The organism is Photobacterium rosenbergii (genome assembly GCF_033022775.1).
In the GTDB taxonomy this organism is placed as follows: Bacteria; Pseudomonadota; Gammaproteobacteria; order Enterobacterales; family Vibrionaceae; genus Photobacterium; species Photobacterium rosenbergii_A.
Window position 1 is genome coordinate 482775 of record NZ_JAWJZI010000002.1, and the last position, 57671, is coordinate 540445.

At 45.0% G+C, this 57671-nt stretch carries 50 protein-coding genes, 2 tRNA genes and 2 pseudogenes (2 of these 54 cut by a window edge); 36 read left to right on the forward strand and 18 right to left on the reverse strand.

The genetic code is table 11. From position 1 onward, the window contains the following. Nucleotides 1-190: the beginning of a WYL domain-containing protein gene (locus R2X38_RS06330; protein ID WP_317521331.1), read on the reverse strand. It extends 737 nt beyond the left edge of the window; only the first 190 of its 927 coding nucleotides appear in the window; the start codon lies at nt 188-190; the stop codon falls past the left edge of the window. Nucleotides 191-653: 463 nt separating this feature from the next. Between R2X38_RS06330 and R2X38_RS06335 the strand changes: the two genes are divergently transcribed. From R2X38_RS06335 to R2X38_RS06345, 3 genes are all read left to right on the forward strand, one after another. Next, nucleotides 654-1160, forward strand: a complete 507-nt coding sequence (locus R2X38_RS06335; protein ID WP_317521332.1) for a hypothetical protein — start codon at nt 654-656, stop codon at nt 1158-1160. A gap of 195 nt (nt 1161-1355) precedes the next feature. Beyond that, nucleotides 1356-1643, forward strand: a complete 288-nt coding sequence (locus tag R2X38_RS06340) for a class I SAM-dependent methyltransferase (protein WP_317521333.1) — start codon at nt 1356-1358, stop codon at nt 1641-1643. 305 nt (nt 1644-1948) lie between these two features. Then, nucleotides 1949-3526 carry a BCCT family transporter gene (locus tag R2X38_RS06345; protein WP_317521334.1) on the forward strand — a complete coding sequence of 526 codons (1578 nt, stop codon included), beginning with the start codon at nt 1949-1951 and terminating at the stop codon, nt 3524-3526. 221 nt (nt 3527-3747) lie between these two features. On the opposite strand, the gene pepE is transcribed toward R2X38_RS06345, so the two are convergent. Together pepE and R2X38_RS06355 are read right to left on the reverse strand one after the other, a co-directional pair. Next, nucleotides 3748-4479, reverse strand: a complete 732-nt coding sequence (gene pepE / locus R2X38_RS06350) for a dipeptidase PepE (RefSeq protein ID WP_317521687.1) — start codon at nt 4477-4479, stop codon at nt 3748-3750. Nucleotides 4480-4578: 99 nt separating this feature from the next. Next, complete coding sequence (locus R2X38_RS06355) at nt 4579-4776, reverse strand: hypothetical protein (protein ID WP_317521335.1); 198 nt, start codon at nt 4774-4776, stop codon at nt 4579-4581. 508 nt (nt 4777-5284) lie between these two features. Between R2X38_RS06355 and R2X38_RS06360 the strand changes: the two genes are divergently transcribed. The 3 genes from R2X38_RS06360 (at nt 5285) to R2X38_RS06370 (ending at nt 8869) form a co-directional block, all read left to right on the forward strand. Continuing rightward, nucleotides 5285-6571 (forward strand): OFA family MFS transporter, encoded by a 1287-nt coding sequence (locus R2X38_RS06360; RefSeq protein ID WP_317521336.1) that lies wholly within the window; start codon nt 5285-5287, stop codon nt 6569-6571. Nucleotides 6572-6685: 114 nt separating this feature from the next. Continuing rightward, nucleotides 6686-7495 (forward strand): bifunctional 5,10-methylenetetrahydrofolate dehydrogenase/5,10-methenyltetrahydrofolate cyclohydrolase, encoded by an 810-nt coding sequence (locus tag R2X38_RS06365; RefSeq protein ID WP_317521338.1) that lies wholly within the window; start codon nt 6686-6688, stop codon nt 7493-7495. 483 nt (nt 7496-7978) lie between these two features. Next, nucleotides 7979-8869: a homocysteine S-methyltransferase family protein gene (locus tag R2X38_RS06370; RefSeq protein WP_317521339.1), complete on the forward strand. Its 891-nt coding sequence runs from the start codon at nt 7979-7981 to the stop codon at nt 8867-8869. Nucleotides 8870-8946: 77 nt separating this feature from the next. Here the strand turns inward: R2X38_RS06370 and R2X38_RS06375 are convergent, their stop codons facing one another. After that, nucleotides 8947-9312, reverse strand: a complete 366-nt coding sequence (locus tag R2X38_RS06375) for a hypothetical protein (protein ID WP_317521340.1) — start codon at nt 9310-9312, stop codon at nt 8947-8949. 190 nt (nt 9313-9502) lie between these two features. On the opposite strand from R2X38_RS06375, the gene R2X38_RS06380 reads away from it, so the two are divergent. The 5 genes from R2X38_RS06380 to R2X38_RS06400 all read left to right on the forward strand — a co-directional run bounded on the left by R2X38_RS06380 (nt 9503) and on the right by R2X38_RS06400 (nt 15397). Further along, nucleotides 9503-10129 carry a glutathione peroxidase gene (locus R2X38_RS06380; protein ID WP_317521341.1) on the forward strand — a complete coding sequence of 209 codons (627 nt, stop codon included), beginning with the start codon at nt 9503-9505 and terminating at the stop codon, nt 10127-10129. Nucleotides 10130-10595: 466 nt separating this feature from the next. Next, nucleotides 10596-13166, forward strand: a complete 2571-nt coding sequence (locus tag R2X38_RS06385; protein WP_317521342.1) for an ExeM/NucH family extracellular endonuclease — start codon at nt 10596-10598, stop codon at nt 13164-13166. Nucleotides 13167-13376: 210 nt separating this feature from the next. After that, nucleotides 13377-13811, forward strand: a complete 435-nt coding sequence (locus tag R2X38_RS06390) for a GNAT family N-acetyltransferase (protein ID WP_317521688.1) — start codon at nt 13377-13379, stop codon at nt 13809-13811. Between the two features lie 18 nt (nt 13812-13829). After that, on the forward strand, nt 13830-14435 hold the full coding sequence (locus R2X38_RS06395) for a DUF922 domain-containing protein (protein ID WP_317521343.1): 606 nt from the start codon (nt 13830-13832) through the stop codon (nt 14433-14435). Between the two features lie 113 nt (nt 14436-14548). Next, entirely contained in the window at nt 14549-15397 is an 849-nt protein-coding gene (locus tag R2X38_RS06400; protein ID WP_317521689.1) for a DMT family transporter, read from the forward strand. A gap of 17 nt (nt 15398-15414) precedes the next feature. On the opposite strand, the gene R2X38_RS06405 is transcribed toward R2X38_RS06400, so the two are convergent. After that, nucleotides 15415-15705 carry a hypothetical protein gene (locus tag R2X38_RS06405; protein ID WP_411184728.1) on the reverse strand — a complete coding sequence of 97 codons (291 nt, stop codon included), beginning with the start codon at nt 15703-15705 and terminating at the stop codon, nt 15415-15417. Between the two features lie 165 nt (nt 15706-15870). Here R2X38_RS06405 and R2X38_RS06410 point away from each other — a divergent pair, with 165 nt between their 5' ends. Next, nucleotides 15871-16806 (forward strand): LysR family transcriptional regulator, encoded by a 936-nt coding sequence (locus R2X38_RS06410; RefSeq protein WP_317521344.1) that lies wholly within the window; start codon nt 15871-15873, stop codon nt 16804-16806. 106 nt (nt 16807-16912) lie between these two features. Here the strand turns inward: R2X38_RS06410 and R2X38_RS06415 are convergent, their stop codons facing one another. Continuing rightward, nucleotides 16913-18898 (reverse strand): bifunctional metallophosphatase/5'-nucleotidase, encoded by a 1986-nt coding sequence (locus tag R2X38_RS06415; RefSeq protein WP_317521346.1) that lies wholly within the window; start codon nt 18896-18898, stop codon nt 16913-16915. Nucleotides 18899-19520: 622 nt separating this feature from the next. On the opposite strand from R2X38_RS06415, the pseudogene R2X38_RS06420 reads away from it, so the two are divergent. Beyond that, a pseudogene (locus R2X38_RS06420) lies at nt 19521-19628 on the forward strand (peptidase T-like protein); the annotation flags it as partial. A 100-nt stretch (nt 19629-19728) separates the two neighbouring features. Here R2X38_RS06420 and R2X38_RS06425 read toward each other — a convergent pair. From R2X38_RS06425 to R2X38_RS06440, 4 genes are all read right to left on the reverse strand, one after another. Next, a complete protein-coding gene (locus tag R2X38_RS06425; RefSeq protein WP_317521347.1) occupies nt 19729-21216 on the reverse strand; it encodes an alanine/glycine:cation symporter family protein in 1488 nt (495 codons plus the stop codon). Nucleotides 21217-22336: 1120 nt separating this feature from the next. Beyond that, entirely contained in the window at nt 22337-24025 is a 1689-nt protein-coding gene (locus R2X38_RS06430) for an NAD-dependent malic enzyme (RefSeq protein WP_317521348.1), read from the reverse strand. A gap of 384 nt (nt 24026-24409) precedes the next feature. Continuing rightward, nucleotides 24410-25354: a LysR family transcriptional regulator gene (locus R2X38_RS06435; RefSeq protein ID WP_317521349.1), complete on the reverse strand. Its 945-nt coding sequence runs from the start codon at nt 25352-25354 to the stop codon at nt 24410-24412. Between the two features lie 457 nt (nt 25355-25811). Beyond that, on the reverse strand, nt 25812-27377 hold the full coding sequence (locus R2X38_RS06440; RefSeq protein WP_317521350.1) for an arylsulfatase: 1566 nt from the start codon (nt 27375-27377) through the stop codon (nt 25812-25814). A 369-nt stretch (nt 27378-27746) separates the two neighbouring features. On the opposite strand from R2X38_RS06440, the gene R2X38_RS06445 reads away from it, so the two are divergent. The 9 genes from R2X38_RS06445 to R2X38_RS06485 all read left to right on the forward strand — a co-directional run bounded on the left by R2X38_RS06445 (nt 27747) and on the right by R2X38_RS06485 (nt 39380). After that, the gene (locus R2X38_RS06445) at nt 27747-29294 is read left to right on the forward strand and encodes an arylsulfatase (protein WP_317521351.1); all 1548 of its coding nucleotides are present in this window, start codon (nt 27747-27749) and stop codon (nt 29292-29294) included. Nucleotides 29295-29444: 150 nt separating this feature from the next. Continuing rightward, nucleotides 29445-31688: a multiheme c-type cytochrome gene (locus R2X38_RS06450; protein WP_317521691.1), complete on the forward strand. Its 2244-nt coding sequence runs from the start codon at nt 29445-29447 to the stop codon at nt 31686-31688. A gap of 120 nt (nt 31689-31808) precedes the next feature. After that, the gene (locus R2X38_RS06455) at nt 31809-32795 is read left to right on the forward strand and encodes a MoxR family ATPase (RefSeq protein WP_317521352.1); all 987 of its coding nucleotides are present in this window, start codon (nt 31809-31811) and stop codon (nt 32793-32795) included. Nucleotides 32796-32806: 11 nt separating this feature from the next. After that, nucleotides 32807-33769, forward strand: coding sequence for a DUF58 domain-containing protein (locus R2X38_RS06460; RefSeq protein WP_317521353.1), 963 nt, complete (start codon nt 32807-32809; stop codon nt 33767-33769). 2 nt (nt 33770-33771) lie between these two features. Next, the gene (locus tag R2X38_RS06465; protein ID WP_317521354.1) at nt 33772-34338 is read left to right on the forward strand and encodes a DUF4381 domain-containing protein; all 567 of its coding nucleotides are present in this window, start codon (nt 33772-33774) and stop codon (nt 34336-34338) included. Then, nucleotides 34331-35452 (forward strand): VWA domain-containing protein, encoded by a 1122-nt coding sequence (locus tag R2X38_RS06470; RefSeq protein ID WP_317521355.1) that lies wholly within the window; start codon nt 34331-34333, stop codon nt 35450-35452. The genes R2X38_RS06465 and R2X38_RS06470 overlap by 8 nt, the downstream gene beginning before the upstream one ends. Beyond that, a complete protein-coding gene (locus tag R2X38_RS06475; RefSeq protein WP_317521356.1) occupies nt 35445-37145 on the forward strand; it encodes a VWA domain-containing protein in 1701 nt (566 codons plus the stop codon). The genes R2X38_RS06470 and R2X38_RS06475 overlap by 8 nt, the downstream gene beginning before the upstream one ends. After that, complete coding sequence (locus R2X38_RS06480; protein WP_411184733.1) at nt 37142-38410, forward strand: BatD family protein; 1269 nt, start codon at nt 37142-37144, stop codon at nt 38408-38410. Before R2X38_RS06475 ends, R2X38_RS06480 begins: the two co-directional genes overlap by 4 nt. A 70-nt stretch (nt 38411-38480) precedes the next feature. Continuing rightward, on the forward strand, nt 38481-39380 hold the full coding sequence (locus tag R2X38_RS06485) for a LysR family transcriptional regulator (RefSeq protein ID WP_317521357.1): 900 nt from the start codon (nt 38481-38483) through the stop codon (nt 39378-39380). A 54-nt stretch (nt 39381-39434) separates the two neighbouring features. Here R2X38_RS06485 and R2X38_RS06490 read toward each other — a convergent pair whose 3' ends face one another. Together R2X38_RS06490 and R2X38_RS06495 are read right to left on the reverse strand one after the other, a co-directional pair. Next, nucleotides 39435-40190 (reverse strand): alpha/beta hydrolase, encoded by a 756-nt coding sequence (locus R2X38_RS06490; RefSeq protein ID WP_317521359.1) that lies wholly within the window; start codon nt 40188-40190, stop codon nt 39435-39437. Beyond that, nucleotides 40187-40570 carry a DUF2784 domain-containing protein gene (locus R2X38_RS06495; protein ID WP_317521360.1) on the reverse strand — a complete coding sequence of 128 codons (384 nt, stop codon included), beginning with the start codon at nt 40568-40570 and terminating at the stop codon, nt 40187-40189. Before R2X38_RS06495 ends, R2X38_RS06490 begins: the two co-directional genes overlap by 4 nt. 259 nt (nt 40571-40829) lie before the next feature. Between R2X38_RS06495 and R2X38_RS06500 the strand changes: the two genes are divergently transcribed. The 3 genes from R2X38_RS06500 (at nt 40830) to R2X38_RS06510 (ending at nt 42509) form a co-directional block, all read left to right on the forward strand. Beyond that, nucleotides 40830-41165 (forward strand): zinc ribbon domain-containing protein YjdM, encoded by a 336-nt coding sequence (locus R2X38_RS06500; protein WP_317521361.1) that lies wholly within the window; start codon nt 40830-40832, stop codon nt 41163-41165. A gap of 198 nt (nt 41166-41363) precedes the next feature. Then, nucleotides 41364-41807: a GNAT family N-acetyltransferase gene (locus tag R2X38_RS06505; protein ID WP_317521363.1), complete on the forward strand. Its 444-nt coding sequence runs from the start codon at nt 41364-41366 to the stop codon at nt 41805-41807. Nucleotides 41808-41816: 9 nt separating this feature from the next. After that, nucleotides 41817-42509, forward strand: a complete 693-nt coding sequence (locus R2X38_RS06510; protein ID WP_317521364.1) for a DUF4336 domain-containing protein — start codon at nt 41817-41819, stop codon at nt 42507-42509. 68 nt (nt 42510-42577) lie between these two features. Here the strand turns inward: R2X38_RS06510 and R2X38_RS26785 are convergent. Further along, nucleotides 42578-43040, reverse strand: a pseudogene (locus tag R2X38_RS26785) (glutathione S-transferase N-terminal domain-containing protein). A gap of 154 nt (nt 43041-43194) precedes the next feature. Between R2X38_RS26785 and R2X38_RS06525 the strand changes: the two are divergent. After that, entirely contained in the window at nt 43195-43824 is a 630-nt protein-coding gene (locus R2X38_RS06525) for a LysE family translocator (RefSeq protein ID WP_317521366.1), read from the forward strand. A 270-nt stretch (nt 43825-44094) separates the two neighbouring features. Here R2X38_RS06525 and R2X38_RS06530 read toward each other — a convergent pair. Both R2X38_RS06530 and R2X38_RS06535 read right to left on the reverse strand, forming a co-directional pair. Then, a tRNA-Leu gene (locus R2X38_RS06530) sits at nt 44095-44181 on the reverse strand. A 44-nt stretch (nt 44182-44225) separates the two neighbouring features. Then, nucleotides 44226-44299, reverse strand: a tRNA-Gly gene (locus R2X38_RS06535). Between the two features lie 314 nt (nt 44300-44613). Here R2X38_RS06535 and R2X38_RS06540 point away from each other — a divergent pair. The 4 genes from R2X38_RS06540 to R2X38_RS06555 all read left to right on the forward strand — a co-directional run bounded on the left by R2X38_RS06540 (nt 44614) and on the right by R2X38_RS06555 (nt 49958). Beyond that, nucleotides 44614-44877 carry a hypothetical protein gene (locus tag R2X38_RS06540; protein WP_317521367.1) on the forward strand — a complete coding sequence of 88 codons (264 nt, stop codon included), beginning with the start codon at nt 44614-44616 and terminating at the stop codon, nt 44875-44877. 370 nt (nt 44878-45247) lie between these two features. Continuing rightward, entirely contained in the window at nt 45248-46657 is a 1410-nt protein-coding gene (locus R2X38_RS06545) for an aminotransferase class V-fold PLP-dependent enzyme (RefSeq protein WP_317521368.1), read from the forward strand. Nucleotides 46658-46719: 62 nt separating this feature from the next. Continuing rightward, the gene (locus R2X38_RS06550; RefSeq protein WP_317521369.1) at nt 46720-47658 is read left to right on the forward strand and encodes a transporter substrate-binding domain-containing protein; all 939 of its coding nucleotides are present in this window, start codon (nt 46720-46722) and stop codon (nt 47656-47658) included. After that, entirely contained in the window at nt 47655-49958 is a 2304-nt protein-coding gene (locus tag R2X38_RS06555; RefSeq protein ID WP_317521370.1) for a bifunctional diguanylate cyclase/phosphodiesterase, read from the forward strand. Before R2X38_RS06550 ends, R2X38_RS06555 begins: the two co-directional genes overlap by 4 nt. 89 nt (nt 49959-50047) lie before the next feature. On the opposite strand, the gene pdxY is transcribed toward R2X38_RS06555, so the two are convergent. Further along, nucleotides 50048-50902, reverse strand: coding sequence for a pyridoxal kinase PdxY (gene pdxY / locus R2X38_RS06560; protein ID WP_317521371.1), 855 nt, complete (start codon nt 50900-50902; stop codon nt 50048-50050). A gap of 198 nt (nt 50903-51100) precedes the next feature. On the opposite strand from pdxY, the gene R2X38_RS06565 reads away from it, so the two are divergent. The 3 genes from R2X38_RS06565 to R2X38_RS06575 all read left to right on the forward strand — a co-directional run bounded on the left by R2X38_RS06565 (nt 51101) and on the right by R2X38_RS06575 (nt 54100). Then, nucleotides 51101-51610, forward strand: a complete 510-nt coding sequence (locus R2X38_RS06565) for a GNAT family N-acetyltransferase (RefSeq protein ID WP_317521372.1) — start codon at nt 51101-51103, stop codon at nt 51608-51610. A gap of 408 nt (nt 51611-52018) precedes the next feature. Next, nucleotides 52019-53527 carry a peptide MFS transporter gene (locus R2X38_RS06570; protein WP_317521373.1) on the forward strand — a complete coding sequence of 503 codons (1509 nt, stop codon included), beginning with the start codon at nt 52019-52021 and terminating at the stop codon, nt 53525-53527. A gap of 210 nt (nt 53528-53737) precedes the next feature. Then, a complete protein-coding gene (locus tag R2X38_RS06575) occupies nt 53738-54100 on the forward strand; it encodes a spore gernimation protein (protein WP_317521374.1) in 363 nt (120 codons plus the stop codon). 4 nt (nt 54101-54104) lie between these two features. Here the strand turns inward: R2X38_RS06575 and R2X38_RS06580 are convergent, their stop codons facing one another. Continuing rightward, a complete protein-coding gene (locus tag R2X38_RS06580; protein ID WP_317521375.1) occupies nt 54105-54500 on the reverse strand; it encodes a nitrous oxide-stimulated promoter family protein in 396 nt (131 codons plus the stop codon). A gap of 231 nt (nt 54501-54731) precedes the next feature. Here R2X38_RS06580 and R2X38_RS06585 point away from each other — a divergent pair, with 231 nt between their 5' ends. Together R2X38_RS06585 and R2X38_RS06590 are read left to right on the forward strand one after the other, a co-directional pair. Further along, nucleotides 54732-55025: a hypothetical protein gene (locus tag R2X38_RS06585; protein ID WP_107348508.1), complete on the forward strand. Its 294-nt coding sequence runs from the start codon at nt 54732-54734 to the stop codon at nt 55023-55025. Between the two features lie 348 nt (nt 55026-55373). Then, nucleotides 55374-56018 (forward strand): thiopurine S-methyltransferase, encoded by a 645-nt coding sequence (locus R2X38_RS06590; protein WP_317521377.1) that lies wholly within the window; start codon nt 55374-55376, stop codon nt 56016-56018. Between the two features lie 104 nt (nt 56019-56122). On the opposite strand, the gene purT is transcribed toward R2X38_RS06590, so the two are convergent. Next, on the reverse strand, nt 56123-57298 hold the full coding sequence (gene purT, locus R2X38_RS06595; protein ID WP_317521378.1) for a formate-dependent phosphoribosylglycinamide formyltransferase: 1176 nt from the start codon (nt 57296-57298) through the stop codon (nt 56123-56125). Between the two features lie 322 nt (nt 57299-57620). Here purT and R2X38_RS06600 point away from each other — a divergent pair, with 322 nt between their 5' ends. After that, nucleotides 57621-57671, forward strand: partial view of a hypothetical protein gene (locus R2X38_RS06600; RefSeq protein WP_166645511.1) — the 5' portion only. The gene runs 354 nt beyond the window's last position; the window shows 51 of its 405 coding nt (coding positions 1-51); it begins with the start codon at nt 57621-57623; its stop codon lies beyond the right edge, outside the window.

Genomic DNA, 57671 nt, shown 5'->3' on the forward strand with positions numbered 1-57671 from the left:
GCGCAAAATCACGAGTTGTCGCAGCATGGCCGACTGCAAAGCGGTCTATTAAATCTTTACGCGTGACTTCACCGAGGAAGTAAAGGGCGAAGTCAATAAAGGCTAGCCGTTCACGTTGTGCCGAGCCAACGGCATTGAGCTTGGTCTCGACATCCATGTGGGATACTCCAGCGGTGTTGTATGAGGTCATGTGTATTTATCCAGTACTTTGGCTTGCCACTAATATATACCGAAAATCAGTAGAAGCAAGACTATTTATAAAGATGACAGTTGATTGAAGAAAGTAAGCTGAAGAAAATCAACCACATAATCAGAAGCAGTAATATACTGTCTAAATCAATAGGTTTACATAATCAAAATCAGTAGATAATGTAGTCGTACTTGCTTTGAGTAGGTGTTTAAATTTGTGGTACTTAGTCAATAAGTGTATAAAGCAATACTTGGATGCGTAATAGTGCTTTGCTTTGAGTGAATTAACAGCGAACGAGTGTTTGCTCTAAAATCCACAAAATTTTAATGGTGAAATTTTGCTGTGTATGTGGACAATACTGCGCTGAAATATAATTTTACAGGTGAAGTAAGGTGCTGATTCACTAAACAAGTTGATAAAGCTGTATGGCTGGTTCTGACAATACAAAGAAAGGTGCTCAACCGTGAACTTGACAAGACATCAATTAAAACAAGCTTATGTATCGCTGAAAAATGGGGCGGTATGCTTGGACGATCATTTGGCGCAAGGTGTGCTGGTGTATGTCGAAGGGTTGATGATCAGTGAAGGGATCGAACGAGACTGTTACTTGAGCCTCGAAACGCTCACCAAAGTCAGCGCCAAGGTCCGTATGGGCTCAGTGATGCCAATAGATTTTTTCGGTATGAATGAAGCGCCTTGCGGTGATGAAAACTTCAAGCCAATCAGCCTTAAAATATGTGAATCCTTTATTCTGACTGATGGGCAGATTGGCCGCCGTTGGAAAACCTTGGCAAATTTTGCCGAAAGTGATGTCGCCATTGCCATGGAAATCTTGCTGCTGGTGATCAGTGAACTGTCAGAGCTTGATGACTACTGTGCAGGAGATTGTGTGCCTGCGGGGACGTTAGGAATGTTGGCGCAGTTTAATGAGCTCCAAAGCTTTCAAAGTGAAAACCGATACTGCGCATAAAATATTAGCTTCTGAAAACCAGTCTTCTCTAATAATGATAATCATCACTTTAACTTACTAAGAGGTAAGCTAAAGTGATGAAAATTAATCTGTTTGCTATTTTCATATAACCCACTCAATGCATCTCGCTTAGCTAGCGATTATCAGAAACTCGCCTTTGAAGACGTTCACGCAAGTTGGAAATGCTTTTGGCCTGTGGCAGATGAGTTGGGCAAACAGCCATGCGTACTTGATATCGGTGCAGGCAGTGGACGTGATGCATTGTGGTTTGCCGAAAATGGCTGTGAAATATATGCGGTTGAGCCTTTAGAGGCGCTCCGTGAAATTGGTAAACAGCACACTCACTCAACTGAGGTCGTCTGGCTGGATGACAACCTTTTATTTCCGAAATACATGAACACTTCTCATCGTTCAATTCTCCTGGTTAATCAAACCTCTAAGCAATTCTGCAAAGTAAGCCTTATGGCTGTTTTGTTAGTGTAATGAGCAAGGGTTTACCACTCTAAGAACTGAACTACAACCAAAACCCTTTCGACCGCTAAACAAGTGCCGAAACGTACCATTTACAGACCAATGTTTAGAGTCCGTATTAATGATTTTCAGTTTCAGTGAAACAAAAAGTACAAAAAACCATCAAATGTCTGCATTTGAATTGTTTATCAATAGCTGTTAACCTACTCCAACATTTTAAATTGTTTAGTGGTCTAAATTAATTTTTTATCGCTGACGATAACAGAGTGCTTTTAATGGACAAAAAAGCATCGAGGATATAACGTTTAAGTGATTTTATGGATAGTGTACTAAAGAAATACAGTATAGAAACGACCGACTATCAGGTAGGTCAGGACAACATTCAGAAATGGGGTTTTGATATTCATAACCCTGTATTCGGCACCAGTGCAGGGCTGATCTTGATTTTCCTTGCCGCACTCCTTTTCATCGATCCAGAAACAGCTAAAGAAGCATTGAACAGCCTGAAGAACGGCATCCTTAATGATTTCGATGTTTTCTTTATGTGGATCACCAACTTCTTCTTATTCTTTTCTCTGGTCCTGATGCTTTCACCATTGGGCAAAATTCGAATCGGTGGTAAAAATGCCGAGCCGGAGCATTCAAGGGCCTCTTGGTTGGCGATGTTATTTGCCGCCGGTATGGGGATCGGCCTGTTGTTCTGGGGGGTGGCTGAGCCAACAGCTTACTTCACCAACTGGTGGGGTACGCCATTTAATGTCGAACCGTATACCGAAGAGGCCAAGGCCTTGGCGATGGGCGCAACCATTTTCCACTGGGGGGTTCATGGTTGGGCGATATATGCCATTGTCGGTTTGTCGCTGGCGTTCTTTGCGTTCAACAAGGGTTTGCCGCTCTCCATTCGTTCAGTGTTCTATCCGGTATTTGGTGACAGGGCGTGGGGTTGGTTGGGCCATGTCATCGATATCTTGGCGGTGTTGGCGACTTTGTTCGGTCTGGCTACCTCGCTTGGCCTCGGTGCGCAGCAGGCAACCAGTGGTATCAACCACGTGTTCGGTACCGAAGGCGGTATTGGCATGCAGATGGGTGTGATTGCCTTTGTTACCGTGATTGCAATCTTCTCGGTGATCCGTGGTATTGATGGCGGTGTGAAGGTGCTGAGTAACATCAACATGGTGTTTGCCTTTGTGCTTTTGGTGTTTGTCGCTTTTGTAGGCTTCGATGTGGTAACGGTTGCGTTGCCAGAAACCATTATGGCTTACTTCGGTAACATTGTTGAATTGAGCAACCCGCATGGCCGAGATGACACCACCTGGATGCACGGCTGGACAGTATTCTACTGGGCATGGTGGATTTCATGGTCGCCATTTGTCGGTATGTTTATCGCCCGAGTGTCTAATGGCCGTACTGTACGTGAGTTCCTGTTCGCGGTGATCTTCGTACCAACCTTGATGACGATTATCTGGATGTCGATTTTCGGTGGCATTGCTATCGATCAGGTGGTGAATAAAGTTGGTGAGTTGGGTGCCAATGGTCTTAATGATATTTCGCTAACCCTTTTCCATGTATACGATGCGCTGCCGTTTAGCTCAGTGATTTCTGTGTTGTCGATTGCCTTGGTATTGATCTTCTTCATTACCTCGTCGGATTCAGGCTCGTTGGTTATCGACAGCATTACTGCTGGTGGTAAAGTCGATGCGCCGGTTCCACAGCGTATTTTTTGGGCGACGGTAGAAGGTGCCATTGCGGCGGTAATGCTATGGATTGGTGGCTCGGAAGCACTTCAGGCATTCCAGTCGGGTGTTGTGGCGACGGCACTGCCGTTTAGCTTCGTGTTGCTGTTAATGTGCGTGAGCTTGGTGAAAGGATTAAGAACTGAGCGTAGCGCTTATTAGTAATAGTGAATGCAGTAAAACGGCCTCAAACTTGGTTTGAGGCCGTTTTTTTATGGTTCTTTCTTCATCCAAGTAGCTTTGCACATTGCCGATAAACTGACTTTTGTAGATGTTGAGATGGTGCTGGTATAACCCTTACAAAAAAGCACAGGGATAAAGGATGAGGTGTTCCTTTATTCTGTGCTTTAGTCTATGTATCACTGAATTGCTAAAGTTAGCAATTAGCCGTCTAGGCCCATAAGCTCTGTGACATCAGAACCTGCTTGAACCAACTTACGCTCTTGGTTCAGCTTGAACCAGTGCAGCGGTTTACCGTTAGCGGCTTCATAAGTCATGGTATCGCCTGATACTGCAAGCCATGACCCTTCAGGAATTCCGATAACAGACTGGTGAGGGTTCACTACCAAGAACTCTTCAATACGCTCATCACGGGTTTCGCCCATGTGGCCTTCAATCGTTGCGTCAATGTAGTGGGCATTGATTTGGAAAGGTACAAAGCCAAGGGAAGGGGTGATCGCCGCAGATACAATACACATATCATTGGTTGTGCGGATAGTTGGGGCACTAATAACAGCACCTGCACTCCAACCAACATAAGGTACACCACGTTGTGTTACTGCCTGCTGGATAGGGCCAATTAAGCCAAGATCATGCAACGTCTTATTGAGTACCCAAGTATTACCGCCACTACAAACAATGGCGTCTGCTTGGCGAGCGGCTTCTACAGGGTCTTCTGCACGGTGAATGCCGGTGACATTCACATCAAGATGGCTTAGTGACTCTGCGACCATGGCGGTGCGGTCGTCATGACTACTGCGAATAACCGCGTAAGGGATAACAAGTACGTTTTTGACTTGCTTGCGGGTGAAGACATCTGTAATCGCAGATAGGGCGAATTCCATCACCTTGGTGTTGCCAGCAATTTTGCCGTTACTAAGTAGTAAGAGATCCATCATATATTCTCTTGGTTTGGCTAAAGAGCTTAAGCATATATGAATCTCATTATCTGTAAGGTGAACAGGAGCACAAAACTGTCCCTTCAACCATACTCCTTAGTGGACTAATCTTGGTGTTTGCTCATAGGTTGCCTCAAGCTGTAATTGTGCTGTTTCCAATAGGCTAAGAAGCTGGCTGACTTTTTGGGTTTTGCCATGTGCCACTGCTTCTCGAATTTGCTGGTGGTATCCGCGAACACGTTGGATACACTCCTGACGCTGAAAAATGCTACGTAAACCTTCTGCCTGATCCATACACTCACCTCATTATTTTGCTTTGTTCGGAACTCTCTGTTACGAACCAAGGGGGCTGTAAATATTTAACCAGCAAAATAGCGGTCGTTTTTCAGGGTTTTGTCAATTTACTATCAATTTATTTTAAAATTATATTTTTTATAATCAGGAATCATGATTAATATTTAGACAAACTTCAGGTTAAATTCAGGATATCAATCATTCCAAGAATGAAAAGTTAGATTGCACTATGTAAGTGTAGGCGATCTAACACTTCGGTTTAATCGAGTTGTTCTAAGTGTGTTAAATCATAGAAAAACCATTAAATGTCAGCTTTATCAATATTTTATGGTGGGTGTTTTTATATGTTGTTTATTCTTAAAAAAACGCCCAATTTCATTTTGTATGGCATTGAAAATCTTTATTTCAGCATTAACTTTTCGAAATGAGGGCGTAATTTTGCCTTTATTTTTCTCTCAAATCATTTCATATAGGGTATGTCTGTCTTCGAATTTTAGGTAACTCAAAAATGAAAACAGCACAAGTGAAAAATCGCTGGCTAATTGCACTCGCAGCGGTAGGGATTCATATTTCCATCGGTTCTGTTTATGCGTGGAGCGTATTTTCTAATCCACTTCATGAGGCGTTTGGTTGGGATTTGCAGCAAATCTCCTTGACCTTTGGTATCGCTATTTTCTTCTTGGGCGCGTCGGCTGCCGTTATGGGCCATGTGGTTGAGAAAAAAGGACCACGTTTCACTGGTATGATCGCAGCGACCTTCTTTGGTGCAGGTATTGCAGGTGCTGGTATCGCAGTCTCGATGGAAAGCTTATACATGCTGTACTTTAGCTACGGTGTTCTAGCCGGTATCGGTCTAGGTATGGGCTACGTTACCCCGGTATCAACCCTTATCAAGTGGTTCCCTGACCGCCGTGGTCTAGCGACTGGTCTTGCGATTATGGGCTTCGGTTTTGCCTCTATGATTGCCAGCCCGGTAATTCAAACGCTGATCAGCGCGTTTGGTATATCTTCGACTTTCTACATCATGGGTGCGACCTACTTTGTTGTTATGCTTTCTGCATCCCTGTATCTAGAACGTCCGCCAGAAGGTTGGAAGCCAGCATCAATGGTTGAAACCAAAGAAAGCGGTACGCCAGCTAAGAAACCAGCAGCAGACTTGAACCAATCAAGTGCTAACGATGCAGTACGTACACCGACGTTCTGGGGCCTATGGGTGATGATATTCATCAACATCACGTGTGGTATCGCGATTATCTCTGCAGCATCGCCAATGGCTCAGGAAATTGCTGGTCTCACAGCAATGGAAGCGGCAACCATGGTGGGTGTGATGGGTCTTCTTAATGGTCTTGGCCGTCTACTATGGTCTGCGGCATCTGATTACCTAACGCGTCCGAACACATTCATGCTGTTCTTCGTTATCCAGATTGCGGCTTTCTTCATGCTGCCATCACTTTCGCATGCACTTGCATTCCAGGCAGTCGTGTTCGTTATCATGACTTGTTACGGCGGTGGTTTCTCAACGCTTCCTGCTTACATCGGCGACCTGTTCGGAACTAAGCAGCTAGGTGCAATCCACGGCTACGTACTGACTGCATGGGCACTAGCGGGTCTATCTGGTTCATCACTGGCTGCATTTGTTCGTAACCTGACTGGCAGCTATACCATGACCATGTACATCTTCGTGGGTATCTTGACTGTAGCCTTGGTGATTTCTATTGTGATGAAAGCACACGTCGCCAAAGTACTGCGTGCTAAAGAGCAAGAAGTATTGGAAGCGCAGCCAGCGACTGCATAATCTACAGAGATAGGGCAATTATGTGATAAGAAACACATTTTAATTGTCCTATCTCAATGTTGAAGTAGAATCAGTTGGTTATAAACAAGAGATTCGTCACAAACAGTAAGTAGTATGAAAGCAGTAATCAATACACTTTACGAAGCCAAAATGGCTGAGCTTAAAGAGAAAATCGATGCAGAGAGCATTCCCGTTCAACTGACTATTGTTACTGTCGGTGATGATCCAGCAAGTAAGGTCTATGTGAGAAACAAGGTACGCCTATTTGAAGCGCTTGAATTGCCTTGCCATCACATTGTCCTTCCTGAAGAAGGGACAACACAGGCAGATCTCGATGGCTTGGCCGCCAAGGCGGATCATCCGATTTTATTCCAACTGCCTCTACCTAATGGATTAGTCGCACCAGACCTGCCGGCGGCAGTCGATGTGGATGGTTTTGGCTCTGAAGCGCTTGGTCAACTGGTATTGGGTCAGAATCCTGTTCTACCTTGTACCGTTCAAGCGGCAATCGATATCATCGAACTTCATTGTGGGGAATTCAGTTTCCCTGGATTGAAGGTGGCTATTCTTGGTCGCAGTAATATCGTGGGTAAACCACTGGCAATCGAGTTGATTAACCGCCAGAGCACGGTTTCTAGTTTCAACAGTCGTTCAGACTTGGCAGCGGTAGATTGGAATCAGTTCGATGTCATTGTAGTGGCAACAGGTTATCACGGCACGTTGGACAATACTCAGTTTATCGAAGGTCAGCTGATCATTGATGTTGGTATCAACCGTATCGAGGGTAAACTGGTAGGAGATATCAAACACCATGATGGTCACCTATCTGCTGCCGCAATCACGCCAGTACCGGGCGGGGTAGGTCGTCTGACTTGCCTGAATGTACTGGGTAATGCGGTGAAGCTTTGTCAAACAACTAGCTAGATTTACCGAAAAGCTGGTCTAGCTGACAAGATCAAATTCATATTGATAAAGCGCTACGGTTGTAGCGCTTTTTTTACGCCTGTTCGAATTTCAACTTCGACATATCAAGTTTGGTATATCAGCGATACAGGTAGCGTAATTGCTGCTTTTTTCACCTCCCTTAGAATGCACTCATTGCTTCACTTCAGGCTGTTGGAGGCGATACATGAGTGACTCTCGAAAGATGAACAAAATCCATTTTTATGTTGTTGCAGTTGTGACAGCGTTCTTTTCTTGCAGCAGGACGACTAACACTTTGAGTAAATATAAATCGAAGTTATCTAGTTTCATTAATTATCCACTGGCACATTAGTATCTCCATCAATCCTAGCTGATGTTTGTTATAACGGTTTGTGTTCACAGTGAAGAAGTTTCAAAACACATTTGGTGGATATTGTGATTCAATACAGCATATAGATATAGCTAAGTTGTATAGGGCCGATGATGAAGAAACTCACCATACTTGATGGCGGAATGGGCCGGGAGCTTAAACGGATTGGCGCGCCATTTTCTCAGCCTCTTTGGAGTGCACAGGCACTTATCGAATCACCAGACTATGTCTTTCAGGCACACCAACGTTTTATCGAAAGTGGGGCTGAAATTATCATTGCTAACAGTTATGCGTGTGTCCCTTTTCACTTGGGTGATGAGCTGTACGCATCGGACGGCCCACGTTTGGCGGGTAAGGCTGCAGCGATTGCCAAATCTGCGGCACAAGATAGCAAAACGGCAGTGCAAGTTGCGGGGTGTATTCCGCCTGCATTTGGCAGTTACCGGCCAGATCTATTCAAGCCAGCTGAAGCCGTAGATATTTTTACTGCTCTTTTCCAAGCACAAGATCCACATGTTGATCTTTGGATTGCTGAGACAATTTCCAGCGTTGAAGAGCTTATAACTATCCAAGCGGTTCTCAGTCAAACCCAGAAGCCTTGCTACTACGCATTTACTCTTGATGATGCGGAAGGTGAAGCGAGATTGCGTTCTGGCGAGCAGGTAAAACTTGCCGTTGAACATGTATGCCAAGCGGGTGGCGAAGGTATCTTTTTCAATTGCTCTATCCCAGAGGTGATGGAGCAGGCAATCATTGATACCAAAGCAGTAATAGAGGCACATGGCTTGGACATGGAAATAGGGGCGTATGCCAATAACTTTACCCCGATAAAGTCAGACCATGAGGCTAACGATACATTGCAGGCTATGCGTGAGTTGTCTCCTGAAGGCTATCTAGCCTTTGCCAAGCGCTGGCAAGAAGCAGGAGCCACAATCATTGGTGGTTGCTGTGGTATTGGGCCAGAGCACATAAACGTGTTAGCTAAGTGGAGAGATTCACTTTAGTGTGGCGATTAAAAAGCGATACTGGCATTGTGCTGGTATCGCTTTTTGATTTTAAACCAGGAGGTGAGAGCTCCGTCTTAAGCGGTAGGTTTAAGCAATTGGCCCAGGTAGCGGACCACATGGGCGGCATCTTGCGCTGCATGGGTGATTTTCTTGATAATGGCCTCAGCGCGCTCGTCATCCTCGCTCAGCGCCGCTTTGACTTTAGCATTCATCGCCTGGGCATTCTCAAGCTTTTGCTTGCAGTCTTCGAACAGTGCCGACAAGAATTCCATATCCACTTCACCGCCTTTTATGAACATGTCTGCCGCAATTTTATAGACCGTGTGGAACTTGTTAGCCATATCTTTTTGGTTTGTCTGACCTTCTTTGGCCCAGTCTTCAGCCCAACCTTTGAAGATGATGGCAATTTGAGGGTTTGGAACAATGTTTACTTGTGGCATTCGAACTGTCCTTCGGCGTATAGCTGCAATTTTAACAGGGCCAGTGTAAAGGAGGTCGCGTTCTGGTTAAAGGGGTGACAAGGTATATGATTAATTAACGAACAGGTAGTGATCAGGCTGTAGCTAACTGCCGTACTCAAATACATGTTTTATTGTCACATTTCCCTTCAGGGAGAATTTGGAGTGAGCTATGAGTCAAAGCCGTGTAATAGAGCAAAAGAAACCTGTTGATCAGGCCCGCCGACTTTCAATGACAGCTTGTATATTAGGTGTATGTCTTGTGGCGGGTACCTTTTACTCACAAACTGTCCGGGCTGAGGCAAAACCAGCGGCGCAAGCAGAATGCGGTGCTTGGTTTGACCAACAATTTAATAAGTTGAACTCAACTGAATCGGTCAAATTGTGTGAGCAATTTGCGGGGCAGGTCTTGCTGGTGGTGAATACTGCGAGCCAGTGTGGCTTCACTCCTCAGTTCGAACAATTGGAGTCTGTTTATCAACGTTACAAGGAGCAGGGCTTTTCAGTAATTGGATTTCCCTCAAATGATTTCAACCAAGACAGGGGGAGTGAGGCCACTAGCGCCAAGGTGTGTTACCTTGATTACGGGGTGACTTTTCCGATGATGGAACGGACTCATGTGAAAGGCTCTGCGGCAAATCCAATCTTTACACATTTAACCAACGAATCGGGAATATCGCCCAAATGGAATTTCTATAAATATATCGTCGATAGGCAGGGTGAGGTAGTTGCCGTTTTCTCAAGCCAAACTAATCCAACTGATGCTGTGATGATAGATGCGATTGAAAAATCCCTATAAATAGTACTTCCATTATTTGTGAAAAGGCCGTCTATATAAAATTACTGGCGGCTTTGCTCTCCATGTATAAAGCATATTACTGAGTATATAGATTAGTAATATGCTTTTGTCGTGACGGCGTAACTAGATTGCATCCTTGTTTTTAGTATCAATGATAGTTCCGATTCCCTTCCTGGCATTTTTCATGTGATATATCAATAGCATCCTTTTGTTTTTGTGAGCAGTATTTGTACCTCTATGTAACCTTGTGCACCTGAGTCAGAAGTTGAATAAAAACTCCATTTTTAATTCATTAAAATTGTTATTTGTAACACTGATATATAAAAATAGGCGTGCTCATAATGATATTTTTGAAATTAAAATCAAACTTATCTTTATTAAATAATTATTCACTGAGCATGAAAATATCAGTTGGAAAACCTGAGTGCAGGATGTGCTTGGGTTTTATTTATATCGGAGTTTACACATGACACGAATAAACGCATTATCTGGTGCTATTGCACTGGCCTTGATGTCATCGTCTGTTTCTGCACAGCTATTAATAACAGAGTACGTCGAGGGTAAAAGCTATAATAAAGCGATAGAAGTCACTAATTTGGCTGATTCTGGAATTAATCTCTCAGAATACAGCGTTAGGCTGGCGATGAATGGGGCCGACTCATTTGGTACCACCATCAACTTGAACGACGTAAATCTAGCGGGTGGCGAAAGTTATGTGCTTTACCACAGCTCAGCGGCACAAGATATTAAGGATGTCGGCGATCAATCATCGGGCAGCCTTGGTTTCAACGGCGATGATGTGGTTGCTTTGTTCGATGGTGAAACGCTGATTGATAGCCTAGGCCAGTTGGGCGTACGTGAAGACTTTGCAAAAGATGTCACGCTTCGCAGGGAGCCGGCTGTCACTTCAGGTAGAACCGATGTCGAGAGTGAGTTTGACGTTAACGCCGAATGGGTGACTTTTCCAACCGATACCTTTGATGGCCTAGGATGCAGTGGCCTTGAGGCGTGTGATAGTACTACTCCGCCACCGAATCCGTTTGTGTGTGATACCGATAACCTTGTCCCGATCTATGACGTGCAAGGTGATGGCAATCGTAGTCCGCTGGTACCAGAGGGGAGCTTTGAAAGCCCGGAAAAATACTTTGTCCGTGGTGTTGTTACCGCTCGCGGCGAGAGTTTGTATAAGGGCTTCTACCTGCAAGACCCGTATGGCGACGGTAATGAGAATACCTCGGATGGGGTTTTTGTCTTCTTGGGGGCGAGTACCACACCAAGTGAAATTCAGCCGGGTGCTGAGGTGTGCTTAGAGGCGACTGTTAAGGAATACTACGGCAATACTCAGCTTGATGTACGCGATAGCGCCTTCAAAGTATTGAGTACGAATAACCCAATTCCTGCGCCGACACGCTTCCGCGTGAAAGAAGGGGAAGATCTGCATACTGCGCTAGAGCGGCATGAAGGCATGCAGGTGCTGCTTGATGCTGATAGCCCGTTGGTGATCACGCGCAACTTCAGTTTTGACTATGCGTCATACCGCAATAATTTAATGCTGGCACATAATGCTCCTCTTTATAATCCAACCCACCTTTACGCAGCTGAAACCGACGCGGCTAAAAATGTGGCTGCTGAAAATGCGATCAGCCGTGTTTATGTTGAATCAGATTACAAAGCTAAAGATGGTGAAGTGCCATGGTTCGATAACTTTAACCCAATAGATGGCTATCTTCGTATGGGTGATAAGCTTAACGGCCTGACTGCGATGGTGGGTTACAGCTACGGTGAATACCGTTTGGTGACAACCAATACTATCAACAGCGGTTACTTGGGGCGCGAGCCAGAAAATGAAAGGACAGATAAGCCTGTTACGTCATATGAAGAGGGTTTGAAGGTAGCTGGCTTTAACGTTCTCAACTACTTCACCTCATATGCGGAATCGGGCAACCCGAACCCTATGTGTACTGAAGCATCGGTCGGGCCTAACGATAACTGTTACCGTGGTGCGCCTTCAGTGGATGAATTTGCCCTTCAACAGGCCAAACTCGTCAATGCGATTGTCGCGATGGATGCTGACATTGTTACTTTGATGGAGTTGGAAAATAACGGTTTTGATGACAACAGTGCGCTTGAGTCATTGGTCAATGCATTAAATGATGTACAAGCGGATAAGAAAGATCACTACCGCGCGGTAAAAGTGCATAAATCAGACCTGACATTTAAAGATGAGCCTGGCTTTGAAGGTGTTGAGTACTTTGGTACCGACGCGATTACTGTTGGTATTATCTACCGCCATCATAAAGTGAAAGCGAAGAATAAAGCACGCCAGATCATGATGCCGGAGCAGCACGCGCCATTAGATGAAGGTGGTGTGAAAAGTGCTTATCAGCGTCATGCCATGATGCAAAAATTCAATATCCCTGGTGCTAAGGACGATTTGACCGTGATTGTGAATCACTTTAAGTCAAAAGGTTCGACATGTTGGGAAGATGATTTCATTTTCGGCGAGGATGAAGACGTTCAGGGCAGCTGTAATAACTTCCGTGTTTCAGCAGCCAAAGTTTTGGGTGAAGCTGTTCAAGACATCAAAGGTGATGTTCTGGTGATGGGGGATTTGAACTCGTATGGCATGGAAGATCCAATTTTGACGCTAACTTCGTTCGATGAAGCTGACCGTGGCGGAAGAATCTACACCGCTTCTTACACTACACTAGATGGCAAAGTGTTCGAGGAAGAAGGGCAGCTAGTCAAAAAAGGTTATGGCTTGGTAAACCTGAAGCACAAAACGGATTACAGCTACAGCTATGAAGGTGAGTTGGGTAGTTTGGATCACGCGTTGGCAAGTCCATCACTTGTGAATAAGGTGCTTGCAGTCGAAGCTTGGCACATCAATGCTGCGGAAAGTAACTTGTTTGAGTACAGCAGTAAGTACACCGGCGATTTGGAAAAATCAGACAATATTTACTCGTCGTCAGATCACGATCCAATTATTGTGACTCTGGAGTACAAACACAAGAACGGCAAAAATAACCTTATCTAGGTAAGTAAAAACAGCGGGCGAATTGAAGTGACCCCCAATAGTTGGACACCAATTATTGGGGGTCTTTTATTTTGGCTTCCTTCCTGCTCTCTAACACATTGACCTGATTGATATAATCACTATTATTAGATAGTCATATATATTCTATACATGACAAAACTTGCATTAATTGATAAGGGCATTAATTTTAGATTTTGGTATGGAAAGGGAATGGCATTGATACGAGAAATGGAAATCTCAGACTACCCACAGGTCATCAAACTTTGGTCAGGCACTGAAGCCATGCTGCTTCGCGATGCCGACTCGCAACAGAATATTGCCAAATACCTTGGCCGGAATCCTGGGTTGAGTTTCGTTGCTGTGGATGATGCTAATGTTATTGGTGCTATCTTGGTGGGGACGGATGGTAGGAGAGGCTATATACAGCACATTGCTGTTAGTACACGCTACAGAGGGCAGGGTATTGGTGCTCGACTTATCTCAAGTGCTGTAAATGCGTTGGAAAAACAAGGTATTGCAAAAACTCATCTATTTGTGGCTAATGACAATCTTGATGCACAAGTCTTTTATGAAAAACTCGGTTGGTTTCCTCGCGATGAGGTAAGGATGTTTTCGTATAACTCTTCATCAGAGAATAATGTGTAGCAAGCGTGAGGTATTGAGTTGTTATATAGATTGTTATCTTTAGCCGCCATTGTTCCATTTTACGCCAATGCTGCTGAAACCCTACTGCCTTTTTCATTCTCGACCCATTATGAAGTGTATATTGTTGAAGGCGATACAATATCTGATGTCGAGGTGTCATTTGATTCTGATAAACCAAAATTCCTAAAGGATAAAAATGCTGATGGCTATACGGGATGGGAATATGATTACTGGGCAGATGATAATACCTGCGAGATCAAAGCATTTAATCTAGACATTACTTACAAGTTGCCTCGTATCAAGCAATCAGTGGCTTCCCCTGAAATTTCCGAACTCTATCGCGAGTATATTGAGCAGCTTTATCGGCATGAGGAAACCCATTGTGCATTAACTGTGATGACAATTAACCATATTTACCAAGCCTTTAAAAAAGGTCAGGAAGGTAATTGTACAGAGCAAAATCACAGGGTAAATAAATTAACAGACAGGATCAATGAGGATAACGAGTTGTTCGATACATACACCAACCACGGTGAAATAGAGCTGGCCGTGTCTCCCTTCGGTGAAGAGCCATTCTACCCAGTTTGTAAAATTCCCTTCTCAGGAATGATGGCAGGCAATTAACTCAGGTTTATGGATGTTTGATAAGCCACTATGATGTTAGTCGAACACTCAATATACGGAACTCGGCATTGAACACTTCTTCACTTAAAACGGCTCTATATGTAACCTGCGCCATGCTGGCGTTTGCAGGCAATTCTATATTGTGTCGCTTGGCATTAGCTGAAGGAGCTATTGATGCTGCTAGTTTCACCCTAGTTCGATTGATATCAGGCGCAATAACCCTAGCCGTGTTGACTCAAGTCCTGCATTCCAGTTCGTTATTTAGTCTAAGAAACTGGAGGAAATCTGACATTCTTGGGGCACTCATGTTATTTGGTTATGCTGCGGCCTTTTCATTTTCTTATGTGAAAATGGCGACTGGCACAGGGGCGTTAATCTTATTTGCGTCAGTCCAGTTCAGCATGATTGGGTTTCATCTTTTTAGCGGCAATAGGATGAGCCTATGGGAGTGGGGCGGGCTGGTTGTATCTCTAGCCGGTTTTGGTTATTTGCTAATCCCGAATGCTACCCGGCCTGATATTGGCTCTGCCTTGTTAATGGTGATAGCCGGGATATGCTGGGCTGCTTTCACCATTTTGGGCAAGCGTGCGAGTGACCGACCTTCATTATTAACCATGTCTATCAGTTTTCTACTAGCTACTTTGCTGGGGATAGGTATTGCAGTAGTTGGTGGGATTATCATTCCTTTCTCTGCTGAATTAGAACATATCTCATCGCGTGGTCTATTGTTGGCCGTGCTTTCAGGCGCGGTTGCCTCAGGCATCGGCTACGCGATTTGGTATGCCGTTCTACCAAGGCTTTCAATATTGCGTGCCTCAGTAGTTCAGCTCTCGGTGCCAGCGATTGCCAGTATCGGCGGCTGGCTAGTCCTCAGTGAGCAAATTACGTTTGCTACAACGATCTCTACCTTGCTGATTTTGGGCGGTATTGCCCTAGTGTTTGCTGCAAGAAGCAATGAGTGAAGTCCCTGCTACCTTGGTTACTTCACCCGAAGTAGTCGGTATCTCACACCCTCAATATGGAACACCAATACCTGAGAGACTTTCATTGCCTCAACCTTTTCTAGCATCTCTTCTTCAAACTGTTTTTTCTTCATCCATTGCAATGGCTGTTTGAAATTATCTTCGCTGACGACAAATGATTCGTCTTGAAGCGTGCTGCTTCGAATATTGACAACCCACACGCGGGATTGGAAATCAAGGACATCAGCGGCGGCTGATTTGAAACGTTGCCAAAGGGAAGTGGTTTTGCTCATTAGTGTATTAATCATTACGGCTCTGATGCAGCATAGTGTAGCTTGCATCAATATCAGAGGCTAGAGGCTGAAAAACGCCTCTAACTTAGGCGCCAAAGATAAGTTGTTTTCATAAATACGGGGTTGAAATTGATATATTATCAAACAAGATTTGATAATAAGTGAGTTTGAGGCAAGTGTATGCTGATCCAAGATCTCGAGGTGGTGTTGAAGGTGGCGGAGTTTCGCAGTATTACTGCGGCAGCAACCAGTTTAGATATGCGGGTGGCTACGGCCAGTGCAGCAGTTAAACGGGTTGAAGCCTCAGTCGGTGCAGAGCTGTTTATCCGTACTACCCGGCAGCTGAAAATCTCTCCTGCTGGTGAGCGCTATTTACCCCAGTGTGACCAAGCCCTGCAATTGCTGGCAAGCGCGAAGCAAAATGTTCGTGAAGATATTGATGATATCGAAGGAGAGATTAGGGTTTCCCTTTCGTCAGATCTTGGTAGGAATGTCGTCACTCCGTGGCTGGATGACTTTCTTGCTAATCACCCTAATGTCGCCCTGCGCAGCAATATCAGTGACAGCAATATCGATTTTTATCGTGACTCGGTTGATATGGCTTTGCGTTACGGCTCTCCGACAGATGCGAGTATGTATGGCTTCAAGATTTGTAATGTGCCGCGCTTGATCTGCGCTTCACCGTCTTACATTGAGGATAATGGGGCGCCGAACACCCTCGAAGAACTGAAACAGCACAATGGCTTGTTCTATCAGCTGCACGATATTGTCCAAGACGAATGGCGATTTAGTCATGGTGAGCAGAGCCAAAAGGTGAAACTGAAGGGGAATCGTTCCTCAAACGATGGAGACTTGGTCAGGCGCTGGTGCATTTCGGGGCAGGGGATTGCGATTAAATCCTGCTTGGATATGGCTGATGATCTTCTTAACAAGCGGGTGATTACTTTGATGCCTGAATACAAGCCTACTCCGACAGAGCTATGGCTTGTCTGCCCTAGTCGCCAGTCAATAACGCCAACGGTAAGGTTACTGCGTGACTTTTTGCGCGAGCAAACACGTGAAGTGTTATTACAGCTGGTGGACGCAAAGCTGATAGATAAAAGTGTATTGAAGTAGGCGCGATTAAGACAATAGCTAGAGAGGAAATTTCACTACCCTAGAGCGAACAAAAAAGGATGGCACAGGCCATCCTTTTTGCTAAGTGACTTACCGAATGATCAATTTAGTTCGCGCGGTTCAACGTTACTACGTTGTACTCAAGTGGCTTAAGTGTCGGCATGTTATCGGCGATGTAGTCGATAACAGCCTGAGCATCGGTGTTACAACGAACGTTGTCAGCCTTACAGTTAGGCGCTTCGCCTTCGTAATTCACCTTGAAGCGGCCATCTGCCTCAACGATGTTCTTCACTTTGAAGCCTGTTAGCTTGTCGTCAACGTAGGCAAGGTCAACGCGGCCAGAAGACTTTTGTTGGGCTGTGAACAGTGGCGTCCAGCCATCGTTACCGGTTGCGTTGTAGTTGTTGATTGCAACGTTGTAGGTCTTGTTGTCTTCGATTGGCGTCCAAACAGGTGCATCCGCAGTGCCCGTCATAACTTCAACGTAGTCCAGCTTACCGCTCTGGTAAGGTGTTGTTTCCGTGTACTGGTAACGGATGTGGCCACCGTATGGGAATTTACCTGCGTGAGAACCTTCTGGAAGGGTTGCAGACACGGTACCGTCGATAAGTTCTTTGATGTCTTTACCTTTCACAGGTACCACAGACATGAAGTTTGAGAAAGGTAGTAGCTCTAGCGAGATGTTACCTTCACGGTATTCACCCGCTTCGATGTTGGTACGGATACCGCCAGCACCGATCAGCGAGAAATCGACTTTCATGCCGGTTACCGCTACAACTTCTGGTGAATTAGCCCAGTAGTATTGGCCAGCCGCCAGAATAGGGGCAACGTCAGAGCCGTGAACGTCTGTACCGCCGTCACCTGGGCGACGCTCGTGGTTGATTTCTTCAGGTACCTGGGCGATGACTTTACCGTAAGCCTCGGTAACAGCTGGCTTGTACTTGGTGTCGATGATCTGTCGCATTACCGCTTCTTCTTCGGTAATGGTGATGTTGTCTTCACCTTCGATGAAGCTAACCACGTTAGCGGTTTCATCGGCGCTAAACTCACTACCTGCTTCACGTAGCGGCGAGTGGAAGTACTCGTCGTTACTTAGCAGTACGTTAAGGCCAGCACAGTTAGTCACTTTGCCATTTGCGTCGAAGGTAACGTCTAGCTGGCCAATCGCTTGTGCGTATTCACCGGCTTGAACAACACAGGTCTGGCTCTGACCGTTAGGGTTTGGAACCATTTGGGCGTATTCGCCGCCGTTGTCGTGGCCAAGGTTAGTGAAGTCGCCCAGTAGGGTGTGTGAGTGACCGCCGACGATCAGGTCGATACCGTTAACCTGTGAAGCAACGTCAACATCGACTGCGTTACCAATGTGGGTAACAGCGATGATGTTGTTGATACCTTTGGCGTGGAACATATCTACGGTAGCCTGAGAAGACTCCACCATGTCGTGGAAAATCACGTCGCCGGTATTTGGCGCGATGTTAGGCATGTCATCTAGCGCGATACCGAATACAGCAACAATATCTTTGCCTGCAGGGAGGTTGTCTAGATCAGTGACTTCAGTTTTTTTGTTGCCGTCGAAAGCGTAAACAACGTAAGGCTTGAGGTTGGTTTGGTCTTTCAGGTCGGCATCTTGGCTAGCGTCGATGTTTGCTGCAAGAACTGGGAAGTTGATGTCGCCGATGAACTGGTTGAGTTTTGTGTTGTTAAGATCAAACTCGTGGTTACCCAGAGCCATAGCGTCAATGCCCAAGCGGCTCAGTAACTCAGCATTCATTGCGCCTTCATTTAGTTTGAAGTATGCGCTGCCTTGCCATGCGTCACCACCGTGAAGGAACAAGAAGCTCTGGTCATTGTCTTCAGCCGCCTTCTTATACTCATCTGCCATGGTTTGCAAGCGAGGGAAACCACCGAACTCGTTGTAAACTAGCTTGTTTCGCGCCCAGAAACTGGACTTAACAGGATCGAAATTGGAATGCGTGTCGTTGATGTGGGCGACAGTAAGAGTAAAAGAGTCACCTGTTTCAACTGTAGACTGAGCACAACCAGCTAGCGCTGTTGCGACAGAAAGCGCGATAAGAGGCTTAGTAAACTTCATGGGATAACCTATTTATAATTATCTGTTGATGGATGAATGCTGTGAATACTATTCAACCACAGAGAAAAACCTTATTACTGTAAGGCTTGCGCACTATATACGAGATAAAACTGAGGGGCAATTACAAAACGGGGGCATAAAATCGCAGTTTGTAACTATAAAGCAAACGGTTGTGTGTAACGATTGCTTTATTAGGCGCAGGTGATTGAATATAAAGGGTCTTGCGTGTGACGTTTTATTAACAAAATCAGCGTATTAACATGTAAGCAAGTGTATTGAAAAAGTCATTGGTGATTATGTAGGCGGGTGTTTGCTGTTAAAATAATCATTCGTAAGTTTTGGGTTGTGAAGTATGTCTATATTGGGAAAAATATCCCGTAAATAAAGTTTCAAAAGGATTGTGAATTGATTTAGCGCAAAATAAAAGTTGAGTATTAAATACGCTTTAATGCTTGAGGTGATAATGACTCAAAAAATAATGATACAAACCCCCTAGAAAATCATATTGTATATGAGTTCTGGGTTAAAACGGTGTGACAATATAATAAATAAAAAATTGAGCATTGATGCTGACCGTGATGATTTGCTCTCAAAATATCGTGTAAGCGCGATGAATAACTAAAACAACTTCCACTCTATCTACGAATATCTGCCAGTGAAATCGCTTAAGGCAGCAAGTGATGTTGTGGTGGATGTGATCCGAATTACAGCTGAAAAACTAGAGAAGTGATTTGTTTAATGTAATAACGCATTAATAGGACGTTCATTATGATAAAAGAAAAGGGCCAGCGTTTTCACGCTGGCCCTTTCGTTGGTAGCTTCAGAGAAGATTACTTGCTAGTAGCAGCTACCGGCTCAGTACCTTCTGGGTGCCAAGCACCGTCTAGCTCATCTAGCTCTGGGAACTTAGAACGGTCGAACTCTGGAGTTTTACCTGCTTTAAGTTGTGTTTCGTAGTCTTTGATAACCTTGATAGCCAGTTTAGATAGCATCACTAGAGCAACGATGTTGATTAGCGCCATCATACCCATAGAGGCATCAGCTAGGTTCCAAACCACTGGAAGTGAAGCAACAGAGCCGAACATTACCATGATTAGTACACACACACGGAAAGCGAATAGGCCTTTCTTAGTATTACCGTTCAGGAACATTACGTTAGTTTCTGCGTAGCTGTAGTTCGCGATGATTGACGAGAAACAGAACAGTAGAATCGCAGCCGCCATGAAGTAGGTTGTCCAGCTACCTAGCTCGCTGGTTAGCGCTTGCTGAAGCAGGCTGATACCTGTAGCTGCGTTTGGCTGATCCATCACACCACTTAGCATAATCATTGCTGCAGAGGCAGAACAGATAACGATGGTATCAACAAATACACCTAGCATCTGAACGAAACCCTGAGAAGCTGGGTGATTCGGGTTTGGCGTTGCACTTGCTGCAACGTTTGCCGCAGAACCCATACCTGCTTCGTTCGAGAATAGACCACGCGCGATACCGCTTTGCATTGCCTGAGCAATGGTGTAAGCCACACCACCAGCTGCCGCTTCTTGCCAGCCGAATGCACTCTTAACAATAAGCGCTAGCACCGCTGGAAGTTCAGTGATGTTCATGATCACGATGATCATTGCGATTGCTAGGTAGCCGATAGCCATTACCGGAACGATTTTCGCAGAAGCTGCTGCAATCTTACGTAGACCGCCCATGATGAAGAAGCCAGAGAAGGCAACAATCACAACACCCATAATGGTTTCGTCAAAGCCGAAAGAGTGGCTTAGCGCATCTGTGATAGTGTTTGCCTGAACGGCGTTGAACACCAGACCGAATGCAATGATCAGGAACACAGAGAACAGTGAACCCATCCAGCGCATGCCTAGGCCTTTTTCCATGTAGTAGGCTGGGCCACCACGGTATTGGCCGTCAACATCTTTGGTTTTGTAGATCTGTGCCAGTGTTGACTCGATGAAGGCTGTTGACATACCGAATAGGGCAATCAACCACATCCAGAAGATAGCACCAGGGCCACCAACTGTCAGAGCAACCGCTACACCGGCCATGTTACCAGTACCTACACGGGCAGCCATTGATGTACAGAACACTTGGTAAGAGCTGATACCGTTATCAACGTCTTTACCGCTTTTTAGGACATCAACAGAATGGCGGAATTGGCGAATTTGAATAAAGCCAAGACGTAAAGTGAAGTAAATACCGACTGCTACCAGTAGGTAAACAAGGAGTTGACCCCAAAGTACACCGTTAATTGCGCCGATGACGGTTTCTAGGCCATCGTTCAGCGAAGTCAACCAAGTTTCGTTTGTAACACTCATACTAATTTCCTGTATATGACACTCAACCAATTAGTGATGGTTGAGCAAACTGAAACGTCCATTTACATGACAGTTCATGAATATGATTCTGAATTTATATTTTTTATTTACTGGAAGAATCCAGTTATGTGTAACTTGTTGAAGTTACAATTGTGAAACATAGAATCAGGTGTTTCATCTGTAGACGGGGCAGTAAGGTAGCACGAAATTCGACTAATTCAGTGTGACTTGTGTCACGTTTTTTCAATGAGATCTTCTTGGTCTTAACTTGCAGTATTCTATTCTGTAAAAATAATGCTTTATATACAATAGTTTATATTCTTGTTGTTGGGTTTCTTACCAATGCTTAATGAATGGTGTACAATTGAGGTTGTTTTTGGTTTTTACTCTGTGTTAACCAAAAAATACAGAATATTTAACCGTTATTTGTGGTGTGAATTTCAACTATTCTTAACATTTGAGAATGGCTGTGAAGGGATTGGATGGTTGTGATGAATAAATTTTCATGGAATAGTTAAATAAAAACCGCTCAATAAAAGCGGTTTTAACCAGTGATCGGTCTTTATATGGGTAACTTGGGTCTTTACGTTTAGTGAAGTAGAGACGTTGTACGATGCTGGTAAGTAGCTTGATAAGCGTTGGTTTTAACTTCTCTCCGAGTAGAAAGGTTGGTGTCTTTTTCACTTGCACCAAGTTCTTGCTCTTCGAACTGATGGCCACAGATGCACACATATCCCCCAGTTTCTGAAACGAGATACTCTTCATCTTGGCCACATTTAGAGCAAATTGGCAGATCCTGCATATTATTACCAATACCTTTACTAATGAATACTAACTGTTCGTATTTTATGAAACATCAGACTATTGCTTAGTTTGATATAAATATAGTAATTGCACTATGGATTATTGAGTATCAACTTAGTGATTTTTTTGGAGGAAACACGGAAAATATCAAGATAGCGGTAAAGCAAGTTTGCAATTACCAAAAAGAATGTATACCCAAGTTACCTCAAGAAGCAGATTTCAGAGGTAGCTTGGGTATATAAAGAAGACCCGCCTATTGGCGGGTCTTAATAGATATGATGTCTTAAATTAGGGGAAAGCTTAATGCAGCCCTTAATTAGAATGAGGTACGCTTGTAACGGCGGTATTCAGCATCCCAGAAGTTATCGTTGATCTTCTCTTTGATACGCTCATCCGTATTCTTCGGTGCTTTACGCTGTTCAACCGCTTTCTTAGCGACAGCAAACGCAATGTGGCGAGAAACGTTCTGGATTTCTTCCAGTGGTGGAAGTAGGGCGCCACGGCCGTTAATGGCTAGTGGCGAACACTCAGCGAGGGCACGGCTACTTTCCATTAGCATTTCGTCAGTGACGCGACGTGCACCTACAGCCAGAACGCCTAGGCCGATACCTGGGAAGATGTAGCTGTTGTTACACTGGGCAATTGGGTAAGTCTTACCATTGTGAACTACAGGTTCGAACGGAGAGCCTGTTGCCACCAATGCGTTACCGTCGGTCCAGCGGATGATATCTGCAGGGGTCGCTTCCACACGGCTGGTTGGGTTCGACAGTGGGAAGATGATAGGGCGTTCACAATGCTGGTGCATTTCGCGGATCACTTCTTCACTGAATAGGCCTGGTACGCCAGATACACCGATCAAGATCGTTGGCTTGGCATTGCGCATTACATCAAGAAGAGAAATGTTGTTATCTTCGGTATCCCACTCGTTGATGGTGGCACGAGGCTGTACCAGTTTCTTCTGGAAGTTGATCAGGTTCGGCATGTCATCAACCAGCAGACCCCAGCGGTCGACCATGTAAACCTGGCTACGCGCTTGCTGGTCAGAAATACCTTCAGACACCATCTGTGCGATGATCGCTTCTGCAATACCGCAACCGGCAGAGCCAGCACCAAGGAAAGTAACACGCTGTTGTGATAGTTTGCTGCCAGCGGCTTTACAAGCTGCCAGTAGGGAGCCTACCGTTACCGCTGCAGTTCCTTGGATGTCATCGTTGAAGCAACATACTTTGTCTTTGTAGCGCTCAAGTAGTGGCATGGCGTTCTTTTGAGCGAAGTCTTCGAACTGAATCAGAGCATCAGGCCAGCGCTGCTTGACCGCTTGGATGAATTCGTCAACGAAGCTATCGTATTCCTGGCCGGAGATACGAGGATGGCGCCAGCCCATGTACATAGGATCGGACAGGCGTTGCGGGTTGTTGGTACCCACATCAAGAACAACTGGCAAAGTATAAGCCGGGCTGATCCCGCCACAAGCAGTGTAAAGAGACAGCTTACCGATTGGAATGCCCATACCACCGATACCTTGGTCGCCCAAACCAAGAATTCGTTCACCGTCGGTCACAACGATAACTTTAACGTTGTGGCGAGATGCATTGTTTAGCATGTCTTCAATGCGGTCACGGTTCGGGTAAGAGATGAAAAGACCACGGCCACGACGGTAAATGTTTGAGAAATCTTCACATGCTGCACCAACAGTTGGTGTGTAGATGATCGGCATCATCTCTGAGATGTGGTTTTCAACCAAACGGTAGAAAAGGGTTTCGTTAGTGTCTTGAATATTGCGTAGATAAATATGCTTATCCATATCGTTTTCGAATTTCAAAAACTGCTGATAAGCACGTTCTGTTTGTTCTTCAATGGTTTCGATAGCTTCTGGAAGCAAACCTTCCAGGTTGAAGAACATACGCTCTTCGACAGAGAATGCACTACCTTTGTTTAGCAGGGGAGTTTCTAGTAACGCAGGGCCAGCGTAAGGGATATAGAGGGGGCGTTTATCGTTATTCATGCAATAGACTCTGTTTCATGGGTAGTAAGGGAATGGGCTATCGTAAGATTTTCCATTTAGGCGCTAATCCTAGATCTACCTTGCTGATTATTCAAAGGGAAAGCACAGAAATTTCGAGGTCTAGATCAAGTTTTAGAGCGGTTTTTTACGGTCATTAACACGGTAAAATATATTTGGTTGCAGTTTGGTTGGGTTTGTTTTGTTGTGGTGATTTTTATGTAAACACTTGGTATTGAGTTGTTGGGTGCGTGTTTCTCATGAGAGGGATAATTTCCCTGTTGGTATTATTCAGTTGATCGGGCAATATGTAGTTGCACTTATGTTTCAGTTGTTTTGTTTTTGTTTTGTGCTTGTTGGTTGATTTTGGTCTACTTGTTGGTTGTTTTATAAATCATCGATAAGTGGATTGAAGGGAACTCTGAGTACTTTTTGTAGGTCTGCATCGCGATATTGTAGTCTATCTATACGTTCTAATATGAAATCAAGAAATACTTTAGCTTCGGAAGACATAAACTGACGTGGTAGGTGAAGCAGCCAGGAGAAATTATGTTTGGGAGCGTAATCTGGTAAGACTAATTGCAATAATCCTTGTTGGGCGAAAATATTGCCGGCTCGCCTTGACATTAAGATATAACCCTTGTGTTGTATCGCGGCTTCAATCAGAAGTGCAACGCTGTTGACGATTAAATGCATCTGGGGCTGAACGTATTGACCATTTTTAAAAAACAGTTTGTCGAAGACTTGACCGTTGCTGAATCTGTAACCGATAAGCGCTTGGCTTTCCATCTCTTCTAGGGTGAGCGGTTTACCGTGGGCTGTTATGTATTGAGGGGAGGCGAAGAGCCCAAATGTTTCTTTGGACATTTCTCGAGCGACAACGTTATCCTGAGTTATTTCTTTACTGTATCGGAATGCTATATCAATATCATTTGTGATTAGATCCTTCTCGTCGGGAGAGCTGCTGATCTCAACATCAACATTTGGATGTAAGCTAATGAAATCAAATACCAACTTTCCGATGTTCATCATAAATGGCATTATCATAACTTTTAATTTGCCCTTGAGTTCTTGTTCTGGGGTTTGGAGACAACCAATGGTTTGCTCTAATTCACTGATTATTTTAAGGGTGGATTGATAAAATTTATTCCCTGAATCTGTCAGTTTGATATTACGGCTATGGCGATGGAACAGCTTGATACCTGTATCCTCTTCAAGCTGTTTTATCCTGCGGCTAATGTTTGACTTGGGCAGATCTAACCATTTGGCCGTTTCGGTGAGTGAGCCGAACTCCACTACTTTATGAAACAATTTGATATCTTCTGTTTTCATTATCGTGTCACTCTTTGGGCCTGACTAGTTCAAGTTTATCAAACGGAATTCTGATTTCAGTTCTGTTTTGTAGAACGATATGTTTCTTCTTTGACGGTTTATCAAGCTCAGGCAAATTTTTATACTCGTTTCATTAATGAGGTATGTGAACTGTATCTTTAGGATGAATGAGTTTTGCAAACATAAAATAGTGGTGAAAGTGAAGAGGCGCTGGTGGCAACGCTTGCTCTACAAGCAGATTTACCGCTGTAGCTACTGCAACGAGGAGTTCAAGCTCTGAGTTTGGATGGCAAAAGGATTAGAGAAATCGTGCAACGGAAAAGCGCCAATCATCTTCGCCGTGTGAAGGAAAGATTTGTCGAGAGCCATCAGAACTCCCAGCCTAAATCTCCCCGCAAGAAAACGCCCGTATTCTTAGAATAACGGGCGTTTTAGTTTTATCCAAAAGGAAGGATAATTATTTCATCGTTTCAACTTTCTGCTGCAGGGCATCTAGTTGCTTCATCTTGCCCTGAAGGCCCATAGACTGGTAGTTGATGGATGCAGGGTTCATTAATTGACCTTGCTGCATTGGGTAGTCAGGCAGTGTTTTGAAGAAATCACCGATGACGTCTTGAATCGGCACGAACAGCCACATGTTGTCAGCCATCCAGCGCAAGTACATACCTGACTCGTGCGGTGCTTTTTCGAATGGGTCAGCACGAAGGTGGATGATCTGCGGCCAGTTCTGCTCAAAGCGAATGGCATCAGACATGTTGCCTTTCATTACGGCAAAGTTTAGTTTCCAGTCGTTCCAGCGAACTGCATTCAGTTCACCATTGGCTGAGAAGTAAAGCAGGGATTCACGAGGGCCTTTATCTTCTTTACCTTCAAAATAAGGCTTGAAGTTATAGCCATCGATGTGAACACGCCAGTCTTTACCATTTGATGTGTAGCTTTCAGCCAGTTGTTCTTTCACATCTGGTACACCGGCAGCATCCATAAGCGTTGGTAGCCAATCTTGGTGTGCCATCATGTCATTGATGCGAGTACCTGGCTCAATCACACCCGGCCAGCGAACAAGTTGAGGTACGCGCATACCGCCTTCCCAAGTTGTGCCTTTCTCACCATGGAATGGGGTTGCACCGCCATCAGGCCAAGTTGCGGTTTCAGCACCGTTATCGGTTGAGTAAATAACGATGGTGTTGTCAGCAATCTTTAGTTCGTCGAGTTTGTCGAGCAAGATACCCACATGATCATCGTGCTCAAGCATGCCGTCGGCGTAAATACTGATGCCAGAATTGCCTTGGTATTTCTCTTGCAGGCGCGTCCAAACGTGCATTCGGGTCGTGTTGTGCCAGATAAAGAAAGGCTTGTCGGCTTTTACCGCTTTTTCCATGAAGGCAAGTGATGCTTCAAGAAACTCCTCGTCGGCATGTTCCATACGCTTACGGGTCATCGGGCCAGTGTCTTCAATCTTGCCGTCGGCAAAAGATTTTATCACACCGCGTGGTCCGTAGTTTTTACGGAACTCAGGATCTTTCGGATAGTAGTAGGTTTCTGGCTCTTCTTCAGCGTTTAGGTGGTAGAGATTGCCGAAGAACTCGTCGAAACCATGCGCGGTCGGAAGGTGCTGATCCTGATCACCGAGGTGGTTCTTACCAAACTGCGCGGTCATGTAACCTTGGCCTTTTAGTAAGTCAGCAATGGTCGGTGCCCATTCAGGAATACCGTGATCGGAGCCTGGCATACCAATCGTCAATAGACCTGTGCGGAAAGGTTCCTGACCTGTGATGAAGGATGCACGGCCAGCGGTACAAGACTGCTGGCCGTAGTGATCAGTAAACAATGCACCTTCATTGGCGATACGGTCAATATTTGGGGTTTCGTAACCCATCATACCTTGGTTGTACGCACTGATATTCCAGTAACCCACATCGTCACCGAAAATCGCCAAAATGTTTGGTTTGTCTGCTGCGATAGCAGCACTTGACGTTGCGAGAACCCCAAGACCGACAGCCAGTTTACTTACTTGGTTTGCCATAATAACTCCGTTCAAATTAAGAGCGTTTTTTAATCAGCACGAAAGGTGCTTATTTGTCGTTAGGCGCTAAGTTACTGGCTACTAAGGGGCTTTGTCGCTTTATAGCGGTTATAACCTTTGGTTAATTAGGTTGGCTAATGTGATGTTTTATAAAGCTTTTAATCAAATGAGAGTGAAGTGAAATCGACGGTAACCGTGATGAGTGTCACACCTGATTTCGCAGGAGATGTTGATCTTAAGGCACGGCTTCGGACTATTTTAGTCGCAGAAAAATACTAAATTTTGAGTGTTGCAGGTCGCGGAACTACCCATTGTGAGCTATTAATTTTTGTTGCAGGACGCCATTTTAACTTAGTGACTGAGGTTTATATGACAGCGAGAAAAGGCTTCAAAAGCCGAATAATGATACTTGCAACACTGCTGGTCGGTGCTGCAAGCAGTAGTATCGCAGCAGAGAAACCCAATATTTTAGTTATCTGGGGTGATGACATCGGACAAACCAATGTCAGTGCCTATACATTTGGGTTGGTTGGCTATCACACTCCGAACATAGACAGTATTGCCAAAGAAGGGATGATGTTTACCGATTATTACGGTGAACAATCCTGTACCGCAGGCCGTTCAACGTTTATTACCGGGCAAACCGTATTGAGGACCGGGCTAAGTAAAGTAGGGCTTCCCGGTGCTGATCTCGGTTTGCAAGCAGAAGATGCCACTATTGCTGAGTTGCTTAAGCCGCTGGGTTATATGACCGGTCAGTTTGGTAAGAACCACCTGGGCGATAAAGACGAACATCTGCCAACCAACCATGGCTTTGATGAATTCTTCGGTAACCTCTACCACCTTAATGCTGAGGAAGAGCCTGAGAATGTTGATTACCCCAAAGACCCTGAGTTCCGTAAGAAATTCGGTCCACGCGGTGTGATCAAGTCTTACGCCGACGGCAAGATTGAAGATACCGGTCCGCTGACTCGTAAGCGGATGGAAACCGTGGATGACGAGACCCTTGAAGCCGCGTTGGACTTCATGGATCGCGCTGTGAAAGCCGAGAAGCCTTTCTTTGTTTGGTGGAATGCGACTCGCATGCACTTCCGCACTCATGTTAAGGAAGCAAATTCGGGCAAGACAGGGATCAGTTATTATGCCGATGGTATGGTCGAGCACGATAACCATGTCGGCGTGTTGCTGAAAAAAGTCGATGATCTCGGCATCAAAGACAACACCATAGTCTTTTATTCCACTGATAACGGCCCGCACATGAACTCGTGGCCAGATGCCGGTTTGACGCCTTTCCGTGGTGAAAAGAATACCAACTGGGAAGGGGCATACCGAGTACCCGCGATGGTACGTTGGCCGGGTAAAATTGAACCGGGCAGTGTATCCAATGAGATCATGCACCACATGGACTGGATGCCAACCTTCCTCGCAGCAGCCGGTGATGACGAGATAAAAGAGAAATTGGTTGAAGGTTATCAAGCTGGTGACAAGAAGTTCAAAGTTCATCTCGATGGTTATAACTTCCTGCCGTACCTAACTGGTGAAGTGGATAAAGGGCCTCGTGAAGAAGTGTTCTACTTTACCGATGATGGTGATTTGAGCTCGATTCGCTACAACAACTGGAAGATTGTGTTCTTGGAGCAGCGCGCGAAAGGGACATTGCGTATTTGGGCTGAACCTTTCACCCCGTTACGTGTACCTAAAATCTTCAACTTGAGGATGGACCCTTACGAGGTCGCTGACATTACTTCGAACACCTACTATGACTGGATGCTTGACCGTGCCTTCATGTTAGTACCGGCCCAAGCCTATGTGGCCAAGTTCCTTGAAACCTTTAAGGAGTTCCCACCTAGGCAGAAAGCCGCTAGCTTCTCGCTTGATCAGGTGATGGAAAAACTCCAGCAGCCACCAAATAAATAAGGTGCTGAATTAAATATAAATATCTAGGGCTCTTCGGAGCCCTTTATTCACTTTCATACTCTATCTTTAGTTAGGGAGCATAATTCTTCAAGGATGGATATGGCACGGTTGTTTCAATTAAGCATTTTTAAATCGCTGTTAGTTTTCGGTATGTTTATTACCTTATTTTCTGGGGGCACGATAGCAAAGCCCCAAGAATTTATCGGTAGTGCAGCCTGTGCCGAATGTCATGCAGAGCAAGTGAAAGCGTGGCGGGGCTCCCACCATGAAATGGCGATGAAACATGCGACACCTGAATCTGTCATGGCCAACTTTTCCGACCAAAAGCTCGAACATAAAGGTAAAACCAATCGCTTTTTCAAAAAGGGCGATGAGTATTGGATCAATATCGCGGGTGCCGATCAGCAATTTTCTGATTTCAAAATTAGCTATACCTTTGGCGTTTATCCTCTGCAGCAATATATGGTTGAGTTTCCTGATGGCCGCATCCAGCTAATTCCTTTTGCCTGGGACTCCCGTCCGCCAGAGAAAGGCGGCCAACGTTGGTTTCACTCATATCCTGAGGCGACACCGGTTGATGAGTTCTATTGGACCAATGCGGGGCAGAACTGGAACTTCATGTGCGCCGATTGCCACTCAACCAATCTAAAGAAAAACTACGATAGCAAGACAAATAGCTATCAAACTACGTGGTCAGAAATCAATGTCGGTTGCGAGGCTTGCCATGGTCCTGCCAGCGGCCACATGGATTATGTCAAAGAAAACGAAAGCGATATGCCAACCTCACACGCAAGTGAGTTAATGGGATTCGAGCGTGATCTCACTGTCTCAGTTAAACGGTGGGTTGCTAAGGAAGGGCATAAAACCCTTCAACCTGCTTCGATAAGTCCGACTGAACAAGTACAAACTTGTGCGCAATGCCATAGCCGCCGCACTCAACTTAACGAAACAGCTGATCATGTTAAGGGTTCATTTTTGGATAAGTATCGGCTGAGCTTGATCACCCCAGAGCTTTATTATCATGACGGCCAGATTTATGACGAAGACTATGTGTATGGCTCTTTTTTGCAATCACGTATGGCGGAGAAGGGAGTGACCTGTACCAACTGCCATGATCCCCACACGGCAAAACTAAAGATCCCTGAAGAGGCTGTGTGTAGCCAGTGCCATGTCTCACCTGAATATGCTTCCAGCAAGCATACGCTCCACCCTGAAGGGTCAGAAGCGGCCAAATGTACTTCCTGCCATATGCCCGAGACGACGTATATGCAGATAGATCCTAGGCGGGATCACAGCTGGCATATCCCTAGGCCGGATATCAGCAAGCATATCAACACCCCCAATGTGTGTACTGGTTGCCATGAAGATCAAACTGATCTGTGGGCAGATAAAACGCTTGCCAAGCATTTCCCTAACTCCAAGTATCGCAATCAGCAGCATTTTGGTGTGGCATTTTATGCCGATAGCATTGGCCATAAAGCCGCGCCGGATGCGCTCTCTTATACTGCTCAAGATTCGTCCCTGAGTCATATTATCAGAGCTTCGGCACTGTCTCGCATGGCGGGTAATTCAGGACAGAACACCTTAGTGGCTTTGGCAAGAGCGGTTAAACATGACAATGAGTTGATTCGGTTAGGCGCCATTGAAGGCTCGGCTAGTTACGGTTGGCCGGAACGTTGGCAGATCATATCCCCATTGTTATCGGATCCTGTTTTGTCGGTGAGAACAGAAACGGCGGCGGCGTTGGTCGTTCATTGGACACAAATGAACTTGTTGCAAAAAGACAGCCTGAATAAGCCGTTGCAAGAATATATCGAGATCCAACAATTCAATGCAGATAGAGGGTTTGGCAGAACGAACCTTGGCAACGTTTATCGCGCGATGGGGGATGTTGATGAAGCCATCTCTTGGTATCGAGGCGCAATAGAGATCGAGCCCTATTTTGCCAATAGTTATGTCAACCTTGCGGACTTGTACCGGAGCCAAAACAAAGAAACGCTAGCCCTCGATGTGCTCAAACAAGGTATGGCGGCCCAGCCTAACGACAGTGCATTACCTTACAGTGCTGGGTTGGCCTATTTACGTGCTGGCGAGATGCTGCAAGCCAAGACGTTGCTGAAAAAAGCCGCTGAAATGGCTGAGGGTAATTCCCATTACTGGTATGTCTACGGGTTAGCGTTAGAAAAAACCGATGTCATGGCAGCCAGCAAGGCGATACATACCGCTTTTGAATTAAGCGGTAACCCGCAGCATTTGTATGCTCAGTGTGAGGTGTTAGCGAGAAATTACCAAAGAGGAGAAGTTGCTACGGCGTTTGAAGGCTGTACCCAGCAGCTTGGCAAGATAGTACCACCAGAAGTGGTTAGTCAGTTGAAAGCTCAGATCAGGGGCTAATAGCAATTTGAAACCATGAAAAGGTTTGAGGCTGTAATGGCTAATATAACCATTAGTTATCGGGCTTATGGCTACGATATAGGTCATAAAATACTAAAACCTAATTAGGTGAGGGAATCTATGAACCAAGCACAGCAAGCTATTAATCAGCTGATTGAACAAACAGAGAAAAGTGTTATCGGTCAGCGGCATGTCGTTGAAGCACTAGTGATTGGCTTGCTGGCCAACGGTCATATTCTTTTAGAAGGCTTACCAGGTACGGCAAAAACTCGCTCGGTGAAGTCTTTGGCCGCTCTGCTCCAAACGGATTTTGGTCGCATTCAATTTACGCCTGACTTGCTGCCTTCGGATGTGACGGGCACCGAGATTTATCAAGATCTCGACGGCAAACCTCAGCTCCATTTCCAACCTGGACCCATTTTTAACAGTATTGTCCTCGCTGATGAGGTCAACCGAGCGCCGGCTAAAGTGCAAGCCGCACTACTTGAAGCGATGGCTGAAGGGACAATCACAGTAGGCGATACAACGCATCAATTACCAGAGCTGTTCATGGTGCTTGCGACACAGAATCCGGTGGAGCAGGAGGGGACATATCCGTTACCGGAAGCGCAGATGGACCGCTTCATGATGAAGGTAACCGTTGAATACCCTGAAGATGACGCCGAGCTTGATATTATTCGTCTAGTACGTGGTGAAGAGTTGGGTGCCGGTGAATCTCACACCGAAGCGCAAACACAGCAGTATATTGAAACAGATATCGTACTTGAGGCTCGCCGTCAGCTGCCAAATATTGCGGTATCAGATCTTGTCGAGCGCTATATTGTTGCTTTGGTCATGGCGACACGTAAGCCAGAGCGTTATCCAGATTCAAGTCTTGCAACATGGATTGAGGTCGGCTCGAGTCCACGTGCTTCTATTGCACTGGATAAATGCGCGCGAGCCTATGCTTGGCTTCAAGGTCGTGACCATGTTTTGCCGGACGATGTTCGTGCCATGGCACCTATGGTACTTGGCCACCGCTTTACCCTGAGCTATGACGCCCTTGCCGATGGGATTAGCCATTTGCGGATTGTTGAAGAGCTGCTCGACCATGTAGAAATTGGATAACAGGGGGCATTATGGCAAAGCCGAACATTGCCCCTCAACCTGCTGGGCTTGATAGCCGAATTTATTGTGATTATGCACGTTTAGTGCGTCTACAGTCCCAGATCAATACGTTTAGTTTACTGCCGCATTTGAAAGCCGGTAGTGTCTTGTCGGGCCGACATAACTCCTTGTTTCGAGGGCGTGGGCTTAACTTTGAAGAGCTGCGCCATTATCAAATGGGCGATGATATTCGTAATCTCGACTGGAAGGTAACCCTGCGAACGGGCAAGCCCCATGTTCGCAGTTATACCGAAGAAAAAGATCGCAATGTCATTATCTGCGTCGACCAGCGTAGCCAGATGTTTTTCTCGTCGACTCAAGTGATGAAATCTGTCGTGGCCGCAGAAATTGCTGCCATGTGTGGTTGGCGAGTGCTCAAAGATGGCGATCGGGTTGGTGTCGTTGTCGCTTCAGCCGAGAAGGTCTACCACAGTAAATCGCAGCGATCCCAGCATGCGTATATGGCGCAGTTAAAGGTTTTGGCTAGTGCTAATCAGCAACTTAACGTTGATTCTACAAATAGTGGCAAGGTGAGTTTTTCATTATGGCTTGAGCAGCTTAAGCGAATGAATTTATCCCAATCGACTTTGGTGTTTATTACCGACTGGCGTGATTGCGAGGAGCAACACCTTGATTTGCTTAAGCAGTTTCAAATGCATAACGATGTGCTGGCTGTGATGGTTAACGACCCTCTTGAGCAAACTCTGCCAAATGAGCTCGCAAAATCAAATTGGGTGGTCGGAGACGGACAGTATCAGTTAACCCTGGACTCCAAAGACAAAATCGCCAATGCCAGTGCGAGTTTAGCTGAGCGAAGCCAAGTTGCACGCCAGTCACTGACTCGCTTAATGGCTTTGAAAAGCCTTCCTTTTATTGAACTGGATACTTCGGGTTCCCACATTAGTCAGTTCCAACGGCTTGTTGGGAGACAATAATAATGAGTATCGAGCATACACCACCAAGCACGTACATACTGCGTGATCTTTTTGATGTCACCGTACCTGATAGTGTCAGTTGGATGCCGCAGACGATTGGCTGGAAAATCCTTGCCACCGCTTTGATTATTCTGGCTGCCTTTCTTGCTTATCGCCGGCTGCTTTTTTGGTGGCATAACCGCTACCGCAACGAGGCAATTGCAGCGATAAACAACCTTAATACTGACGACCAAAACTTTGAAGATAGCCTGTACTCGATTTTGAAGGTTGTACTGGTGTACTTGGAGCCCGCCTATGGCAGGTTATTTGGCCAGTCATTCCTACAACAGCTTGATAGGTTGGGCGATGTGAAAGTAGTTTTTGATGATGGCCAAGGCCTGAAGTGGACACAGTCACTGGTTGACCCATCGACAGTCTTGAATGCTGAAGAGCGAACCCGTTTACAGCGCAAAGCGGTTACCTGGGTGAAGAGCCACCCATCTCATCACAGGCAGCGCGAAACCCAAAACGGTTTTATTGCCAAATTAGTGACTAGACGTAAAGAGCAGGGAGAAGGGCGTCATGTTTAACTTTTCTCTGATTAACTTTTCCCTGACTAGCTTGGAGTTTATTCATCCTTGGTGGTTTCTGGCTCTGCCGTTACCACTGTTGGTTGTCTATTTTGTTCCGGCTTATCGCACCAAGCAAAGTGCAATTAAAGTGCCTTTTTTCAGCCACTTAATTGAGGCGTTGGGCGAAAGTCCTTCTGCAGGGGCCAACCAGTTATCGCCATCTTGGTGGCAGCGTATGACCTTGGTGATTTCTTGGGTACTGATTATCACCGCCTTAGCCAAGCCAACTATTTTGGGCGCGCCGCAAGTGAGAGAGAGCTTTGGCCGTGATGTCATGGTGCTGGTGGATCTTTCAGGATCAATGGCTGAAAAGGATTTTACTTCAGCAAAAGGCAAGAGAGTCTCACGTCTTGATGCTGTGAAAGAGGTGTTGGCAGATTTTGTCAAAACCCGAGAGGGCGATCGTTTGGGCTTAATTCTGTTTGGTGACGCGGCTTTCTTGCAAACACCGTTTACGGCCGATCAGGATGTGTGGCTAGCACTGCTTAACCAAACCGAAGTGGCTATGGCCGGTCAGAGTACCCATTTAGGTGATGCGATGGGGCTGGCAATTAAAGTGTTTGATCAAAGCCATCAGGAAAAAGGTGACGCAGATAGAGAGAAAGTCGCTATCGTGCTTACCGATGGCAATGATACCGATAGCTTTGTTGAGCCGATTGAAGCAGCCAAGGTTGCCAAGGCAAAAGGGGTGCGAATCCATATGATTGCAATGGGCGATCCTCAAACGGTGGGCGAGACGGCGCTTGATATGGATACCATCAACCGCGTTGCTCAAGAGTCGGGCGGACAGGCTTTTGTTGCACTAGATCGTGAAGCACTTTCTGCTGCTTATGAAGAGATTGGCAAGCTTGAGCCTCAACTTTATGAAAGCTCAACCTATCGTCCCAAGCAAAGCATTCACCACTATCTGATTGCGGTCGTCGTTGTGATGTACTTGGTTGCCTTCTCGCTGGCCACACTCAATCGGCGCAGAACCAGCCACCGGCGTTGGGTCTCGGAGGATAAAGGCTCTGAGGATAAAGGTTCTGAGGCTAGCGTAAAGGAAAAAGGCTCGGAGGGTAACCATGCTTGATAGCTTGAACCTACAGCAGGTGATTACTCAGTTTCATTTCATCAGACCGATGTGGTTGCTGGCCTTTATACCTATGGGGCTTTTATTGTGGCTTCGCTGGCGTGAAGACAACCAGCCTTCTTGGAAAGATGTGCTGCCTGAGCACCTGCGTAATGTGCTGACCATAGGAGAAAAAGGTTGGAGCAAGCAACTGCCGCTTAAATTACTGATGGCCATTATTGCCATTGCGATTGTGATCTGCGCCGGGCCAACATGGCAGCGCCAAGCTTCACCCTTCGGCGAGGACAAAGCCTCAATGCTGGTGTTGCTTGATAGCAGCGAGTCGATGCTTGAGAAAGATTTACCCCCTAGCCGGTTAGAGCGGGCAAAACATAAAGTCCGTGACTTGTTAGCACTGCGCCAAGGTGGCAGCACAGGTTTGGTGGTGTATGCAGGCTCTGCCCATGTTGCGATGCCAATGACTCAAGATACTAAGGTGTTTGAGCCGACATTGGCGGCGATTTCCCCTGAAATTATGCCTGTCGAAGGCAAGTTTGCTGAACAGGCTCTGCCGCTCATCGACCAACTGCTGCAAGGGAGACCTGGCTCGACAGTATTGATGGTGTCTGACGGTGTTAACCCGAATACTGTTGAGGTTTTTAAAGCCTATTTTGCCGACAAGCCTTATCAGCTGATGGTACTGGGGGCGGGTAACCGCGATGTTGCCAGCGATGCGCCAGCGGATTTTGATTCACTGAGGCAACTTGCCAGTGACACTGGTGGCCGATTCATTGCTGCTACTGTCGACAGTAGCGACATAGAGCAGATTAACCGCTCCGTTGAGAGAAATATGCAGCTGAATGGTGAGTCAGCAATGCCATGGCAGGATATGGGGTATCAACTGTTGTTGCCGGTTGCCCTGGTCATGCTGCTGTGGTTCCGCAAAGGTTGGCTGGTGCAATGGTGCGTGGTCATGACCTTGAGTGGAAGCCTATTGGTAGCACCTGTTGTCAAAGCTGAAACAATCGTTGCATCGAAAGCTCCAACAACAGAGCCTACCACTGAGGTCACTGCCTGGGATAAAACAGCGCAATGGTGGTGGAATTTGTGGTTAACGCCGGATCAGCAAGGCCAGCGACTATTCAATAAAGGGGAATACCTAGAGGCCGCGAAGCATTTTGTCGACCCGCTAAGAAAAGGAACCGCCTATTACTATGCCAGTGAGTATAAACAGGCCCATCGCGCATTTCTGCAAATGGATAGTGACTTCGGCTTGTATAACGCGGCGAGTGCATTGGCGAGGCAGCGAGAGTACCTCGCGGCGAGAGACTTATTGCAGTCTTTAGCTGACAAGACAACCCTTGATCCTGAACTACGACCTGGTGTTGAACATAACCTCAAGGTTATTGGCGGCATTGTAGAGGAAATCAACCGCACCAGTGAAAGCCAGGCGGGAACAACGGATGGACCGGAAGAGTCTTTCGAGTTGAGTGATGACAAACCTCGCACGGCTGACGGGGCCGATGAAAAAACCGCCGCAGAGCTCATGATAAAAGACACTTTGAATGCCAACGAAATTTTGGGCAGTGACGAACTGGCGGATAAATGGCTGAGGCGGGTAGAAGCCGATCCTAAGTATTTCTTGCGGGCTAAATTTCAAATTCAGCTCAATGACGTAAATAGCAATGAGCCAGCCTCGGAGGTGCAACAATGAGAACGCAATATTTCACCTCCATGACGTTGTGGCTTGGCTTAATGTTGTTGTTAGTCAGCTCGTCTAGTTACGCGGTCACCATTCAGCAGCTCCAGAAAAGCAATGATGTAGAAATCAAGGCATGGTTGAGTGACGGGAAAGACAAATTACCTAGCTTTAGTGTTAATGAGCAGGTCATTTTGTATGTCGAAGTAGCCACGCCTCGTTGGCTTACCGGGGGTACCCGCATTGAGTCGGTTGAAATCTCCAATGTCATCGCTAAACAGCGCAATCAATTAGCCACCAATTATACCGAGCGAAAAGGCGGGCAGACGTGGTCCCGCCAACGGTGGGAAATCACCTTGTACCCTGTTAAATCTGGCTCTTATACCGTGCCTCCGCTTGCGGTGAGTGTGCAGGTCTCTGCGCCAGATGGCAGTAATGTTGTAGGTTCTTTATATACCCAACCATTGGCCTTTAACGTTAGCTTGCCTTCCGGTTTGCTCAGTGAGGGTACGCCTTGGTTTACAGCGACAAATGTCGATGTGAAGCAAGAGTGGTCGCAATCGAGCGATGATTTGAAAGTTGGTGATGCAATCACGCGTAAAGTGACTGTCGAGGCTCAGGATAGCCTTTCTGTACTGTTGCCGAACCTGTTGAAAAGTGAGTCATCGACCTATTTTCAGGCATACCCTCAACCTCACCGATTAGATGACTCGCAGACGCGAGGTGATTATCAATCAAGCCGAGTTGAAGAAACTGTCTATGTGATACAGCAAGGGGGGGACTTCAAGCTACCCGAGCACCAGTTCCAATGGTGGAATGCCAAAACCAACAAGCTTGAAACAGTCACCCTTGAAGGGAAACAATTTCACGCCCGACATATTCCGGCTTCTTTTGTGAAGGCTAACTTACGCACTTTAGTCACTACGCTTGCTGTACTGGTTATAGCGCTGGGTATGTTCTTTGCCGGAAAGCGGTATTATCGATCTCATCCGACGCCACCATGGCTGTTGTTTTGGTTTGAGGTGAGGAAAGGCGATTGGTCAAAGGCCAGGGCACACTTGTATCGACATTTACGTGTCTCAACCGACCATTTAGAGATGGGCAAAGCAGGAAACGAGAAAGCTTGGTTGACCACCAGTCATCAAGTCCAGTCGGGTGAAGGAAAAGCGCGTATTTTTCAGAAGATGTGGCGAATGATCAGTAACAAGCACAAATCATCTAATCGATTCAAGTTACCTAAAGCGCTACCTAAGTTAGATAAGGGTCACAAGCAGCATTAGTTTCCTTTAACTTATTGAAAAATAATGCCTATGATTAAAAGCATAACAATGACAATAATTGGCTGAATAGATGAAAAGCACCGATCTAAACCTTATTCCTATTTTTGTTGCCGTGTATGAAGAGCAAAGCCTGTCCAAAGCGGCTGTTCGGATGGATGTGAGCCAGCCAGCAGTGAGTAAAGGGCTAAAGCGTTTGCGTGATATTTATGATGATCCTTTATTTCACCGCAATGCCAACGGGGTAGAGCCGACCGCTTTTGCCAGTGATATTTATCCGGCCTTGGCTGCCTCGTTGAAGAACTTCAGTTCGACGCTTTCTGCTTCGAGGGAGTTTGATCCAAAAACATCAAAGCGGATCTTTTCGATCGCCTGCGTGTCTGTTGCTAGCTACAGCATTGTGCCTGCTTTGATAGAGCAGGTTCGTTTGGAAGCACCGAATATCGCATTTGAAATCCATCCATTGTTCACCGAGGATATGGAATCTGATCTTCGCTTGCAACGTTATGATTTAGTAATTGACTTGCCACCTCGGGGCCGGAGTTTGCTCAAATCACAAGTGCTTTACTCTGAAGAACTCAGTGTAGTCTGTTGTAAGCACCATCCTCGGTTGATTGATTCAGTGACTATTGAACAGTTTTTGGCCGAAGATCATGTGGTGGTTGCACGTTGGCACGCTCGAGGCAGCTTATTGAATGCAGAGGACATTCCGGAGCTTGATCAGCGAAATATTATCGTGAGGGCACCAGGCGCAGTGGAAATGCTGCCGATCATTGCGGATTCGGACATGATTGGTATTTTGCCAAAATCGACTATTGAATCATTTTCAGATCTTTACGATATTAAGGCTCTGCCATTACCTTTTGGGCAAGATGTTTATGATTTATGCGCCATCTGGCACCCCAGCCGAACGTCTGAAACTAGTCATCGCTGGCTGAGGCAGCTGTTATTTAAAGTGGTAAAAGCTAATTGATACTTTGATTAGTTCCATCCTCTTTCAGTAGGTTGCCATTTTAAAATTTTGGATCTAATCCAATGCGCGCTGGAGCCCTGACATATATTCTGGGTATTGTGAAATTGTATTGTGGCCAGCACTATCTATAACGACTACCTCTTGCAGCTGATTGCCAAATTCAGCGATGAGTTGTTCGGTTCTGGCGCGGGATATTATCTGATCGTCTTCAGCCATGAAGATATGGGTTTTAGCGGTAATATCTTTCACTCTATCCGAAGATCGGTACTTGTCTTTGATCAGCCAGGAAACGGGGAACATCCAGTAAATCTCCTTGGCAACATTTTCAATGCTATCAAAAGGTGTGACTAAAATAAGCTTATCGACTTGCCGATTGGCTGCCACAAAGGTGGCAACCCCTGAGCCAAGGCTCCTTCCCATTAGGGAGACGGATTGATGCTGATTTTGTACCGACTCAAAAATTGCTACAGCATCGTTATACAAAGCGGCTTCAGTTGGCGTGCTAGGATTGTTGCCGTAACCTCGGTAAGGGATCAGGTAAACGGTATAGTGAGGGATCACCGCCTTGAAGAAGGGGATGTTGGCTTCGATGTTTTCTGCATTCCCGCCATAATAAATTAACGCCTTCGGCTGCCCTTCATTGATTGCCCAGCCGTATAGTTTTGCTCCATCGACAATAAAGTGGGTGTTCATCTCGCCGTAAACATTACTGGCAGGTTGGGGGAAGTAGAGAAACTGACGCTGCAGGGAACAAAATGTAAGGAAGAACAGGGCGTAGCCTACCACTATGATAATTAAGATACTTTTCATTCATACGTCCTGTCTTGCCTGCGTTTCTCCCAATAATAGACGAACGCATAAATCACGAAATTGATCATCAAAGCCGTAATACCCAAAACAATTTGGACATCAAAGCTGAATCCAGCCGGATAAATCACTGGAATGAGGTAGTGCTCGACAAATCCCCCTGGATATCCCTCGCCACCAGCTGCTAGGCGCAATTGGTTTTCCAATGGCGTCAAAGGACAAATCCAGCCTTTGAAACTGAGAACTGAAACCCAGAGTACTGCCGGAATATGGACTAACACCATGATGTTTCGCCATATTACCAGCAAGCCTCCGAGCAATGCGAAGATGATAAACAATAGGTGAAAAATGACGACCAGATCTGCCAAGATTCGATACATCATAAGCGGTCACCACTTCCATTGGCTTAAGGTAACTTATTAAAGCAATAGCTGTTATCCACATTCAGGTCAAAGCTTAAAAGTTATACCGACCTATAACATCTGGGCGCTCTACTGTTATCAACAATATCTGGGGACAGTTTCATCAGAGTAATACAGAGTTTGAGTAAAGGCGCTTGATTAAAGGTGTTTCACAGCAGTCGATTATGAGGTGAAAAACATTTAACATATATTACTTTGTAACTATCTGAAGTAGAAATATATGTCATTGCCACCTTGCCCCAACTGCCAGTCTGAATATGTTTACCAAGATCAATCTCACTTAGTTTGCCCTGAATGTGCATACGAATGGAATCCTTCTGAGCTTGCTGAAGAAGATACATTGTCAATCAAAGATGCCAACGGCACCCTTCTAGCGGAAGGTGACAAGGTCACAGTAGCGAAAGATCTCAAAGTGAAAGGCAGTTCACTGGTGATTAAAATTGGTACGAAAGCGGTTATTCGTCGCATTGTAGACGGTAAAGATCACCAATTGGATTGCAAAGTTGATGGTGCGGGTGAAATGATGATTACAGCGAAGTTTGTCAAGAAAGCTTGAGAAACTAGGCTGTATTGAAAATGGCTGTATATTGAGTATTGGTTGAGAATGCTTTATAGCACTCTACATCTTTATTCATCGATTAATTGCGGTATTGGCTACATTTGTAGCCAATGTTGATACTCCTTCAATAATTACTAATCACTAATTGATTGCTCGTTTTTTTTGTTTTTATAAAGGTGGCGAAAAGGAGAATATATGGAAATATCTCTAAGAAAAGCTTTGGAATCTGATATCAATTTCTTAGTTGAACTACGTGATATCACAATGCGGCCCCATCTAGAAAAGGTCGGTATGCCTGTAACACGCGATGAGTATATAAAGCGTATCAGTTATGAGTTTGATGCTGCTCAAATCATTGAACTTGATGGCCTACCGGTAGGGCTGTTTAAGGTGGTGTATTATGAAGATATAAATCAATGGTACATCATTCAGATCCAAATCCACCCTGGTTATCAGAACCTTAACATTGGCAGTAATTTGATTCGTTCTATCACCGAGAATGCCCTACAAATGGGTGCTAGTGTTGGTTTGAGTGTGATAAAAACTAATCCGGCATGTAAGCTCTACTTACGCTTGGGCTTTGAGCAAGTCAGTGAATCAGAGCATGAGTTTAACTTGGTATTTAATCTGAAAGGCTAAGGGGGAACTATGCGTAAAATATCAGATGATATCTGGATTTTAGACGGTGAAGCAGTTCCTTTTTTATCATTACCTTTTACAACACGGATGACGGTTGTCCGTTTACCTGAAGATCAATTATGGGTACATAGCCCAATCAAACTAACGAGTGAAATCAAGAGTCAATTAGCTGACCTCGGAGAGGTTAAGTACCTTATTGCTCCGAACCATTTACACCATTTGTTTATTGCAGACTGGCAATCTTGCTATCCAGATGCAATGACCATTGGTACTCGTGAAGTGATAAAAAAACGTGCTGATATCATCTTTAGCTCATCATTAAATGATGATCAAAAATGGCCTTGGGCAGATGAGATTGATCAAGTCATGTTTACGGGTTCTCCTTTAATGGAAGAGTGTGTGTTTTTCCATATAAAGTCAGGCACCTTGATAGTCACGGATCTTATCGAAAATTTCCCATCATCAAATTTTAATCATTGGCAGCGTTTGATTGCCAAAGGTGTCGGTATCTTAGCCCCTAATGGGAAGATGCCACTTGATTGGCGTTTGAGCTTCACATTTGGAAAGTCTCAGGCTAGGGAGCATTTAAACCAAATCATAACCTGGCACCCGAAGGTGATTGTTATGTCTCATGGTGAGATAGTGGAGAGCGGAGCTAAGCAATTTATAGAAACGTCATTTAGGTGGCTATTATTTCCATAAGCGCTAAGCTTGGCCTCTATAAATAGGTTTTACTCCTTTCCTTTCATAAATTCTTCTTTGGAGTCGAGCTAACTTGGGAGTTGGGTCATGGCTTTGGAATAAAGCGGGTTCTGGTAATGAGATGTAAGCCAACGCTCTAGATTAGGTTAGGAAGCGGTTAAGTACCATTTTCTTTCAACACGTGAGAACTGACGGATAAAGGGCAATATTGCGTAGTCGGCTAAGCTTGGGTATTCACCCATCAAGTATTTGTGTTTAGTTAATTCCCCCTCAAGATCGCTAATAAATCGCTCACATTCCTCACGGTAGGCTTGCCCAAAGCATAATGTCCAAACTCTCGTCGATAACTGTGGAATCCGTAAATATCAATACAGGCACAGTCCCTTTCGGTGAGGCTTGAAGCATCTCGCTGGGTAGGTGGCTGGTAACCACATCACGCAGCCAAACGGGCTGTTGTGCCATCAATATGGCCAGCCTAGCCCGTACACAGTAGGGGCATCTTCGCAGGGAGTAAATTATGGGCAGTGACATGCATCAAACCTTGCTAATCTAGGAATATCTATATGATTTTAGTTTAAATTCTTGCATGGCATTGATGATGTATAGCGTTGCTAGCTGAATTAAGGCTAAACTGAAGCTAACGTTATTAGTTGAATGTCATTATTCATGGAAAAGGAGTTTCCATATGGCTTTAGAAGTATGGATATACTACGTGCTTGCTGTTTTGGTACTCACCGCATCACCGGGTCCAAGCTCGTTGCTCTGCATGACAAAGGGAGTCTCAGCAGGCTGGAAAGTGGGGGCATATACTGCTTTAGGCAGTTTGACGGCTATCACTTCTATCCTGACGTTATCGTTTACAGGCTTGGGCGTCATTATTGCTTCGTCTGAATTGTTTTTTAATTTGGTTAAGTGGGTAGGGGCGGGTTATTTGATCTATCTGGGTGTCAAATCTTTCACATCCAACAATACTCAGTTTGACAAGCCATCGCCGATAATCGCTGAACCCTCGTATTTTGCCAGCCACTTCATTAGCGGCTTTATTGTTGGCGCCAGCAACCCGAAAGCTATCCTCTTTTTTACCGCGTTATTTCCCCAGTTTATTAATCCCTCAAATGGGCTGTTCTTCCAATATGTTGTGTTTGCTGTCACATTTGTAGTGTTAGAGCTTTCTTGGTTACTTTTCTATGCCTATTTGGGCTCCAAGTCTTCGAACTGGGTATTTGCTTCTGGCAGAGCGAAGATGTTCAATAGACTCACAGGCGGTGTATTTATTGGGGCTGGCGCATTACTCTCGACAGTTAATCGGAGTTAAGCTGGCGATGATATTGGACGCCTTACGTACATAAGCTGCTCAAGCATCTTAAAACACAGTCTTTTGATGCCGCTCCGACTGTTTTTGGTGTCAACAAGGAAGGTTATGAGATGCTCTCATACCTTGAAGGCGAGGTGTATAACTATCCCTTGGTTGGGGCTGTTGCCACTATGGAAGCTCACGATGTATCAGGCGCTGCCTGTCTGAGATAAGCATCTATGTAGAAAAGGTTAGAAAGCTTGATAAATTGGATAGGCATAAAAGTAAGATTGGTGCGGAGGGAGGGACTTGAACCCTCACGTCCTTGCGGACACTAGCACCTGAAGCTAGCGCGTCTACCAATTCCGCCACCACCGCATGTCATCTTACTCGTCAGTAACAATCCTTTGCGCCTGAACGCTTGGAGCGAACAACGGGAATCGAACCCGTGTCATTAGCTTGGGAAGCTAAGGTAATACCATTATACGATGCTCGCGTATAAGTTACTGATTACAAAGAAACGATAAGCCTGTATCGCTTCACTCGCAATCCAAAATGATGAAATTTGCTACATCAATCACGCTTTGATGGGGGGGATTAAAATGATTGAACATTTAGTAAACAATTTTTATGTTGTCAGATGATGTACCGCTACTCGTTAACCCTTTCGATGTACGCGAAGATGTGGTTGATATCGCCTTTTGAGTTCATCAAAGATGTTATCGGGTTTAACTACCATCGGGGATATAGTGATCAACCTGAGCTAAGTTTACTTGGATAGCACATTTCATATTGATGCGGAGGGTGAGTATGGTGCGCCGTTATAATACATCGTTAGCGATAGCGTTGTTTGCCTTTTCAAGTGGAGTTTTATTGATTGGTTGTAATGATTCTGCTGAGCCTATGGTTGGGGCTGATGAAGACGAGCACGGGTGCAAGAACTCAGCTGGGTATAGCTGGTGTGCGAAAACTGATCGGTGTGAACGCCCATGGGAATTAGCCGAGCAACAAGGGTTTGAGAACACAGAAGAGGCCTTTGCAGACTATTGCTCTAATGAAAAAGAGAATGAATGATAGTTTCGCTATTACCTAAGCGACTTAGTGCTTCTTGTAAAATAATGTTTGTAATTTACGCCCTGCCTGTGCAGGGCGTTTTTGTATGTGGACAGAGCAATAAATCTGGAACAAAAGCGGGCTAACTGAAACAACAATTAGGTCTCACCTTTGATTTTGGTCTAATTGTTTATCTAGTTGTGCAAAAAAATGAACATTACCTTTTAGGTATAGCTGTGTTGTAAATTCATTTGCTGTATTTGCATAGGGATAGTTTGATATTACTCGGTATTTCTGAAAAGGATAATTACATTTAGTAATATTTTGTGATTTTATTGATTGGATTGTTAATTGTTCTCGATTTTTACGTGCATGACACAGGGAGATAAAAATGAGTCATTCAGAGTCAGATCTGAAAAACCTTAATCGCCGACAGTTTTTGAAAACGACTACAGGGCTAGCTGTTGCAGGGGTGGGCAGTACGGTATTTAGTAGCCAAGCTTTAGCCTCAGAGGAGCCAGTTGATTGGCAGTCTCTAAATCTAGCAAGTGGTGAAGATGAATTTTGGCGTGAAGTTAGGCAACAGTTCATTCTTGATAAACATTCAACATACATGAATATCGGGACGACCGGCTCAATGCCCAAGCCTGTGCTGCAAGCCTTTCATGAGAACAATAAAACTGTCGCGAAGTATCCATGGGATATGGATGGGAAGTTCGGTGGTTGGCCATATGTTTCAGAGATGGTTGAATCCGTTGCTGCCGGCTTTGGCGCAGAGCCGCACGAGATCATTCTGAGCCGTAACACCACAGATGGGATGTGCACTATTATCAATGGCCTTCACTTTGAGCCAGGCGATGTCATTTTAACCACACACCATGAGCATGTTGCCGCATCGTCACCTCTGAATGTTGTTAAGCAGCGTTTTGGGGTTGAGGTCGTTGAAGTAGAGCTGCCAATTTATACCGGTACAGAAAGAGTCAGCGAACAAGACTATGTGAAAGCGTTTAGAAAAGCGCTGAATGCGTACAGTAATGTTAAATTGATTGTCTTCTCGCACATTACCTACAAAACGGGGACACGTCTGCCAGCGAAGAAAATTTGTAAACTCGCGAAAAAGTATGCGGTGCCAACACTTGTGGATGGCGCGCATACCATCGGCATGATGGACTTGGATTTCCACGATATCGATTGTGACTTCTATGCAGGGTCGGGTCATAAATGGCAGTGCGGTCCGGGAGCGACAGGGATCTTGTATGTACGCGACAATGCTTCCCGCTTAGATGAGTATTGGCCAGAGTGTGAGAACCCGCTTTGGTACATTAACTCCTCGCTATCACATGCTGACTATCTGGGTACCCAATTGCAAATGCAGTATATAGGTAATGATCATTATCCGGCTAAACAGGCATTGGCTGACAGCTGCAAGATGTGGGATGAAATCGGTCGTGACCGCATTGAAGCAAGAGTGCTGTCACTGAGCAAGATTTGTAAAAACTTGCTTACCAAAGCGCTACCTCAGGCTCTTGTGTTCTCTCCTGACGTAAAAGGGTTAGACAGCGGATTAACGACATTCAACCCGTTTCCATTCAACGCTGGTGATGGTGAATTACTCACTGAATATAGAGACCGACTAAGAGAAGAGTACGGCTACATCATACGAACGACGGACTTTAAGTTATATAAGGATGATGTTGAATCAACCTATGCACTACGTATTTCAACCCATATTTTTCACAATGAAAAAGATGTAAAAGGATTAGTAAAGGCGATTGAGGACCTTTATACACGTATGGCTTGAGCAAATTAACGCCCGGCCTTAGCTGGGCGTTTTTCGCATTTCATGGATGAGAGGCTAATTGGATGAAGAAAGCAAAACGGGTAATAAATGCACTGCTTGCGACTGCATTACTGGGAACAGGGCTAGTGACCAGTACAGCCGTAACTGCTGATGATCTCGCCGAGATCAAAGCGCGAGGTGTTTTGCGTCATATCGGTGTACCTTACGCAAATTTTGTCTCTTATATCAAGACGGATGATTTCGAATCACTTAGCGGATTGGATGTTGAACTAGTTAAAGGGTTTGCCTCATCAATAGGGGTTCAGTATGAGTATGTGCCTGCCCAGTGGAACAATGTTGTTGGTAAATTGACAGGTCAAGATGCCTTATATGTGAATAATGAATTTATATGGGGGAAACAGGCTCCAATTGAGGGAGATATTATTGCTAATGGGGCGACAGTACTCGATTGGCGGGAAGAGCTGGTGGATTTTTCTACAGACTATTTTCCATCTGCCGTTTGGTTGGTTGCTCGAGCAGACTCTCCTCTAACGCCAATTAAACCAACAGGGGATGTAGATAAAGATATTACTATCGTAAAAAGCTTATTAAAGGATAAAGATGTTCTGGCGATGGAGCATTCCTGCCTCGATCCTAATTTGTATAACCTGTATGACACAGGGGCGAATATCATCCTGCCTGAGCCCGGACGCAAACTGAACGAAATGGTTCCCGCCATTTTAAATAATGATGCTGAAACAACCTTATTGGATGTGGCAGATACACTCATTGCGTTAGAAAAGTGGCCAGGAGAGATCAAAGTTATTGGACCGGTCTCACAAGATCAACGTATGGCTGCTGCATTTAGGAAAACGAGTCCCGATTTACGTCATGCATTTAATCAATACTTAACTAAGATTAGAAATGATGGGACATATCAGAAGCTTATAGAAAAGCATTATCCGTCAGTGTTTTATTTTTATGGCGACTACTTTACTAAGAGCAATGAAACTGATTTATGAAGAAATGGATTGAAAAACTGTCAAGCAGTAACCTTATCATTCTCGCCGCAGTACTGCTGGCGGCATATTTGATATTGATTTTGGCAGTGACCAACCTCGGCCAAACAAGGTTGAAAGAGTCCCAACACCGTGAGTTAACACTCAAGGTACAAAGCTATGCCAGTATGCTCGAGTACTTCTTTAGTGTGTCGAGTGAAGAAGTTTCTGATTTAACTACCAGCCGTGCAATGACAACCTTCTTTGCTAATTTAGCGTCTGGTATGTCGATGGAGTATGGGCTTGGGGCCAGTTTAGTTAGGCTTGATAATGAGCTTAATCAACTGGTTAAAACCAAGCTAATTAATAAAATACCTGTATACAAACGTTTTATACTGGCAAGTTATGATGGAACCGTAATTGTCGATACCGCTGAAAAAATCAGTCTACAGGTTGATGTGAAGCGATTCGAGAATATACCTGAAGAGACCCATGTGTTGCATACTCGACACGACTTAGAGCAACCACATAGTGAAATATTCAAAACGGTGTATTACTCTGGGCGTCCTGTTGCTTATCTCATCGCCGATATCAACACAACGGTTATTATTGAACAGCTAACGGCCCAAGAGTACGAAGGCAGTAGAAGTAAAATGCTGCTCTCAACGGGTGCTGATGATATTTTGGTATGGAACTCAATAAAAGAAGATCTAATCGAAAACTCTAATATTATTTTCTATGAGCTACCGATTGAAAACACACCTTATCAGCTGAAAGGTTGGTTTTCACCCATTAATGAAAAGGATATTTTTACATCAGGTTGGTTTGTATTTGGTATTTCTTTTTTGGCCATGCCTGTAATAATCGGTTTGTTTTATACCTTCAATATTAATAATGCCAACATCATATTAAAAACGAAATTTGAAGAATCCCATAAACAGCAAAGAGTACTTGCTGTTCAAAATGAAAGGCTGGTTGAAGAGATTGATCGTCGAAAACTCTCGGAGCGAAAATTAGCTTATCAAGCTTCGCATGATGCTCTAACGGGTTTGCCTAACCGCAAATTTGGCAATGAACAATTGGAACTGGTTTTAGCCAATGCGATTGCAACCAATACCAAGGTGCTTGTGATGTTTATTGATTTGGATAATTTTAAGCAGATCAATGACACGCTTGGCCACTTGGCTGGCGATTATATACTTACGGAAAGCAGCCAGCGCCTGCTGTCCGTTCTCGGAGGGAATAGTGTATTAGCTCGCTTAGGTGGTGATGAGTTTTTGCTTATTATTCCTAATCTCAGTGATGAAACATTTGCTCAATCATTATCATCGTCAATCCTATCGCTGTTTGAGCGTCCTTTTATTTGGAACAATCAGGAGTTTTTCATTACCACCAGTATTGGTATGTCTGTTTATCCTCAGGATGGTGACAATACCCATCAGCTTTTGGCTGCAGCAGATACGGCGATGTACCGGGTTAAGCAAGATGGGCGCAATGCGTATTTGTTCTATGACGACAGTATGTTGACGGACACCCAGCGTGCTTTGGATTTGGACGGGCGACTGCGCCAGGCTATCAGTAACAATATTATTGAAATACATTATCAGCCTATTTTTGATTTGGAAACGAATCAGATTGTGGCGGCCGAAGCTTTAATGCGTTGGAATGATGATAAGTTAGGTTTTATCTCGCCCGAGGAATTTATTCCACTAGCCGAAAAGAACGGTTTGATCCACAAGTTAGGTGAGATCGCGATTACACAAGCATGTCACCAAGCCGCTAGGTGGCAGTCAATAATGCCTATTAAAATTTCTATCAACTTTTCAAGTGTGCAGTTTAGGTATTGCGAAAAGCTATTAGCTCAAATTCAGCAGGGTCTTGAGTCGTCAGGTTTGCCTGCCAATAGGCTGGATATTGAAGTGACAGAAAGTCTGCTGTTTAACCATACCCAAGATGTTATTACCTTACTTAATAACTTACGTAAGCAAGGGGTAGAGTTGACGATTGATGATTTTGGTACGGGTTACTCAGCATTGAGCTATCTGCAGAAATTTCCTTTCGATAAGTTGAAAATTGACCGTTCTTTTTTGATCGATATTGATCAAAATGAGCCCAACCGAGAGCTGGTTGGTGCCATTATTGCGATGGCCAAAGCCCTGAATATTCACGTTGTAGCCGAAGGGGTAGAGACCCGCTGGCATACAGACTTCCTTCTAGAAAAAGAGTGTGATTACGGGCAGGGGTACTACTTCAGTAAGCCACTACCTGCAGATTTGTTTGAGCAGCTGCTGTCGAAGGCTAGGGTGCCGCAATCCGTTGCTTGAGAGCTGAAGCAACAATAGTAACAAAATCAACGCAAAGCGAACGGCTTTTCACGGTGCGTTGATTTTTACTCGCGAAGATTAGTCAGCGATTACAGTGCTTCTAGCGGGAAGTGCTCAGCGGGATCAACAATCTCATTTTGAGCGGCAATGGTTTGTAGCTCCCACTCGCCACGCTGTGAGGTTTCTTTTAGTACGGCGTAACACGCATCATTACAATGGCTGAAAGCCTCCTCGGCCTTGCCTGTGGCTAGGTATTGGCCAGTGAATAGTGCTGAAATGAGATCGCCAACACCAACAGGCTGCTTGTCGAATTCAAGGTGAGGACGTTGAGCGAGCCAGCAGCCTTCCTGAGTTGCCAGCATCATAGAGAACATCTCGCTTGATACACTGTGCAGGTGCTTAACTAGGACCATTTTAGGGCCTTTTCCCAATGCAAGTTGACAGGCTTTTACTGCATCTTCTAGCGAGTTGATTTCTATACCAGCAAACTGGCTGAGCTCAAACTGGTTCGGCACAATAATATCTGCCATCGGCATCAGAGTATTAATAAGGTGCTCAGCAATGCCAGGAGCGACGATACAGCCTTTGTCTGGTGCACCCATTACTGGATCACAAACATAGAGAGCTTGCGGATTGGCCGCTTTGACTCTCTGAACGGTTTCTTGAATGGCGAGGCACTGCTCTGCACTACCTTGGTAGCCGCTAAGCACTGCTTCACAGTTCTCAAGCTGCCCAATCGCTGCCATGCCGGATACGAGACTGGTGATATCTTCCGCAGCAAATGCACGTCCTGTCCACCCTTCTTTATATTGGGTATGGTTTGAAAACTGAACAGTATGAATTGGCCAAACTTCAAAGCCCATGCGCTGAAGTGGAAAAACGGCTGAGCTATTACCTGCGTGCCCATAAACGACATGTGACTGAACAGAAAGAATACCTTTCATTATTTTTATCCTGTTGGGGTATGTGTACGACACCGATAATAATGTGACAGGACGTTTATCACAATTGTTAATAATGCAGTGCTGCAATCAAGGGTAAAGATTTGTTGAGTTTAAACTTGTCAGCCAAGTTAGGTCATGTCAGATTGGTTTATATCTGTACAGTTAGGTGCGGGTGAGCTCTAGAGGGTAGGAGGATACATGGATGTTTTGGAAATAGTGACAACCACTGATGATGAGCAAGGGTTGATTGAGTTATTAATTGAATGTGTTAACGATGGCGCATCCATCGGATTTTTACCACCATTAAAGAAAGTAGAAGCCATTTCATATTGGCACAGTATTGAGGCTGAACTTGCGAGAGGTGAGCGGCGCCTATTTATAGCTCTAGACGGTGATAAAGTAGTGGGTGTCGTTCAATTAGCACTGTGTCAAAAAGCGAATGGAATCCACCGGGCAGAAATTGAAAAGCTAATGGTGTTGCCTCAGCAAAGAGGTAAAGGGTGTGGTAGGGCTTTAATGGCTGCAGCGGAAAAGGCCGCAGTGAAATTAGGTAGAAGCCTGTTGGTGTTGGATACCCGAAAAGGTGATGTGGCTTCTAAACTTTATTCTGCTATGGGGTTTCAGTTTGCGGGTGAAATTCCTGCATTTGCGATCAGTGCGAATGGTGAACTAGACGCAACATTACTGTTTTATAAACAACTGCATTAATACGATAGTCGCGCAGGTTTATGGGTAAGTGGTTCGGCTTCAGTATATAAAATCTATTTATTTTAAATGACTAGTTTTCGCTAGTCATTTTTTTCGTTTTTCGATTTTCAAAAGAAAGCTTTTAAATTTGATATCTAGAACCAACTAGCACAATAAATGAACAGAGATGCGATTTAACTGCAATATTCATCATACAAAATCATCTATGCAATCGGTTTTGACTTTTACTTATGAGTTTATTATTTCCTTTTTAATCAGTATTTTACTGATAATTTTTATATCAACATCACATATGTGCAAAAAAGTGCATTTGGTATAGGTGATTTGTTGAATAAGTTGCTTTTGATCGTGAAATTATCATTTGTAAATTGCTAGTTTATGCAGTGCATAATATTGAAGGAGTATAATATGCAAGACGCAAATTCTAGGTTCCCTTTTATTGCTAGAGTTCTTATCTTAAGGCAGTTTCTTTGGGGTGCAGCATTCTACGGCACCTATGTTCTACTCACGAAGTTTTTTCTTGATGAGCTAAATTACAGCGAAGCCGAAACTATCATGATGATGGGGGCCTTCGGTGCGGTTGGTCCGGTATTCTCGGCTGTCGGTGGTTTTGTCGCTGACCGTTATATTGGCTCATTCCGTGCGGTATATATTGGCTACACCACATACACCATAGGCTTCTTTACCTTGGGTATAGGTGCAAGTTCGCTGAATGTGCCATTGAGTATTTTTGCGATTGCTTTAATCGGCTATGCAAGGGGGCTTTCTGCTACTAGCCCGACGGTACTCTTGGGTAATTCTTATGCTTCAGACAACCGAGATTCGTTCCAGCAAGGTTTGACGGTTAACTATTCGATAAACAATTTAGGCTCTTTTGCTTCAAAATACCTTTTCCCTTTTATGGTGGCGTTCTTAGCGTACCAAGGTAACTTCTATATTGCGTCGGGGCTGATGTCTATTACCTTGGTTCTATTTGTGCTTTTCCGTGATCGCTTCGTCGCCGTGGGTAATGAGATTGACCGTCGACCAGTATCAATGAAAGTGTGGGGTGCCTTTGTACTAGGATCTGCTTTAATGCTTGGTCTGGTGTTCTGGGTCTTCTCGAATCTTGATGAAGGTAAATACCTGCTTTACGCATTGGGTGCGGGTGCGATTGGTTATTTCATTTTTGAAATCACTCGTGCAACCACAGCTTTCAAATACAAAATGTGTGGGGTGTTAATCCTTATTTTCATCATGATCGTGTTCTACTTCTACTACGGTCAGATGCTGACATCAATGAACATCTACGCGATAAACCTGATGGGTGACCACCTATTTGGCTTGATCCCAATCCGCCCTGAGTCTAATGCTGCATTTAACCCGTTATGGTGTTTCGTATTGGGCGGCCCGGTGATCTTCGTTTATGGTTGGCTTGAGAGAAAAGGTATTTCTCCATCGATTCCAACTAAGTTTGCCGCCGCATTTATCTTCAGTGCGATTGCGTTCTCACTGCTTGGCCTATCAACCAACTTTGTCGGTGAAAACGGTAAGATATCTGCGGATTGGATCTTATGGGTGCACTTCTTCCAGTCTTTGGCTGAGTTGATTGTTGGTGCTTTGGGTGCTGGCTTTATCTTTGAGATGGTGCCTCGCTACTTGTCGGCTTTTTCAATCGGCCTTCGTTCTGTCGCATTGTCACTAAGTGGCATTTTAGCGGCGGTTATCTCCACCAAGATTGCGCTGCCGAAAGATGTTGAGCTAACCCAAGAGCTGATCGAAAGCGTTTATGCGAGTTACTTCTTTAACCTTGCAATACTGGCCGTTGTGATGGCCTTTGTGACTCTGGCACTCTCTAAAGTGATCACCAAGCTTATCCGCAAAGGAGAAGAGCTAGAGAAGGAAGAAGAGGCGAAGTCACTGACCCCTCAGCATTGATTCTGATTTATCAGAGATTGATTTTGTAGAGTTTTATCTCTCATATAAAAACTTTCTGAAAGCCAAACGCCAGCTATTTGCTGGCGTTTTTTATTTTGGGTGGGAAAGTGCTGCTACTTATTGAGCGCTTGAATAGCATTTTTACTTGTACGATCAGGCTAATTGGTGTGATATTAATCGTATGAAAACACACAAGATAGTGGAGGGTATGTGAAAAATTACCTGCTTGCTGCAGTCATTGGTGCAGTGATGTTGACTGGGTGTGGAGAGGAGCTGCAAATAACAGCTCAACCGATGAAGAATGTTGAGGACGTCCGTTATCAAGATGGTAATTTGGATGTCTACTGTTTAACCGGTATCTGCCAGTTCGAGTTATCGTCTAATAAAGACGTCGATTTAACCGTCACTATGCATTACAGCGAATCCCGCTCTTTCGACAAAATAGAGGGAGTCAGTGTCACTGGCCGAGGTGGCTCCACAATTGAAATGCAAGGTGGCAAAAGCTTCCAGTTATCATTGGAAGCCAATAATCCACCCAGCACGATTCAAGTTGTCGATTACTACCGAAATTAATGGGCTATTGCTGATTTAACTTACGTTTGTGTCTGTTGGAAGCATTCGGTGCCGGTTTTACTGGTACCGGCTTTTTGCCTGCAACTAAATGCCGGATAGCAAGAATAGGGTGGTGATAGAGCATTTTCGGGCCACTATAGCGCATGATGATGCGTGAGCGCTCTTTATAGTCCGCTTTGTAGCAATGGATTGGGCATAATTTACAAGTGGGTTTTTCCTCGCCATATGGGCAGCGGTCGAGCTTTGTTAGTGCGTAGTTTAAAAAGTCGACGCACTCTTTACATAGCATCTTTGACCCATGATGATCCTTGCAGTAAATCTTCACCATCGCCTCAATGGTTTTATACTCTGTTTTTAGGCTCCCGATTAAGACTGAAGCGTCTATTTCGTGGTCACTCATGGTCATTTCTCTTGCTAAGAATCAATGCTGAACAACTAAAGTTATATTTCAAATGTAACTTATTGGGAAGGTGAAAAATATGACACAAATCGTCATTTTCCTTATAAATGCCCCGATTCATGTTAAGAGAACGAAAAAATTACAAATTTCTGCCAAGAATAGGCCTTGGGTGGGTTGATTTCGGCGAGTATGAGCAGTAGTATCCGCACCTCTTTTTTTGTGGTGGTGTATATGAGCAGATTTGAGTGCCTGGAAAGAATCGTCGAAGAATATCGTAAGAAAGTTCGCGACGCTGAGTTTAATAAACAGAATGACAGTGAAGTCGCTAAAGTGTTGGTTCTGCTTGTTGGAAACTCTATGTTCAACTTGGCAGATGAATTTGCAGATTGGGTAAATCGTGGTGGTGATCGTAGCTACGGCGGTAAGTTCTTCGTTTCAAAGCAGCTGATGACATTGCTTGAGCCGGTAACTTTCCGTGGTGTAACTGTTCGCCGTGACTCGATTAAGCTATTCCGAATTTCTTAATTCGGCAAAGCATTTATCGTTTATTCAATGACTCTCATAAAAGAAAATTGAAGAACAGATTTTTAGCGAGATTTGCCTTTGAAGTCTCGTTAGCAAGAAAGGATGCTTCGGCATCTTTTTTTGTGTCTGGTGGTTATGTGTTTTTTGTTCTATGTGCGTATTTTACACGCGCGGCCCAGAGGCGATATAGAAGGCAAGTAATAGCTTCACACCAAGTAGATAGAGAAAGGCTTCCATAGCGCCGTATAGGGGCTTTTAGAGCATCAATATTCGCCTTAGCCTGATTAGCCATCTCAAGCTAAGTTTGATATAAAGCCCACAGTCAGTCTAAAAAAGAGAAAATGATCAATGGATGCAGAGTTTTGGCATAGCCGCTGGGCGGAAAACCGAATTGGTTTCCACCTTGATGACACCAACCCAATGCTTGAAAAATTCTGGCAGGAAGTACAGCCTACGAGAGAGGATTCTGTACTGGTTCCTATGTGTGGTAAGTCAGTTGATTTAACCTGGCTTGCGACCAAACATAACAAAGTCGTAGGCATTGAACTTAGTGAGATTGCTGTTCGCGCTTTCTTTGCAGAACACTTTTATACCCCGATGGTTATTCCTATGGGGAACGGCCAATCAATCTATGAGTTTGATGAAATTACCATTCACTGTGGTGACTATTTCACAGCCAAGGTTGACCCGGTCGATATCGTCTATGATCGTGCAGCGTTGATCGCTATGCCGCAGGAAATGCGCCAGAGTTATGTGCAGAAGCTACTTTCAATGGTGAAGCCGGGCGGACGTATTTTGCTGATCACTTTGGATTACCCGCAGCACGAAATGGATGGCCCTCCATTCTCAGTGGTAAAAGATGAAATCGAAGCGCTATTTGCTGGCTGTGAAATCCGACATTTGGCCCGTGACGATGCTGATGAGACACACCCTCGTCGTAAGCGTGGCTTGACGCGTTTTGCAGAAGAAGCGTGGTTGATTACGGTTTCCTGATACCAAGATAGAAGGGTATAAGTTACTGATAACAAAAAAGGAGCCGATGGCTCCTTTTTTAGAAAATGATTAACTTGCTACGATTACTGGTTGAGTAGGCGTAATTAGTACACAACCTTGATATCAGCGGCCGTCGCGATAGCATCTTCAACAGCACTTTCAGTACTGTCACGGCGCGTTAGCGCAACACCAAGTCGCCGGCGACCGTTAATTTCTGGTTTGCCGAACAGGCGGATTTGAGTATTCGGGCGAGCCACTGCTACGGCAATGTTATCGAAGCGAATATCCTCTGAACTACCTTCACCCAATACCACAGCAGAGGCTGATGGACCGTATTGGTGGATAGTGTGAATCGGTAGGCCAAGGAACGCACGAACGTGCAGGGCAAATTCTGAAAGCTCTTGCGAGATCAGTGTCACCATGCCGGTATCATGCGGGCGAGGGGACACTTCATTGAAGATGACCTGGTCGCCTTTGACGAAAAGCTCAACACCGAAGATACCGTAGCCACCCAGTGCATTTACTACTTTCCCTGCAGCGTGCTCTGCCGCTTTGATTGCCGCTTCTGACATCACTTGTGGCTGCCAAGATTCACGGTAGTCACCATCTTGCTGGCGGTGACCGATTGGCGCACAGAAATGGGTGCCGTCTACTGCACGAACGGTTAGGAGAGTAATTTCGTAGTCAAAATCGATGAAGCCTTCAACAATCACACGACCCGCACCAGTACGGCCGCCTTCTTGGGCGTAGTTCCATGCCTTCTCAATATCCTCTTGTGACTTGATGACACTCTGGCCTTTGCCTGATGAACTCATGACAGGTTTCACGACACAAGGAATGCCAACGTGCTCTACGGCGGCCTTGAAGTCGTTGTAGTTGTCAGCAAAACGGTAAGGAGAGGTAGTCAGTTCAAGCTCTTCTGCTGCTAGGCGACGGATACCTTCACGGTTCATGGTCAATTTGGTGGCATTGGCTGTTGGTACAACATTCAACCCTTCAGTCTCAAGTGCAACTAGTGTGTCGGTTGCAATGGCCTCAATTTCAGGGACAACGTAATCAGGCTTTTCATCGGCAATCAGTTGCTTTAGTGCTTCACCGTCAAGCATGTCGATAACATGGCTGCGGTGGGCAACGTGCATCGCCGGCGCATCGGCATAACGGTCAACGGCAATGACTTCAAGGCCAAGGCGTTGGCATTCAATAGCTACTTCTTTACCAAGCTCGCCAGAGCCAAGAAGAAGTACACGCGTTGCGTTCAGGCGGGTTGCAGATCCTAACATGGGAATTCCTTACTGGAGGTGACGTGAAACTTGTGCGGATCATACAGCAATTTCACCCTCGCGCAAACGTTTGCTTTGGTTTGATCATGACAATTTTGCGAATGGCGAATGATAAAAAAACGTAAGTTAAGAAATGGTTAGAGCGGCGACAGGCTGGTGATATTTTCGTCTATGCTAGGGGTTTTCCAACGACAACAGAATTACAGCAATATTCTGTCATGATTGTCAAAGTTATGTCATTAGTCAGTTGTCAGGGTCGAAATGGTTTGGCTTTGCGGTTAGATTAGCCGCAGTTTTGATTAGCAACGACAATGATTACATCATGAAAAAATATCTGCTAGCACTGGGACTGATGATGGCAGTTCCGTTTTCA

What these genes read in the sequence shown, in the direction of transcription:
- R2X38_RS06345 (WP_317521334.1), top strand. Translation starts at nt 1,949, where the DNA reads ATGGATAGTGTACTAAAGAAATACAGTATAGAAACGACCGACTATCAG.
- pepE (WP_317521687.1), bottom strand. Translation starts at nt 4,479, where the DNA reads ATGGATCTCTTACTACTTAGTAACGGCAAAATTGCTGGCAACACCAAG.
- R2X38_RS06355 (WP_317521335.1), bottom strand. Translation starts at nt 4,776, where the DNA reads ATGGATCAGGCAGAAGGTTTACGTAGCATTTTTCAGCGTCAGGAGTGT.
- R2X38_RS06360 (WP_317521336.1), top strand. Translation starts at nt 5,285, where the DNA reads ATGAAAACAGCACAAGTGAAAAATCGCTGGCTAATTGCACTCGCAGCG.
- R2X38_RS06365 (WP_317521338.1), top strand. Translation starts at nt 6,686, where the DNA reads ATGAAAGCAGTAATCAATACACTTTACGAAGCCAAAATGGCTGAGCTT.
- R2X38_RS06370 (WP_317521339.1), top strand. Translation starts at nt 7,979, where the DNA reads ATGAAGAAACTCACCATACTTGATGGCGGAATGGGCCGGGAGCTTAAA.
- R2X38_RS06375 (WP_317521340.1), bottom strand. Translation starts at nt 9,312, where the DNA reads ATGCCACAAGTAAACATTGTTCCAAACCCTCAAATTGCCATCATCTTC.
- R2X38_RS06380 (WP_317521341.1), top strand. Translation starts at nt 9,503, where the DNA reads ATGAGTCAAAGCCGTGTAATAGAGCAAAAGAAACCTGTTGATCAGGCC.
- R2X38_RS06385 (WP_317521342.1), top strand. Translation starts at nt 10,596, where the DNA reads ATGACACGAATAAACGCATTATCTGGTGCTATTGCACTGGCCTTGATG.
- R2X38_RS06390 (WP_317521688.1), top strand. Translation starts at nt 13,377, where the DNA reads ATGGCATTGATACGAGAAATGGAAATCTCAGACTACCCACAGGTCATC.
- R2X38_RS06400 (WP_317521689.1), top strand. Translation starts at nt 14,549, where the DNA reads ATGCTGGCGTTTGCAGGCAATTCTATATTGTGTCGCTTGGCATTAGCT.
- R2X38_RS06405 (WP_411184728.1), bottom strand. Translation starts at nt 15,705, where the DNA reads ATGATTAATACACTAATGAGCAAAACCACTTCCCTTTGGCAACGTTTC.
- R2X38_RS06410 (WP_317521344.1), top strand. Translation starts at nt 15,871, where the DNA reads ATGCTGATCCAAGATCTCGAGGTGGTGTTGAAGGTGGCGGAGTTTCGC.
- R2X38_RS06415 (WP_317521346.1), bottom strand. Translation starts at nt 18,898, where the DNA reads ATGAAGTTTACTAAGCCTCTTATCGCGCTTTCTGTCGCAACAGCGCTA.
- R2X38_RS06425 (WP_317521347.1), bottom strand. Translation starts at nt 21,216, where the DNA reads ATGAGTGTTACAAACGAAACTTGGTTGACTTCGCTGAACGATGGCCTA.
- R2X38_RS06430 (WP_317521348.1), bottom strand. Translation starts at nt 24,025, where the DNA reads ATGAATAACGATAAACGCCCCCTCTATATCCCTTACGCTGGCCCTGCG.
- R2X38_RS06435 (WP_317521349.1), bottom strand. Translation starts at nt 25,354, where the DNA reads ATGAAAACAGAAGATATCAAATTGTTTCATAAAGTAGTGGAGTTCGGC.
- R2X38_RS06440 (WP_317521350.1), bottom strand. Translation starts at nt 27,377, where the DNA reads ATGGCAAACCAAGTAAGTAAACTGGCTGTCGGTCTTGGGGTTCTCGCA.
- R2X38_RS06445 (WP_317521351.1), top strand. Translation starts at nt 27,747, where the DNA reads ATGACAGCGAGAAAAGGCTTCAAAAGCCGAATAATGATACTTGCAACA.
- R2X38_RS06450 (WP_317521691.1), top strand. Translation starts at nt 29,445, where the DNA reads ATGTTTATTACCTTATTTTCTGGGGGCACGATAGCAAAGCCCCAAGAA.
- R2X38_RS06455 (WP_317521352.1), top strand. Translation starts at nt 31,809, where the DNA reads ATGAACCAAGCACAGCAAGCTATTAATCAGCTGATTGAACAAACAGAG.
- R2X38_RS06460 (WP_317521353.1), top strand. Translation starts at nt 32,807, where the DNA reads ATGGCAAAGCCGAACATTGCCCCTCAACCTGCTGGGCTTGATAGCCGA.
- R2X38_RS06465 (WP_317521354.1), top strand. Translation starts at nt 33,772, where the DNA reads ATGAGTATCGAGCATACACCACCAAGCACGTACATACTGCGTGATCTT.
- R2X38_RS06470 (WP_317521355.1), top strand. Translation starts at nt 34,331, where the DNA reads ATGTTTAACTTTTCTCTGATTAACTTTTCCCTGACTAGCTTGGAGTTT.
- R2X38_RS06475 (WP_317521356.1), top strand. Translation starts at nt 35,445, where the DNA reads ATGCTTGATAGCTTGAACCTACAGCAGGTGATTACTCAGTTTCATTTC.
- R2X38_RS06480 (WP_411184733.1), top strand. Translation starts at nt 37,142, where the DNA reads ATGAGAACGCAATATTTCACCTCCATGACGTTGTGGCTTGGCTTAATG.
- R2X38_RS06485 (WP_317521357.1), top strand. Translation starts at nt 38,481, where the DNA reads ATGAAAAGCACCGATCTAAACCTTATTCCTATTTTTGTTGCCGTGTAT.
- R2X38_RS06490 (WP_317521359.1), bottom strand. Translation starts at nt 40,190, where the DNA reads ATGAAAAGTATCTTAATTATCATAGTGGTAGGCTACGCCCTGTTCTTC.
- R2X38_RS06495 (WP_317521360.1), bottom strand. Translation starts at nt 40,570, where the DNA reads ATGATGTATCGAATCTTGGCAGATCTGGTCGTCATTTTTCACCTATTG.
- R2X38_RS06500 (WP_317521361.1), top strand. Translation starts at nt 40,830, where the DNA reads ATGTCATTGCCACCTTGCCCCAACTGCCAGTCTGAATATGTTTACCAA.
- R2X38_RS06505 (WP_317521363.1), top strand. Translation starts at nt 41,364, where the DNA reads ATGGAAATATCTCTAAGAAAAGCTTTGGAATCTGATATCAATTTCTTA.
- R2X38_RS06510 (WP_317521364.1), top strand. Translation starts at nt 41,817, where the DNA reads ATGCGTAAAATATCAGATGATATCTGGATTTTAGACGGTGAAGCAGTT.
- R2X38_RS06525 (WP_317521366.1), top strand. Translation starts at nt 43,195, where the DNA reads ATGGCTTTAGAAGTATGGATATACTACGTGCTTGCTGTTTTGGTACTC.
- R2X38_RS06540 (WP_317521367.1), top strand. Translation starts at nt 44,614, where the DNA reads ATGGTGCGCCGTTATAATACATCGTTAGCGATAGCGTTGTTTGCCTTT.
- R2X38_RS06545 (WP_317521368.1), top strand. Translation starts at nt 45,248, where the DNA reads ATGAGTCATTCAGAGTCAGATCTGAAAAACCTTAATCGCCGACAGTTT.
- R2X38_RS06550 (WP_317521369.1), top strand. Translation starts at nt 46,720, where the DNA reads ATGAAGAAAGCAAAACGGGTAATAAATGCACTGCTTGCGACTGCATTA.
- R2X38_RS06555 (WP_317521370.1), top strand. Translation starts at nt 47,655, where the DNA reads ATGAAGAAATGGATTGAAAAACTGTCAAGCAGTAACCTTATCATTCTC.
- pdxY (WP_317521371.1), bottom strand. Translation starts at nt 50,902, where the DNA reads ATGAAAGGTATTCTTTCTGTTCAGTCACATGTCGTTTATGGGCACGCA.
- R2X38_RS06565 (WP_317521372.1), top strand. Translation starts at nt 51,101, where the DNA reads ATGGATGTTTTGGAAATAGTGACAACCACTGATGATGAGCAAGGGTTG.
- R2X38_RS06570 (WP_317521373.1), top strand. Translation starts at nt 52,019, where the DNA reads ATGCAAGACGCAAATTCTAGGTTCCCTTTTATTGCTAGAGTTCTTATC.
- R2X38_RS06580 (WP_317521375.1), bottom strand. Translation starts at nt 54,500, where the DNA reads ATGAGTGACCACGAAATAGACGCTTCAGTCTTAATCGGGAGCCTAAAA.
- R2X38_RS06585 (WP_107348508.1), top strand. Translation starts at nt 54,732, where the DNA reads ATGAGCAGATTTGAGTGCCTGGAAAGAATCGTCGAAGAATATCGTAAG.
- R2X38_RS06590 (WP_317521377.1), top strand. Translation starts at nt 55,374, where the DNA reads ATGGATGCAGAGTTTTGGCATAGCCGCTGGGCGGAAAACCGAATTGGT.
- purT (WP_317521378.1), bottom strand. Translation starts at nt 57,298, where the DNA reads ATGTTAGGATCTGCAACCCGCCTGAACGCAACGCGTGTACTTCTTCTT.